We start from the raw sequence: 55,600 nt of genomic DNA, 5'->3' as shown, positions 1-55,600 counted from the left end.
ATCGTGCTGCAGCTGTGGCACGTCGGCCGGATCTCCGATCCGATGTTCCTGAATGGCGACCTGCCGGTCGCGCCGAGCGCGATCGCCGCGGGCGGCCACGTGAGCCTCGTGCGTCCGCCGCGTCCGTTCGTGACGCCGCGCGCCCTCGAACTCGACGAAATCCCGGGCATCGTCGCCGCGTACCGCAAGGGCGCCGAGAACGCGAAGGCGGCCGGCTTCGACGGCGTCGAGATCCACGGCGCAAACGGCTACCTGCTCGACCAGTTCCTGCAGGACAGCACCAACCACCGCACCGATGCGTACGGCGGCCCGATCGAGAACCGCGCACGCCTGCTGCTCGAAGTGGTCGACGCAGCGATCGACGTGTGGGGCGCCGGCCGTGTCGGCGTGCACCTCGCGCCGCGCGGCGACGCGCACACGATGGGCGATTCCGATCCGGCGGCAACCTTCGGCTACGTCGCGCGCGAACTCGGCCGCCGCAAGATCGCGTTCATCTTCACGCGCGAATCGTATTCGGGCGACCAGTTGAGCCCGCGCCTGAAGGAAGCGTTCGGCGGCCCGCTGATTGCAAACGAGCAGTTCACGCTCGACACCGCGCAGGCCGCGCTCGAGAACGGCAGCGCCGACGCGATCGCGTGGGGCAAGCTGTTCATCGCGAACCCGGACCTGCCGCGCCGCCTCGAAATCGGCGCACCGCTCAACAAGCCGGTGCCGGAGACGTTCTACGCGGAAGGCGAAACGGGTTACACCGACTACCCGGCGCTGAGCGACGCGGCCTGACGGCCGAGCCGCAAGTGTTCACGCGCGCACGTCCGCGCGCATGAACACGCGCTGCGTTTCGTCGAGACCCAGCGAGATGTGGTGCGCGCGAATCGCGCGCAGCATATCGTCGAGCAATGCGTCGTCGATGATGTGAAAACCGAGGCGCGCGTAGTAAGGCGCGTTCCACGGCGCGCCGCGAAACGTCGACAGCACGACCTCGGCGATGCCGTCTTGTGCGGCGCGCGTCATGATCCGCTCGATCAGGCGCGCGCCGATCCGCTGCCCCGCATGCGACGGCGCGACATCAAGTTCCTCCAGATACAACCGTTGCGCATCGAGCAGCCGGTAGAACGCGAACCCCACGCACGCGCCCTGCGGATCGACCGCGACGTACGCGCGGCCGTCGTCGATCCGCACGAGCACGGCAGCCGCGTCGGTCGGCTCGCCGTCGGCGATGTCGATCATGCCGATTTCGCGAAACCGCTGCGCGGCGGCGACTTCCACGGCGGCCATCGCGGCCGCGTCTTCCCGCGTGGCGGGGCGAATCAGGATCGATGCAGGCATGACGGCAATTCAGGCAGGCAGTCTGGACGGACGTCACTATAATCGAAACTTCATACGTATCGATTCGACCACCCGATCCACGAGGTCCATCATGACGTTGTCCGCACTCGCCGTCTTCGCCTTCGCCCTGCTCGTCACCGCCGGCACGCCCGGCCCGAGCGTCGCCGCGCTCGTCGCGCGCGTGCTGACGAACGGCGTGCGCGACGTGTTGCCGTTCCTCGCGGCCATGTGGCTCGGCGAGGCGCTGTGGCTCACGCTCGCGGTCGCGGGGCTGTCGGCATTCGCGCGCACGTTCGCGACGGGCCTGATCGTGCTGAAGCTGCTCGGCGTCGCGTACCTGCTGTTCCTTGCGTGGAAGATGTGGACCGCACCGACCGACACGGGTGCGGACGACCTGCCGCGCGGCCAGTCGCCGTGGCGCATGTTCGTCGCCGGCACGCTCGTGACGCTCGGCAACCCGAAGATCATGGTGTTCTATCTCGCGCTGCTGCCGACCATCGTCGACCTCACGCACGTCGGCGTCGTCGCGTGGGCCGAGCTGGTCGGCACGATGCTCGCGGTGTTGGTCCTCGCCGACTGCTTCTGGTCGCTGCTCGCGTCGCGTGCCCGTGCGTTCCTGACGTCGGCACGTGCGAAGCGGATCGCGAACCGCACGAGCGCGACCGCGATGGCCGGTGCGGCGGTGGCGATCGCGACGCGGTAGTCCGACGGGCCACACGACGCCTGCGCCTGCCGCCTGTCGTGCCATCGCTCGATCGCGTCGCCTTTCACCAGACGTTCGACGCCAAGGCACTCGCAGTCTTCAACGCGAATCTGCGCTGATCAACAGCGAAACGCCCTGCGCCACGTGCGCGGCTCCGGCATAGGGTCGTTGCACTCGATCAGCGCACGCACCAGCGCCCAGTCGTCGTCGTCGCAGAAATCGAGCAGCACCGCGCCATACGAACCGCGCTGCTCGCGCAATCGTTCGGCCAGCCGCGCATGAATGCCCCGGACCCTGCCGTCGCCGTGCGCCACCACGGACGGATTCGCGCCCATCCCCGTCCCGCTGCAGAAACTGATCGCCCAGCGGCCGCTGTCCGGCAGCGGCAGGTGCGTCAGCAACGCGTCGATCGCGCGCCACTTCCACGCGATCGACGCGGCCACCGGCACGCGGTATTCGTCCTGGATCACGAACGCGCCGTCGGGATGATCGATCGTGAACGTCGCGTTGTCGGGCCAAGCGGTCAGGTCGATACCGAGCGGCCGGCCGCTGCGAAAGCGCCGCAGCAGCACGACCGCGCCGCGCACGTCGCCGAGCGCGGGCAGCGTGCCGCCGGCATGCCAGCGCAGCCGCGGATGCCGCGCGCGATGCGCGTCGAACGTCGCGTCGAAACCGCGCGTGCATGCGTGCGCCGGCCACTCGTCCTTCACCGACATCACGATGCATTCGCGCGGATGCGCATCGAGAAAGTGCGTACAGGTTGCCAGCACGTCGTCGAACGTCATCCCGAGCGCGATGCCGCCGTGATGGATGTCGAACGCATCGCGCACGTGCCGGCAGCGGATGTCGAGCAGCCGCACGCCGTGCGCGAGCTGCGCGTCGAGCGGTGCGCGCTGCGTGCGCACGAGCCCGTCGTCGACCGTATACGCACAGGTGTCATGGCTGCCCGGTAGGGTCAGCGTATGCAGCAACCGCGCATCGTCGAGCGCCGACATCCAGTCGGCGAGCGGCATGCACGTTTCGTGGCTCGAAGGGATCATGAATCGATGAATGACAAGGAAAGAAAGCCGTGGGTAACGGCGTCGGACGTCGCGGCGCGGGCCGGGGTCTCGCGCTCCGCGGTATCTCGCGCATTCTCGCCGACGGCGAGCATCGCACCGCAAACCCGTGAACGCGTGATGGTCGCCGCACGCGCGCTCGGCTACCAGGTCAACCTGATCGCGCGCGACATGATCACGCAGCGCAGCAGCATGATCGGCGTCGTGACGGCCGGGTTCGAGAACCCGTTCCGCGCACGGTTGCTGTCGGACCTGATGGCCACGCTCGGGCAGCGTGCGCTCACGCCGCTCGTGACCAATGCGGAAGATCCGCGTCAGGTCCGGCAATCGCTCGAACAGCTGCTCAGCTACCGGATCGCGGGGCTCGTCATGACGTCCGCGTCGCCGCCGCTGTCGGTCGCGCAACAGTATCTCGAACACCGGATCCCGGTCGTGATGATCAACCGCGAGGCGAACCTGCCGGGTGCCGACGTCGTCGTCAGCGACAACGCGGCGGGGGCCGTTCATGCGGCGCAGCGGCTCGTGCGGGCCGGCGCGCGCCGGCTTGCGTTCGTCGGGCCGCGCGGTGCCAGCTACAGCGCGCGGTCGCGCGCCGCGGCATTCGAACACGCGATCGGGCAACGCGACGCCTTCGACGCGACGCTCGCGCACGTGATCGACACACCGTCCGACACCCATGCCGGCGGAGTCGATGCAGCACGGCAACTGTTCGCGGCGAGCGAACGGCCCGATGGCGTGTTCTGCTCGTCCGACCTGCTCGCGCTCGGCGTGATCGATGTCGCGCGCAGCGAATTCGGGTTGCGCGTGCCGGACGACCTGTGCGTGATCGGCTTCGACGACATTCCGGCCGCCGAGTACGACGCGTACCGGCTGACGACGCTGCGGCAGGACACGCGCGGCCTCGCGCACGCGGCGATCGAGCTGCTCGCGGACCGCATGCAGACGTTCGACGGCCCGTCGCGCACGCGCGTCGTGCCGGTCACGCAGGTGGTACGGGACAGCTGCGCGTGACGGCATGACATCGGGCGTGACATCGGGCGCGGCACGGCCGCGCGTCACTTCAGCCCGCCCGCGAACCCGCGCAACAGGTAGCGCTGCACATAGCCGGCCACGGCCAGCGTGGGCAGCGATGCCATCAGCCCCGCGCTCATCAGGTCGCCCCAGTCGATGCCGTTCTCCGTCACGTAGCCGGCAATCGCGAGCGGCAGCGTGAAACGGCTCGGGGTCGACACGAACAGCAGCGCGATCAGGAATTCGTTCCATGCAGCGATGAACACGAAGATCGCCGTCGCGATCAGCCCCGGTGCGCACAACGGCAGCACGATCTGCACGAGCCGGCGCGCAAGCCCCGCACCGTCGATGCAGGCCGCCTCTTCATACTCGATCGGTACTTCCCGTACGAACGCGAGCAGCATCCAGATCGCCATCGGCAACGCATAAATCTGGTACGCGAGCATCAGGCCGAGCGTCGAATCGAGCAGGTGCAGCCGCTTGGCGAGTGCGAACAACGGCACCGCGATCGTGATCGGCGGCATCAGCTTCAACGCGAGCACGAGCATCAGGAACAGCAGGTCGAGCCGCGCCGGAAAACGCAGACGCACGAGCGCGTACGCGGCCGGAAACGCGAGCGCCAGCGCGAGCAGCGTCGTGCCGAAACCGACCAGCAGCGAATTCAACAGCGGCGCGCCGATGCCGTTCGACCATACCGATGCGAAATGCTCGAGCGTAGGCGCGGCCGGCCAGATCCGCAGCGGATGATCGAGGCGTTCGAGCGTCGGCATGAAAGCCGCGCCCGCCATCCACATGCATGGCAGCAGCAACAGCGCGAGCGCGGCGATGCGCAAGACCCACGGCATCGCGCGACCGAATGCGGCGCCCGTTCGCGCGCCCGTGATGCCTGCGGGATGCGCCGTCATGCGCGCCGCTTGCGAACCGTCTGCCATACGTACCCCGAAACCAGCACCGCGGACGCCGCGAGCATCAGCACCGACGCGGCGCTCGCCGGCCCGACGTTGAAGAAGCGGAAGCCCGTGTCGTAGATATAGGTCGACAACGTCTGCGTCGCGTTGCCGGGGCCGCCGCCCGTCAACGCATAGACCTTGTCGAACAGCTTGAACGTGTCGATCGAGCGCAGCAGCAGCGCGAGGCCGATCTGCGGCGCCGCGAGCGGCAGCGTGATGTCGCGCAGGCACTGCCACTCGCTCGCGCCGTCGGTGCGCGCGGCTTCGTAGAGTTCCTGCGGAATCGACTGCAGCCCGGCCAGCACGATCAGGAACGCCATCGGCGTCCACTGCCAGACGTCGACGAGCGCGAGCGACCACAGCGCGAGATGCGGGTCGGACAGCCAGCGCACGCCTTCGATGCCGAACGCCGCGAGCAGCGCATTCAGGAAGCCGTCGAAGTTCAGCCAGTTGCGCCAGATCGCCGAACACACGAGCGTCGACAGCATCATCGGCAGGATCGCGAGCGGCAGTGCGATGCGCCGCCCCGGAAACGCACGCACGAACAGCAGCGCGAGGCCGAAGCCCAGCGCGACCTCGGCGAGCGACGCAACGATCGTGAAGCGCAGCGTGTTGCCGAAGCCGGCCGTGAACGCATCGTCGCCTAGCACCGCGCGGTAGTTCGCGAGCCCCGCGAACGCGCGGCGCCCGGCCGCGTAGTCGACCTGGCAGAACGAATCGATCAGGACCTGCGCGACCGGATACAGCGCGAGCGCGGCGAGCACCAGCAGCGCGGGACCGAGCAGCGCGACGAACGGCAGGCTGCGGCCGACGCCTTTCATGCGCGATCTCCGGCCGACGGGTTGGCGTGCGCCGTCACTTGCCGGCCGCGGCCGTCGCCTGCGCGATCTTCTGCTGCGCCTGGCGCAGCGCGGCGTCGGGTGCGGCCTGCCCCGTCAGCGCGAGCTGCAGCTGGTCGCCGAGAATGCTCTCGACCTGCTGCCAGTCCTTCACGCGCGGCCGTGCACGGCCGGCTTCGAGCGCCTTGAGCTGATCGGGATACCAGCGGTACTGACGCACCAGCGCCGGATCGTTGAACACGCTGCGACGAGTCGGCGGAATGCCGATGCCGGCGAGGCGCGTCTGCGTATCGCGCGCGGTCAGGTAAGCGAGGAAATCCTGCGCGAGCTTCTCGTGCGGCGCATCCTTCGGAATGCCCATCTGCCAGATCCCGAGCATCGGCGCCGGGCCGGCGGTCTGCCCGGGCGGCGGCTGCAGCGCGATCTGCCCGACCACGCGCGACTGCTTCGGATCGTCGAGCGCCGGCACCCACGCCGGCCACACCTCGATCGACTGCGCGGCCGTGCCGCGCTGCAGCGCGTCGCGCACTTCCGCCGCGCCGTACACGTCGACGTCCTTCGGCGCCGACGCCTTCAGCGCGAGGAACGTCTTCAGCGCGGCCTGCGCTTCGCGCGAATCGATCGTCACGTTGCCGGCATGGTCGAACACGTCGCCGCCGTACGCCCACAGGATCGGCAGGAAACCCGTCACGACGGGGTTGCCCTTGGTGCCGCGAAACACGACGCCCGACACGCTCTTGTCCGCGCCGCCGACGGTCTGCGCGATCTTCAGCACGTCGTCCCAGTTGCGCGGCGGCTGCAGCTTGTACTTCGCGAGCAGGTCCTTGCGGTACGCGAACATCTCGACGTTGCCGACGATCGGCAGCGCGTACAGCGCACCGGCCGCGTTGCGGCCGAGCGCGACGGCGGACGGCACGAGATCGGCGTCCGCGAGCGAGGCCGGCAGCGGCTTCAGCCAGCCGTTGCCGATGAATTCGGGCGCCCACGTGTCGTCCATCATCACGAGGTCGTATGCGCCCGTGCCTTCGCGCATCGACAGCTTGAGCTTCTGGTACAGGTTCGCGTTCGGCAGCTTGAGCAGCTCGATCTCGGTGCCCGGGTGCAGCTTGGTGAAACCGGCGACGGCGTCGGCCAGCCCCTTGCCGTAGATGTCGTCGCGGCCTGCGATGACGAGATCCGCCGCGAAGGCGTGCGTGGCGGCAACGGATAGCGCAACGGCGGCGGACAGCGCGCGCAGGCGGCTCAGCAAGGTCATGAGGTCTCTCTCGTTCGGCGTGATGGCGGGACGGCCAGGCGTTGCACACGTGTGCAACGCGGGTGACGCGGCTGGCCGCCGGGTGCGAACGCCATTGTTCACGCCGATCGTTAAGAATTTATGGCACACGGCGGGAACGGCAGCCGCCGTGCTCGCCTGCCCCGCCCCGCCTGGTGCCCCGGCCTCCGGCTGGACCTCCCGGTCCGGACCTTCCCGGCCGGATCAGAAGTTCACGCGAATCCCGGCCATCACCGCGAGCTGCCGGCTCGAGTTGCTGTTCGCGAGCACCGGAATCTGCGCGTAGTTCACCGCATTGCCGTTCGCGTCGGTGCCGAGGCCCGTGCCGCTCGCGATCTGACCGATCGCGACCGCGTACAGCGCCGTGCGCTTCGACAGGCTGTAGTTCGTGCCGACGTTCACCTGGTGGAACCGCGTCGTGCCGCGCCCGTCCGTATGCGCGGCGTTGAAGAGATACGCGACGCCGCCCTGCAGCGCGGGCGTGAACATGTACGTGACGTTCAACTCGCCGATGTCGAACGTGAACGCCTGCGTGCGCGGCTGCGCGGCGGTCGAGAAATAGCGGCTGTCGCCGAGGCGCGTATGCGTGTAGGTCAGCGCGACCGTCGCCGCGCCGAGCGTGACCGAGCCGCCTGCACCGAACGCGCGCATCGAGCCGGCATCCTGCAGCAGGCAGTACATCGCACCCGGATTGCTGCACGCGAAGTCGCCGATATAGCCGCTCGCGCCGCCGAGCGCCGCGTCGAGCGGCTGGTGCAGGTCGAGGTAGCCGACCGAGAATGCCACCGGCGCGCGCGTGTACGTCGCGGCCACCGCATAACCGCGCTTCGCGGAAAAGTCGCCGGCCTGCCCGCCGAAGCTGAACGTGCCGCCGACCGTGAGGCCGTTGAAATCGGCGCTGGTGAACTTCACCGCGTTGTTGAAGTTGAACGCGGCATTCAGGTTGTCGACGTCGCCGAGATGCGAACCGTACGGCGTTGCCCAGTTGTTGCTCGACACGTATGCGCCGAGCATGTCCGTGTACGAGTCGTACTGGCGGCCGAGGCCCAGCGTGCCGATGCCGTCCCGCCGCAGCCCGACCCACGCCTGCCGGCTGAACGCCGTGCCGCCCTGCAGCGCCTGCCCGTTCGCGGACAGGAATTGCTGCTCGAGCGTGAACACCGCGTCGAGCCCGCCGCCGAGCGGCTCGGCGCCCTGGAAGCCGAAGCGCGACGGCACGAGGTTGCCGCCGCCCATCTGCCACGCATGGCCGCCGCCCGTGCTGCCGTCGGCGCGCGTGAACTGCTGGTTCGTCGAATAGATGATGCCGGTGTCCACGGTGCCGTACAGCGTCACGCTCCCCGAGGTCTGCGCATGGGCGTGCATGCACCCCAGCGTCGCCGCGGCTGCGGCCAGTCGTCGTCCGATCTTCATGTCCCGCCCTCTGTGTTCATCGATTCGCAGTGCGAATCGATGGCGTTGTCGATATGGGTGACAGGACTCTATCCAGCGAAAATTCAGGACCTCTATCGCAAATCGGCAAACGGTGGGTTGCACTGCCCGCGACGCTGCCCGGCGGCGCCGTCGCGGCGTGCGTGCGTCATTCGGGACGCGTCGTCTGGGAAGGCAGTTCGCCGAACAGGTCGCGATACTCGCGCGCGAAATAGCCGAGATGCGTGAAGCCCCAGCTCGCGGCAGCCTCGCCGACGCCGAGCTGCCGCACCGACGTCGTGCGCAGCATGCGGCGCACCGCGTTCAGCCGGATCGTGCGCAGGTAGCCGACCGGCGTGACGTCGGCCACGCGTTGAAAACTCGTTTGCAGTGTGCGGCGGCTGCAGCGCAGCGCGCGGCACAGTTCGAGCACGGTGACGGGTTCTTCGGGCCGGTCGCGCAGATGCTTCTCGCAGCGGCTCACGATGTCGCTGTAGGTGGCGTGCGTGATGTCGCGGCGCTCGACGCCGATGCCCTGTTCGAGCGCGTCGAGGAACATGCCGAGCATCGCGTCGCGGAACACCTTGCGGGTGGCCGCGTATTCGAGGTGGCCCGGATTGCGCTGCGCGTCGTCGATCAGCGACGACAGCCGCACGCCGAGCGCGACGCCTTGCTCGTCGGACAGCCGCGTCACATGCCGCAGCTTGCGCGCGCCGGCCGCGCCGAATTCGGCCTCGCACAGCTCGTCGACCATGTCGGACGCCGCGCTGATCCCGACGAGCCCCATCCCTTCCGGTGTGTGGAATTCGAAATCCTCGCCGGCGCGCAGCGCGAGCAGCGCATAGCCGTCGACCGGCTGGCCCTGGAAGGTGCCCGCGAGCGGCACCGACAGCGGCACCGCGAGCGACGTGCGCCCGGCCGGCGCGAGCCCGGTTTGCGCGACACGCCGGTTGGTCGTCTCGCGGAAGAAATGGAAATCGTCGTACAGCACCTGCGTGACGGTGCCCTTGAAGCGGCCGGGCGTCATCTGGCGGTAGACCTGATGCCAGCCCGCGATCGCGAGCCCGTGATCGTGCACGTCTTCGTGTGAGCGTGACTGGAACAGCATCGGCATCTCCGGTAAAACCCTTGGGTCCTGGATGCGGCCGCCGGGTTCGCACGGCACGCAACGCCACAGCTTACCCTCGCAAAATCCCGTGTAGTGCGGTTTCGAACGCAAGCAGCGCCGCCGACAGCGCCGCGGCCTGCTCGCCGGTCAGGCGGACGTAGCGGCGAAACGACGGCATCCGGTTCACGACTTCGCTGCCGCCGAACGGCACGATCGCGAGCGTCCAGCGGCCGTCGCGCGCGTCGATCGTGCAGTCGGCCAGATGCAGCGGCCGCAGCGCGCCGGCCAGCGACGGCCCGGCAATCAGCGCGGCCAGCGTTTCAATGAATACGGGGTCGCATCCGGATGCGGGCACGCCATCGATTCCCGTGCTGCGCAGCCAGCCGGTCTGCCGCACGCGGGCGCTCCCCTGCGCGGCCGGGCCGCCGGCGGTCGCCGCCACCTTCACGCTGACCGTATGCATCAGGAACTGGCGCTCGACACGCTCGTCGACGCTTACGCGCACGCCGTTCGGCAGCCGGGCCGTGGCGCCGAACGCACCGTCGGCATCACGCACGGCCTGCAGATCGGCCAGCACGCGCGCGGCGATCGCGCCGGGCCGATGACCGGGCGGCGGTGCGTCGGGCGCCGTGCGCCAGCGGGCGAGTACGGCCCTCACGACGCGATGTGCTCGTTGCGCAGCACGTCCTCGACCGGCACCGGCTTGAACGGATTCCGGCGCTGCACGACGAGCGTCCAGAACAGCGCATACAGCGCGGTGAGCCCGAGCATCGCGCCGAACGGCACGTAGATGTCGCGCGGATTCATGCCGGGCGGCGTGATGTACCAGATCGCGAGCACGATGCCGACGCTCGACACGATCTGCGGCAGCGGGAACAGCGGCGACCGGTACGGGCGCGGCAGGTCCGGGCGGCGGATGCGCAGCATCACGACCGACGCGGTGACGAGCAGGTACGCGGTGCCCCATGCGCAGGTCGCGGCAAGCACGAGGTGCAGGATGCTGTCGAGATTGCCGTTGATCAGCCACGCATGGAAGATCGGCACGATCGCCGACGCCACGATGCCGACCACCGGCGTCTTGAAGCGCGGATGCAGGTACGCGAAGCAGCGCGGCAGCGCGCCGTCGATCGCCATCCCGTACAGGATGCGCGGCAGCCCGGCCATCAGCGTGTTGATCGTCGCGGCGCCCGCGCACAGGAACGCGATGCCGAACCAGATGCGGCCGAAGGGCCCGAGCACCTGCAGCGCGAACGCCGGAATCGCGCCCGGCGTGTCGAGCAGGTGCGTGAGACCGTCGGCGCTCACCGGCACGTTCGCGACCTGGCGGCGGATCGCCGCGCCGTACAGGAACATGCAGATCGCGACGCCGACGAGGCCGAGCGCCATCGCGCGCGGGATCGTCCTGCCCGGCGCCTTCATTTCCGGCGCGAGCGGCGTGACGAATTCGCAGCCGACGAACATGAACATCGCCATCCCGACGAGCGACAGCACGGCCGGCACCGACGTGCCGACTTCCGAGCCGCCGAACCAGCCGTCGAGATGCACGGCCGGCGCGGCCGCGAGCCCGAGGACCCCGAAGATCATCAGCGACAGCCACATGCCGGCCGTCAGCACGATCTCGAGCTTGCTGAACACCTTGATGCCGATGATGTTGGTGATCGCGAACGTGACCACGAGGCCGACGCCGACGAGCCACGAGCTGTTGTGTTTCTCGAACGCGGCGTTCAGCGATTCGAAGTTGACGAGCGCCATGATGCCGCTCAGGATCGTTTCCGCGGTGCCGGCAAACACGTGCACGAGGAAATACGCGGAGATCGTGCCGGTGATCGCCCAGAAGCGGCCCAGCCCGCACGACAGGTAATCGTAGACCGAGCCGGCCGTCGGCAGCATCGCGGCGGCTTCCGAGAACGTAGTGGCCTGCGCCTGCATCATCACGAACGCGATGATCATCGCGACCGCGAACGCCCAGCCGCCCATCCCGAAGCCCGACGTCGCGGTGAGGATCACCGGGCTCGCCATGATGAGGCCGACGGCGCTCGCCAGCGCGGTCGGAAAACCGACTGCCCCGGCCTTCAGCGCGGTGCCACCGCCCGCTTCCGCCGGCGAGCCTGCGGACGTATCGCCCGCGGCGCCGGTCACTCCCGACCATCCCGACATCGTTGTCTCCTTCCTTGACTGGCCTGCACCGGCGCTTCGTCGGCGGCGGGGCCACTTGCCTTGCGGTCGGCCCGGGGCGGCGCTTCAGCGCTGCGGCACCCCGGTCCCCTGTCGATCACGTCGTGATCCGATGTCGAAAAAATACGCAGGCAAAATAATCCGGTCATAGCGCAAATCGGCAAACCCGCGGCGACATCCACGTCCGCCGCCGCAGGTTGGCCGTCACGCGACTACGCCGTCATGCGAACGGCACGGCCTCGAAGCCGGCGGCGAGCGCGTCGACGATCCGGTCGAGCTGCTCGCGCTGGATCACGAGCGGCGGCGACAGGATGATCTTCGTGCCGACCGGACGCACCAGCACGCCGTTCTCGCGTGCGACCTCCGCCACCGCGTTCGCGTAGCCGGACAGCGGGTCGATCGGCTCGCGCGTGTCCTTGTTCGCGACGAGGTCGAGCGCGAGCATCAGCCCCTTGCCGCGCACCTCGCCGACCGCCGCGAAGCGTTCCGCGAACGGCTTCAGCGCTTCGAGCAGATACGCGCCCTGCTTCGCCGCATTCGCCGGCAGGTCCTCCTTCACGACGATGTCGAGGCTCGCGATCGCGGCCGCGCATGCCACCGGGTGGCCGGCGTACGTGTAGCCGTGCATGATCGCACCGCCAAAATCGGCGTTCGCGGCGAACGCGTCCTCGATCCGCGCGTTCACGACCGTCGCGCCGAGCGGCACGTAGCCCGACGAGATCCCCTTCGCGAGACACATGATGTCCGGGCGCACGCCCCAGCCGCGGCTGCCGAACATGCTGCCGCTGCGGCCGAAGCCCGTCACGACTTCGTCGGCGATCAGCAGCACGCCGTAGCGGTCGCACACCTCGCGCACCAGCGGCCAGTAGTTGGCCGGCGGCACGATCACCCCGCCCGCGCCCTGGATCGGCTCCGCGATGAACGCGGCGACGGTGTCGGGGCTCTGGAACTGAATCTCGCGCTCCAGCATTTCCGCGCAGATCCGGCCGAGTTCTTCGGGGTCCTGCGTGAACGGGTTGCGGTACAGCCACGGCGTCTCGACGTGGAAGCAGCCGGGCAGGTTCGGTTCGTAGTTGCGGCGGAACACCGTGTTGCCGTTGACCGACGCGCCGCCGAAGTGCGTGCCGTGATAGCCCTGTTTCAGCGAGATGAACTTCGTGCGGTCGGCCTGGCCGCGCACCTTCCAGTACTGGCGCGCGATCTTCAGCGCGGTCTCGATCGAATCGGAGCCGCCCGAGCTGTACAGCACGCGGCGCATCCCTTCCGGTTCGAGCATGTCGATCACCTTCTTCGACAGTTCTTCCGCGCGCGGATGCGAAATGCCGTCGAACAGCTGGAAGTATTCGAGCTCGTCGAGCTGGCGCACGATCGCGTCCTTCACTTCGTGGCGGTTGTGGCCGACGTTCACGTTCCACAGGCCCGCGACGCCGTCGACGAGCTTGCGCCCGTCTTCGTCGAACACGTAGCAGCCGTCGCCGCGCACGATGCGGATCGGCTTGCGCTGCTTCATCTCGTTAGGGTGCACCATCGGGTGCCAGAATTTCGCTTCGTTGTAGCTCATTGCAGTCTCCACTGTCGGATCGTTTGAACCGGGGTCGTTCGGGTTCGGAGGTCGCGCCGCGCGTCAGTGCGCGATGCAGACGGATTTGGTTTCGGTGAAGCCTTCGATCGCGTACTGGCCGAATTCGCGGCCGATGCCCGATTGCTTGTAGCCGCCGAACGGCATCGACGGATCGAGCGGGATATGGCAGTTCACCCACACGGTGCCGGCCTCGATCTGCGGCACGAGGTTCATCACGCGTTTCAGGTCGTTGCTCCAGATGCTCGCGGCGAGGCCGTACGGCGACGCGTTCGCGAGACGCACGGCATCGGCCGCGTCGTCGAACGGCACGACGACGATCACGGGGCCGAACACCTCGTCGCGTACGATCGCGCTGTCCGGATGCGGATCGGCGATCACGGCCGGCTTCACGTAGTAGCCGGGCAGGTCGTCGGCCGGCGTGCCGCCCGCGAGGAACGTGAGGCCCGCGCGGCGCGCGCCTTCGATGTGCTGGACGACCTTGTCGCGATGGTGCGCGGACACGAGCGGGTTGATCTGCGCGGTCGTGTCGAGGCCCGCGCCGAGCTTCATCGACTGCGCAACGCTCGCGAGGCCGTCGGCGAGCTGCGCGAACTTGCTGCGGTGCACATAGATGCGCGACGCCGCCGCGCACACCTGCCCCTGGTTGAAGAACGCGCCGGCGGCGACACCGTCGAGCGCCTGCGCGACGTCGACGTCGTCGAGCATCACGATCGGGTTCTTGCCGCCCAGCTCCAGCGAGAAGCGCGTCATGTTCTGCACGGCCGCCGCGCCGACCAGCTTGCCGGTCGCGGTCGAGCCCGTGAACGAGATCTTCGCGATCGACGGGTGGCTCGCGAGCGCCGAGCCGCAGATGCGGCCGCCCGTGACGACGTTGAACACGCCCGGCGGCACGCCGGCTTCGCGTGCGAGCTCGGCGAGGCGCAGCGCGGTGAGCGGCGTTTCCGGCGACGGCTTCAGCACGATCGTGCAGCCGGCCGCGAGCGCGGGAATCAGCTTCCACACCGCGATCATCAGCGGGAAATTCCACGGCACGATCGCCGCGACCACGCCGACGGGCTCCTTGCGCGTATAGGCCGTATAGCGCGCGCCGGGCGGGAACGGGATCGACACGTCGAGCGTCTGGCCGGTGATCTTGGTCGCCCAGCCGGCCATGTAGCGCACGTATTCGACGCTCGCGCCGACTTCGATCGCGCGCGACACGTGGATCGACTTGCCCTGGTTCAGCGTTTCGAGCTGCGCGAGCGTTTCGGCGTCGGCTTCGATCAGGTCGGCGAGCTTCAGCAGGATGCGTTCGCGGTCGGCCGGGCGCAGCCCGCTCCATACTCGCGTGTCGAACGCGTGCTTCGCGCTGGCGACCGCGCGGTCGACGTCGTGTGCGTCGGCATCCGCGACCGTGGCGAGCCGCTCGCCCGTGGCGGGGTCGTACACGTCGAGCCGCGCAGCTGCGTGCGCGGGCTGCATGTCACCGTCGATGAAGAGGCCGAAATCGCGCGCAACGAAGGTGCGCACGGTGTCGCTGACGGCGACGAAGTTCGTGTTGCTCATGGGCGTCTCGAGGATTGTCGTGGCTGGACCGCGTGCGGGTGAGGCACGCGGGCGTCGGACCACTGTATCGACGGGGGATCACGCCCGGTGAGCGCAAATTGGCAGCGCGTGGGGGGGAGGTGGCGGGGTCGAACCGCGGGGATGCTGGCGAGCGATGCGGGTGATCGGCCGGGCTGCAGTCGTTTTGGTGCCGGACGGAGGTCCGGTCATTGAATCGTCAGTTTCTGAAACCGTGCGCCATCGACGCCAGGAAGTTGTATGCCTGGTAGTCCAGCCAGTAAACGCCGAGCGCAAGCGGAATCAGGAAGTACAGCGAGTCGTAGATCCCGCTTCGCACGGTTCTGATGATGAAAATCGGTAACGCAACGCTCAACGCGATGACCACAAGCGAAGCGGCAATGATCGTGACGTCCATGTTCCCGGCCCTCTGATTGTTATCGAAACGACGATCGCGCATGGTACTGCACGACGTCGCGGGCCCGTTCGCAGAACGACTACAGGAACAGCGCCCCGACCAGTTCGGTGCGGTTCGACACGCCGAGCTTGCGGTACATGCGCATCAGATGAGTCTTGACCGTCGGTTGCCCGAGCGCGAGGTCGCGCGCGATCTCCTTGTTCGAGCGGCCGTCGCGCACGAGACGCGCGATCTGCTCCTCGCGGTAGGTGAGCCGTTCCTCGCAGCCGATCCGGTGGATCCCGCGCCGCGCGCGCAGCAGCGGGCTCAGCGCGGCTTCGGCTACCGGCTGCAACCGCGCGAGCGCGTCGATTTCGCCGGGCGCGAACCGCCCTGCCGTGCTGTTGCCGGTCGCGTCCCCCTTCCCGAAACGCAGCAGCGAAAACGCGCCGACCGTCCGGCCCGCATCGCGCAGCCAGATCTCGATGACGTCGGCCACTTCGTGCCGCCTCAGAAAGCGGGTCCAGTACGCCGACGCATCGCGCCTTTCGTCAGGCAATTGCGATGCGAGCGTGACGACCGCGCATTCGCCCGCCGCGCAGCGCGACGGGTGCAGCGGATCGAGCATCCGATAGCGCGCGACATAGGTGCGGTGCATCGATTCCGGCATCCCGAACAGCTCGAAATCGGCCGGCTCGCCGCTCTGGTCGAGCCGGTAGAAAACGATCGCGGACGGGCTCGCGAACGCGTCGAACGCGTCCACGCACGCGCGCAGCGCGCGCTGCCAGTCGGCGGCGTCCGGGTCGGCGGAAACGGAGGGGGTCGGCATGGTGGAGTCGGCTCGCGGGCGCACGGATCGAATTGCGAAGTCCGGGCCAGCCTACCGGCGCCGAAAAGCACGGGTGAGCACGAATCGGCAAATCGTCCCGTTCCGGCTGCGGTGGCCGGTTCGGGCGGGACGATACGGGCGCGCGACGGTGCGCGCCCCGTTTTCAGCGCGCGTTCGCGGCGAACGTGTCGCAGGCGCTCACCTCGCCGGACTCCATCCCGCGCCGCAGCCAGTACACGCGCTGGTCGCTGGTGCCGTGCGTGAAGCTTTCCGGGACGACATAGCCCTGCCCTTGCTGCTGCAGCCGGTCGTCGCCGATCGCGGCGGCCGCCTTCAGCCCCTGCTCGAAATCGCCCGGCTCCATCAGCCGCTGGTTCGCGCGCTGCGCGTTGTTCGCCCACACGCCGGCAAAGCAGTCGGCCTGCAACTCCATCCGCACCGACAGCGCGTTCGAGCGCGCCTGGCTCGACCGCCGGCGCGCGGCGTCGACCTTGTCGGAAATGCCGAGCAGGTTCTGCACGTGATGGCCGACTTCGTGCGCGATCACGTAGGCCTGCGCGAAATCGCCGCCCGCGCCGAAACGCTTGCGCAGTTCGTCGTAGAAGCCGAGATCGATATACACGTTGCGGTCGCCCGGGCAGTAGAACGGCCCCATCGCGGTCTGGCCGGTGCCGCACGCGGTCGGCGTCGAATTCGTGAACATCACGAGCTTCGGCGGCTGGTACTGCGCATGCAGCTGGGTATTGAACACGCCCGTCCACGTGCGCTCGATATTGCCGAGCACCTTGCGCGTGAAGACCGCGCCCGGATCGTTCGCCGATGCGCCCTGGTGCTGCGTCGGCGCGGGCTGCGCCTGCTGCTGGCGCCCCTGCAGCGCCGATGCGCCTTCGAGCACCACGCGCGGGTCGATCCCGAAGAAATACGACGCGGCCAGCGCGACCACGATCGTGCCGATGCCGATCGTCGCGCCGCGCCCGCCGCCGAAACCGCCGGCGCCGCGGCGATCCTCGACGTTCATGCTTTCACTTTCGTCGTCCAGCCTCATTGCCGGCCCCTCCCTGTTCGTGTCGATGGTCCGGCCGCGCCAGCGCGCAACCGGGCGATACGCCGCGGCGACCCGATCCATCGGCGGGCACGACGCCCGCATATCGGGCGCAGGCTCGCGCCGATCTCGTCCGCCTGCCGCTCCGCTCGCACGACGGAATCGGCCGGCCGACGCGCCGCGCGTCGAGGCGCGCGCACGCCTGCGCTATTTTGCCGGGCTTTCGTGACTTATCCCAAAAATGTGGAGGATAGAGCGATTCGGCGCCGGACATCGTCAGCCTTTGCAAAATGGGCCACGGCCGCGCCGGCCGTCCGAACGACCCGCGTTCATCCTTTCGGCGGATACCGTCGCGCGCCGGCGCCGCCTAAAGTGGCCGGTAACGACACCTTTCCGGAGAACGACATGACGCACCCGCAATCTCGCACGATCGCGATCACCGGCGCGGGCACCGGCATCGGCGCCGCATGCGCGCGCCGCTTCGCCAGCCGCGGCGATCGCGTCGTGCTGATCGGGCGCCGTCAGGCGCCGCTCGACGCGCTGGCCGCCGAGACGGGCGGCCTCGTCCTCGCCGGCGACGCCGCGAGCACCGCCGACTGGGCCGCGTTCATGCCGCGCATCGCCGAACGCTTCGGCCGCGTCGACGCGCTCGTCGCGTGCGCGGGCGGCCACGGCGTCGGCCGAGCGGACGAAACGGACGACACGCAGTGGCGCAACGCGATGCACGCAAACCTCGACACCGCGTTCGTCAGCGCGCGTGCGTGCCTGCCCGACCTGATCACGCAGCGTGGCAGCATCGTGCTGGTCGCGTCGATCGCCGCGCTCGCGGCCGGACCAGGCGTATGCGGCTACACGGTCGGCAAGCATGCGCTGCTCGGGCTCGCGCGGTCGCTGGCACGCGACTACGGGCCGCACGGTGTGCGCGCGAACGCCGTATGCCCCGGCTGGGTCCGCACGCCGATGGCCGACGCGGAAATGGAACCGCTGATGGCCGCGCACGGCGACTCGCTCGACGGCGCGTATGCGCGCGTGAGCGCCGACGTGCCGCTGCGCCGCGCGGCCGAGCCGGACGAAATCGCGGCCGTCTGCGCGTTCCTCGCGTCGCCGGACGCGTCCTTCATCACCGGAGCGACGCTCGTTGCCGACGGCGGCGCGATGGTCGTCGACGTGCCGACGCTCGCGTTCGACGCGCTTTGACACGGAGCGGCGCACCGCCCGCGCGGCACGTCGTAGCGGGCAAGTGCGCCGGCACCGGCGCCGCGAGCATCCGTACCCGCCGCGGCAAACGCGCCGCGCCGCCTGCCCGTTTGTCTGCCCGGCGGCAAACGCGCCGTTTGTCTGCCCGTTTGTCTGCCCGTTGCCCGCCCCGAAAATCCGCTACCATCGACCGATCCTGCCGCCCCGTCCGGCGCCGCCTCACAGTTCGGTCATCGATGAACATCCGGTTTCTTGAAACCTTCGTCTGGCTCGCGAAGCTGGAAAACTTCCGGCTCACGGCCGAAAAGCTGCACACGACGCAAGCCGCCGTATCGAGCCGCATCGCCTCGCTCGAGGAAGCGTTCGACGTGCGCCTGTTCGACCGCAACACGCGCTCGGCCACGCTGACGCCCGCGGGCCGCCGCATGCTCGCGTACGCAGAGCGGATCGTGCGGCTCGACGGCGAAATGCGTCGCGACATCGATGCGGCGAGCGACGCGGGCCTGATCCGGATCGGCGTGATCGAATCGATCGTGCACAGCTGGTTCCCGGCGCTGATGGCGCAACTGCGCGAGCGCTATCCGCGCCTCGACGTCGAGATCACGAGCGACACGACGCTGCACCTGATCCGTCTGCTCAGCACCGACGGCGTCGACCTGATCCTGCAGACCGACCCCGTGCCGGGCCCCGACTTCACGAACCTGCCGCTGTGCGAATTCCCGGTGCGCTGGGCCGCGAGCCCGCGCCTCGGGCTCGGCGGCCAGCCGCTCGACGTCGCGCGCCTGGCCGGGTTTCCGATCATCAGCTTCTCGCGCCATTCGGGGCCGCACGCGACGATCGAGCGGCTGTTCGCTGCCGTCGAACGGCCGGCCAGCATCAACTGCATCACGTCGGTCGCCGCGATGATCCGCCTCGTCGCCGACGGCTTCGGCGTGGCCGCGCTGCCGCCCGCGATCATCGGGCGCGAGCTGCACGAAGGCACGCTCGAACTGCTCGACGTCGAACCCGAATTCCCCGCGTTGCCGCTCGTCGCGACGTACCGCAGCCAGGGTTTGCCGGTGGCCGCGCGCATCGCGGAACTCGCGAGCGAAGTCGCACGCGCGATGGCGGCCGCTGCCGGTCACGCGAAACCGGCCGCGCCCGAACGCATCGATGCAACGCCCGCACGCAAGGCGCCGCGGACCAAGACGAAAACGCAGGCAAAAGCGACGCGCACGACCAAGGCCGAGCCGCCTGCCGCCCCGGCTGCGAAACGCCGCTCGCGCCGCTCATAAGAAAACCTGTTCACCGCGAATTTGTTTTCTTGTTGGACGGGCGCAGCCCGGCTTCGGGAAACTGAGGTTCCTGACACCCCCGTCACGAGGAACCCCGCGATGACCCGCCTTTCCCTTCCGCACGGCCAGCTTTGCGTCTGGACGGATATCGACCCCGCGCACGAAGCCGATTTCAACGCGTGGTACGACCGCGAGCACATGCAGGAGCGTGTCGCGATTCCCGGCTTCACGCATGCGCGGCGCTTTCGCGCGACCGACGGCGGCCCGCGCAAGTACCTCGCGCTGTACGTGACGGACGCGCTCGACGTGTTCCGCGGCGATGCGTACCGGCGCGCGTTCACGCAGCAGACCGCGTGGTCGCTCGCGAACTTCGAACGCATGACGGGCACGCAGCGGCGCGTCGGCGAACTGACGATCGAGGCCGGCGACGGCGAAGGCGCGCATCTCGCGCTGTTCGTGCTGCCGCCGGACCGCATCGACGCGCCGCACCTGCGCGAACGCTTCGACGACGCGCTGCACGAACCGCATATCCACGCCGCACGACTCTTCCGCACCACACCCGACCTGTCCGCGCCGATCGGCGCCGATGCGGCCGCCCGCCCGGCTGCCGATGCGCTCGTGCTAATCGAAGGCAGCGACGCCGCCGTGACGCGTCGCGTGGCCGCCGCGCTCGCCGGGCACGACGACGTGCGCACGTTCGACCTGCTGTGGCGCGCCGCTGCACCGCTGCAGGTTGCACACCGCGCCGCCGAAGACGAACCGGCCGCCGCTGCCGCATTGCCAGCCTGAACACTGAACGCCGCCCGCCTGCGCTCGCCGTACCGCACCCGTACGCGGCCGGCACGCCGGCTGTGCGCCTACTCCCGTCATCCGTCACGACCTGCCCGATACCATGAGCACTCTCGCCCAGCCCGCCGCCCGCGCGCCCCGCCGCGTCCGCACCAGCCGACTCGCGACCGCGAGCATGATCGGCACGTCGCTCGAGTGGTACGACTTCACGATCTACAACACGCTCGCCGCGCTCGTTTTCAACCACCTGTTCTTCCCGTCGGTCGATCCGCTGGCCGGCACGATCCTCGCGTTCTCGACCTATGCGGTCGGCTATGTATCGCGCCCGCTCGGCGGTTTCGTGTTCGGCAACCTCGGCGACCGCATCGGCCGCCGCGCGGTGCTGATGCTCACGCTCGTGCTGATGGGTGTGACGACCGCGTTGATGGGCGCGCTGCCGACCTATGCGCAAGCCGGCATCCTGAGCCCGATCCTGCTCGTCGCGCTGCGCTTCGTGCAGGGCGTCGCGCTCGGCGGCGAATGGGCCGGCGCGGTGCTGCTGTCGGTCGAGCATGGCGACCAGAACCGGCGCGGCCTGTCCGCGTCGTGGACGCAGATCGGCCCGTCGTTCGGCACGCTGCTCGGCACCGGCTGCATCGCGCTCGTGACGCTGTCGACCACGTCCGACACCTTCCTGTCGTGGGGCTGGCGCGTGCCGTTCGCGGCCAGCGCGCTGCTCGTCGTGTTCGGTTTCTGGCTGCGACGCGGCGTCGACGAAACGCCGCAGTTCGAGCAACTCGCCGAGTCGCACGCAACCGCCGAAGTGCCCGTCGCCGACGTGCTGAAGCATCACTGGAAGCGCCTGCTGATCGCGGGCGGCTCGCGGATCGGCTCGGATGTGCTGTATGCGCTGATCGTCGTGTTCACGCTCACCTACGTGACGACCGTGCTGCACCTGTCGCGCCCCGTCGCGCTGACGGCCGTGATGATCGGCACGGCCTGCAACGCGCTCGCGGTGCCGTTCTTCGGTGCGCTGTCGGACCGCTTCGGCCGCCGGCCCGTGTATCTCGCCGGCGCAATGGCCGGCATCGTGTGGGCGTTCGTGTTCTTCGTGATGCTCGATTCGGCGCGCCCCGGTGCGATCGTCGCGGCGGTTGCGATCGGCCTCGTGATCCATGCGGTGATGTACGGCCCGCAGGGCGCGTTCGTGACCGAGCAGTTCCCGACCCGCGTGCGCTATGCCGGCTCGTCGCTCGCGTACACGCTCGCGGGCATCGTCGGCGGCGGCTTCGCGCCGCTCGTGATCGCCGCGCTGTTCCGGCAGACGGGCACGACGACGGCCGTGTCGCTGTACGTCACCGCCGCGCTCGTCGTCACGTCGATTGCGCTGCTCGTCGCGCGCGAAACCGCGCACCGGCCGCTCGAGGATTGAGCGTCGCCGCCAGCCGATTCTTTTCTTCGCACTTCAAACGGATCTCCGCATGCCAACCCTGTCGTTCAACATGATTTCCCTGCAAGGCGCGCCAACCGCCGTCGACGTCGACATCCAGCGCGTCGTGATTGCCGGCTGGGCCGGCCGCGACCCGGCAGCGATCCAGGCGCATATCGACGAACTCGCGGCACTCGGCGTCGTGCCGCCGTCGACCACGCCGTGCTTCTATCGCGTGTCGTCGGCACTGCTCACGCAGGCACCGTCGATCGGCGTGCTCGGTGCGCGCTCGGGCGGCGAGATCGAATGCGTGCTGGTCGACAGCCCGGCCGGCACGCTCGTGACCGTCGGCTCCGATCATACGGATCGTGAAGTCGAGGCGTATGGCGTCGCAGTGTCGAAGCAGGTATGCGCGAAGCCGCTCGGCCGCGACGCGTGGCTTTACGCGGAAGTAGCGGATCACTGGGATGCGATCGAGATGCGTTCTTGGCTGATTTCGCGCGATGGCGAACGGACGGCATATCAGCACGGCGCGGTCAGCGGCCTGCTTGTGCCCGAGGTGCTGTGGCAGCGTTTCGACGACCGCCGCACGATGCCCGCGCGCTGCGCGATGTATGGCGGCACGGTCGCCGTGCATGGCGCAATCGCGGCGATGGGCGACGGTGACGCGTTCGAAATGGAACTGCACGATCCGGTGCTCGGGCGCAGCCTGCGGCACCGGTATGCGGTCGAGGTGCTGCCGGTCGTGGCGTAACGGGCAGCGGGAAACCGCATGGGACGCGGGCGCGGCGGCGTTCGGTCGGCGCGCTGTTCTACCGGTACGATTCGAAGCAGTGGTAATCCGGAAAATTGAATTGCGAGTTGCCGCAGTACAGCACGCCAGCCAGGTTGGTGCACCCGCTCAACGTGAACATGATTGCCCCCGCAACCGACACTTTCCATCCAAAATACCCCATCGCGCCCCCGTTTTCGCCGTCTCGGCATTGACCGACATGATGCGCACCGGACGCGTGCGGGTATGTGGAGAATTGTTGTTCCGCGAGTGCAGTGGTTCGCCGTGACGCGTTTCGGTGCCCGGGTGCAACTCGTGCTACCGGCCGCAGCTCATTTGAGACACCCCAGCCCCGCCAATGTCACTTCCACCGCCGTGTCGAGCGGCGTCACCGGCTCGCGGCCGAGCACCGTGGTCACGCGCGTGTTGTCGAGCCGGATCGGCTCGCGCCACAGGTAGCGCATCTCGAGCAATTCGCGCAGCGTCGTGACGAACGGCGCCGCGGCCCACACGAACCACCAGGGGAACTTGCGCACCGTCGGCCGCAGCCCGTGCCGCTGCGCGACGCGGCGCACGGCCTCCGCCATCTGCGAGCCATCCTCGTCCCAATGCCCGCCGAGGTGAAAGCGCGCGAACGGTTCCAGCGTGTCGCGCCGCTCGATCAGCTCGACCATCGCGCGCGCGGCGTCCGGCACGTACGACCATTGATGCCCGATGCCGTCCCGCCCCGGCACGCTGATGGCAGCAACCGGCCGCCCGGCCTTGACCAACCCCGCCGCAAACCAGCTGTTGCCGGTGAGCTTCGGCCCGAAGAAATCGCCGGCCCGCACGATGATCGTGCGAACGCCCTGCCCGGCCGCGTCCTGCAGCCGGCGCTCCAGCTCGACGCGGATCGCGCCCTTGCGCGTCGACGGATGCTGCGGCGCATCTTCGACCAGCACCGGAAACGCGTCGGCGCCGTAGTTGTAGACGGTGCCCGGCAGCACGACGGTGGCCCGCTCCGCCTTCGCCGCCGCGATCGTGTTGTCGATCATCGGCAGCACCTGCTGCGCCCAGTTCCGGTATCCGGGCGGATTCACCGCATGCACGATCACGCTGCAGCCGCGTGCGGCGCGGATCACCGCCTCGCGATCCAGCGCGTCGCCGCGCATCCACGCGATGCCGTCGCGCTCCACGACCTCGGCATCGAGCCCGCGCTTGAGCGCGCGCACCTGCCAGCCCGCATCGCGCAACTGCCGTGCGACTTCCCCGCCAATCCCGCCGCTCGCGCCGAGCACGAGTGCCTGCCGTTGCGTCCCGCCTGCATTCGTCGTCATCGCTGCTCTCCTTGAATGATTCATCGTGAGACGCATTCTCGCGCGCCGGCGGCCAACAATAAATTGCCTAACCTATAGGATCAGCTATACATTTATGTATGACCATCGATCTGAACTGGGAACGCTACCGGACCTTCCTCGCCGTGCTGACGGAAGGCTCGCTGTCCGGCGCGGCGCGCGCGCTCGGCATTACGCAGCCCACCGCCGGCCGCCACGTCGCGGCGCTCGAAGCCGCGTTCGGCCAGACGCTGTTCACGCGCTCGCCGTCGGGCCTGCTGCCGACCGAGGCGGCGCTTGCGCTGCGCGGCCACGCGGAAGCGCTGCGCAGCGCGGCCGCCGCGTTCGAGCGTGCGGCCGCGAGCCACGGCGCGGGCGTGCGCGGCATCGTGCGGATCTCCGCAAGCGACGTGATCGCCGTCGAGGTGCTGCCGCCGATGCTCGCGCAGTTGCGGCGCGACCATCCGGGGCTCGTCATCGAGCTGGTGCCGACTGACCGCATCCAGGATGTGCTGAAGCGCGAGGCCGACATCGCGGTCCGGATGGCGCCGCCCGCGCAGGACGCGCTCGTCGCGCGGCGAGTCGGCGAAATCGAGGTCGGGCTGTATGCCCGCGACGACTATCTCGCGCACCACGGGGCGCCCGCGACGACCGACGCACTCGCGCATCACGCGCTGATCGGCTTCGATACGGTCACGCCGTTCATCCGCTCGGCGGGGCGCGGGATGCCGTTATGGAAGCGCGAAGCGTTTGCGCTGCGCACCGACAGCAACCTCGCGCAACTCGCGATGATCCGCGCCGGCTACGGCATCGGCTTCTGCCAGTCGGCGCTCGCGAAACGCGATGCGCGAATCGTGCGCGTGCTGCCGGACGAACTCGCGATGAAGCTGGAAACCTGGGTCGTGATGCATGAGGATTTGCGGACGAACCCGCGCTGCCGCGCCGTGTTCGATGCGCTGGCCAACGGGTTGCGTGCATATGCGGAAGGGGAAGTTGCCGAGTAGGCCGCCGCGCTCATAAAGCGCCCGCGCGTCGCTACTCGTAGCTTTTCCCGGCGAACAGGATGTCCGCGATGCGCCGCCACGGATTGTCGGGCACCTCGTAGAAACGCAGCCCCTCCTCCGACGCCTCGGCCCAGTCGACCATCGCCTCCAGATACTCGCCGATCGAGCGGTTTTCCCAGCCGAACGCGGCGCGCGCGTACGGCGACGGCGGCACGTCGGCCTCGAGCTGCCGCTCCTTGTGCCAGTCATGGCCGAGCACGCGCAGGAAGTAGATCAGCGAACGCTCGTCGACCACGCGTTCCAGCGCGTCCTGCAGCTTCGCCGCCATCTGGTTCTTCAGTTCGTCGTTCATGCACGCCTCTCGAACGCGCCGCCGCGTGTCGCACGGCCTGGTTTTACATCAGCAACTGGCGCGACAGCACCTCGCGCGCCTGGGTGACGGTCTCGCGCTCGCCCGGCATCGGCGGCGTCAGCGAAAACACCGCGTCGGGCAACGGCGGCAACCGGTATTTCGTGCCGAGCCGCATCAGGCCGTCGCCAATCGCCGACGCGCACAGGCAGCCGACCCCGAGCCCCGCCGCGAGCATCGACTGCAGCCCCGCGACGCCCGACGCGCTGTGCACGAGCACGTACTGTGTGCGCTGCTCGTCGAGCGAGCGCACGGCGACCTGATGCATCATGCAGTCATCCGGCAGCAGCACGAGCGGCAGCGGCTCGGGCAACTGCTCGGCGAGCGCGGGCGATGCGACCCACGACAGCGGCTCGCGACGCAACACCCAGCGCGTATCGGCCGACACAGGCCGGAACGGCCCGCTCGACATGTTCATCACGACGCCGAGATCGATCTGCCCCCGCGCGTGCGCCGCCTCGATGTCCACGCTCTTCATCGCGCTCACGTGCAGGCTCAACTGCGGGTAGCACTCCCGCAGCCGCGCCAGCATCCCCGCCACTTCATTCGTGCGGTAGTAATCGGTGATCGCGACGCGCAGCTCGCCCTTGATCGCCTGCCCGCGCAGCTCGTCGAACGCGGCCTCGTTCAGTGCCACGATACGCCGCGCGTGATGCAGCAGCCGCGTGCCGGCCGGCGTCGGCTCGACACCGCGCTTGCTGCGCACGAACAGCGGCACGCCGGCACGTGACTCGAGCTTGCGCACCTGCTCGCTGACCGTCGACTGCGACAGGTGCAGCAGCGGCGCGGCGGCCGACAGGCTGCCGGCGTCGGCGACCGCCGCGAACGTGCGCAACTGGTCCAGGTCGAAACCGCGCATCGCCATCTCCTATCCATCGAATAATCCGATGGATGCTACCACTCTTTCCCGCTTTTCCGAACCATAGGCCACCGCCAGAATACGGGGTCAACGGCCTGCGTGCGTCGCCTGCACATACGGCCCTCATTTTTCTGGACCCGCTTTCATGACGAACCCCACCCTTGCTCCTTGCGCGCCGGCCGGCGCGGCTGCCGCGGCGACGCCGCGCAGCCATCACGGCTGGGCGCTCGTGGTCCTGCTGGTCGGCGCCATTCTGCCGCCGCTCGACTACTTCATCGTGAATCTTGCGTTACCGGCCATCCGCGACGGCATCGACGCGCGACCGGCCGAATTGCAGCTCGTCGTGTCGGCGTATGCGTGCGCAAGCGCGGTCGTCCAGATCACCGGCGGCCGCCTCGGCGACCTGTACGGCCGCAAGCGCATGTTCATGCTCGGCATGGCCGGCTTCGTGCTCGCGTCGACGCTGTGCGGGCTCGCCGGCAGCGGCACGGTGCTGGTCGGCGGCCGCGTGCTGCAGGGCCTGTTCGCCGCGATCCTCGCGCCGCAGGTGCTCGCGACGATCCGCAGCGTGTTCAGCCCGCAGGAACAGGTGCGCGTCATGGGCTTCTACGGGTTCGCGTTCGGCCTCGCGGCCGTGATCGGCCAGCTCGGCGGCGGCGCGCTGATCAGCCTGCATCCATTCGGGCTCGGCTGGCGCGCGATCTTCCTCGTCAATCTGCCGATCGGCGTCCTCGCGCTGATCGGCAGCTGGCGCTTCATTCCGGAGAACCGGCCGCCGCGCGGCCAGCGTATCGACGTGCCCGGCACGGTGCTGATGTCGCTGTTCCTGCTGATGCTCGTGTATCCGCTCACACACGGCCGCGAAGCCGGCTGGCCGCTGTGGATGATCGCGTGCCTCGTCGGCGCGCTGCCGATGCTCGGCGCGCTGCTGGCAGTCGAATCGCGCCGGCTTGCCGGCGGTCGTGATCCGCTCCTGGACGTGCGCCTGTTCCGCAACCCGGTCGTCGCGCTCGGGCTCCTGCTCGCGTTCCTGTTCTACATGCTGAGCGCGTTCTTCCTGAGCTACGGGATCTATCTGCAGGGCTGCCTGAACTGGTCGCCGCTCGCGTCGGGGTTCGCAATCCTGCCGCTCGGGCTCGGCTTCCTCGCAAGCCCGCTGCTGATGCCGCGCCTCGTCGGCCGGTTCGGCGGCCATCGCGTGCTCACGCTCGGCTTCGTGATGCTCGCGGCCGGCGTCACGACCGCCGCCGCACTCGCCCGTGCGGATGCGCCGGGGCCCGGCTTCTATGCGGGCATCGCGGCGATCGGGATCGGGCAAGGCCTCGTGCTGCCGTCGGTCGTGAGGATCGTGCTCGCGGAAGTCGACGCGGCCCGCGCGGGCGTCGCGTCCGGGATGGTCAGCGCGATGCTGCAGATCGGTGCGGCCGTCGGCGCCGCGACGATCGGCGGCGTGTTCTTCGCGCGGCTCGGCGTGCATCCGGCCGCGATCGACTACGTGCAGGGATTCCGGACGTCGATGTTCACGCTGACGGTCGTGTTGCTGGTGTGCATCGCATTGTCGACGGCGCTCGGGCCGCTGCATCGGCGGCTGCATGCCGGCGCGTAGCCGGACAGGGATGGCAGCGGCTTAATGGACCGGATCGCGCGATGGCGCAGGCACGCGCCGGCGCCCGGTTCAATGATGATGCTTGCGTTGCGCTTGCCGCGCCTCCCATTCGGCCAGTTCGATACGATAGCGCGCGAGCGCTTCGTCGTATAAATCGAAAACGCACGGCGAGCAGCCGCTGTTGCAGCAGTCCTCCAGCTCGGGCTGGACAGGCGGGGTCGGACGGGGATCGTCGACGGACGGATCTTCTGAAGCTTGGTTCGGCACGGCGTGGCCCGGTAATGTGGAACGATCAGTATAGGTCGATCGGAGCCACCGCCGCTGTCAGCCGGACGGACGGGGCGACGAGGAACTCCGCCATAATGCCGCGATGGCACGGGTATCCCGTGCCCGCCCTACCGGAGCTGCGCGATGGCCGAAGCCTTGAATCCACCGGAAGTCTGGGCGCCGTTCGGCGCGTTCTCGATGGCCGTGATCCAGGGCGACGGCCGGATCGTGCATCTGAAGGGACAGGTCGCGCTCGACCGCGACGGGCAGGTTGTCGGCCACGGCGACATGCGCGCCCAGGTACGCCAGACGCTCGACAACATCCGCGACGTACTGGCCGCGATGGGCGGGCAGATGCAGGACGTGATCTCGCTCGTCCACTACGCAACCGACATCGACGCGTTCATGCAGGCGGGCGACATCCGCAAGCGGTATTTCGCCGAGCCCTATCCCGTGACGACGACCGTTCAGGTCGAGCGTCTCTACCAGCCCGACCTGCTGATCGAGATCACGGCCGTCGCCGAGATTCCGCTGGCGCGGTTTCGCCGGCCTGCCTCACACGCATAAGGCTCGAGCGCCCCGTACAAAAGCGCGCCGGCCGCGGCATTCCGGGCCGGCGCGCGTGCTCGCCACCCGCGCAATTACTTCGCCGGCGCGCCCGGTTTCGCGGCACCCTGCTTGTCCGCCAGCGGCTGCCATGCGGCGCCGAGCGAATACCAGTCGACGCGGCGCGTGAGCGTCATGATGCCGGCGAGGATCGCGAACAGCAGCAACGAACCGAGCATCAGCGCATTGTCTTCCGACAGCAGCAGCCCGTAGAGCGCCGCGTAGAGCATCCCGAGCAGCGCCGTGAACGTCGCGCCGCGCTTCACGCTGTGCAGCACGAACGACAGGTAGAAGCCGAGCAGTCCGATGCATGCGGCGCTCGCCGCGAGATACGCATAGCCGAACGCGATGTGCTCGGACAGGCTCAGCAGCAGCAGGAAGAACAGCGCGAGCGACAGGCCGACCAGCGTGTACTGGATCGGGTGAATGCGCAGCCGCTTCACGAGCTCGTACATGAAGAAGCTCGCGAACGTGAGCATCACGAACAATGCACCGTACTTCGTCGCACGCTCCGCCTGCAGATAGACGTTCACGGGTTCGACCAACGACACCGACGCCATCTCGATCTCGTCCCCGCCGTTGCCGGACGCCACCTGCTCGCGCGCCTTCGTGTTGAACGACGTCACGTGCCAGTTGCTCGTGAAGCCGCGCGCATCGATCGTGCGCTCGGCCGGCAGGAACTCGCCGCCGAAGCTCGGGTGCGGCCACGTCGACTTCAACGAAAAGTCGTTCTGGTCACCCACCGGTGCAAACGCGACGGATTCCGCACCCGCCAGCGGCAGGCCAATGCTGAACGGCACGACCGCCGCCCCTGCGTTTGCGTCCAGCAACGCCGCGAGATCGACGTTCGCGTGCACGCCCTGGCGCAGGCTGTCGAGCCGCGTACCCTGCTCCACATCGAGCGGCTTGCCGCCGATGCGCAGGTCGGGTTGCGCCTTCAGCCCGCGAAGATCGCCGATGCCGAGCGCGACATACGCGCCGTCGATCTTCAAGCTCACGTGGCCGTCGGCCTGCGGCAGCTTCTTCAGGTCAGGCAGCGGCAGCGTGCCCGTCATCCGGCTGTCGAGCCCGTACACCAGCGCCTTGTGGATGCCGCGATAGCGCACGCTGACCGACAGCGTGCCGTCGACGCTCAGCGTCTTCGGAAACACGAGCAGGCGTTTCGTCTCGCTCCTCAGGCTCGTCTTCGCCTTGCCGCCGGCCGGCGAATCGTCGCGCACGCGCGTGACTTCCGTGTAACGCACGACGAGCACCGGCCCCGTCACCGACTGCGGGCCCGCGTAGCTCGCCCAGATGCTCTGCAGCGCACTCTGCCGATAATCGGCGCGTTCCCGCACGATGCTCTGGACCATCTGCAGCGGGATCAGGATCGCCAGCGCGAGAAACGCGGTGATCACGGACTTGAACAACAGGACTCGATTCATTGCTGACGGATACCGAAGTGGAAGGTGCGGTCAGCATGAGCGGCCCCGGTGAAGGGCGATTGAAGCCGGCGTGAAGCGAATGTGTGGCGAACGTGAAGCGCGCTCAGCCGGCCGCCGGCAGCGTGAGCGTCGCGCACGCGCCGCCTTCGTCGCGGTTCGCGAGCGCGACCTGGCCGCGGTGCAGCATCGCGACTTCGCGGACGAAACACAGCCCAAGGCCCGTGCTGCGATCCTGCCCGTCGGGGCGCGGCAGCGAATAGAAGCGCTCGAACACGCGCGACAGCGCGTAGTCGGGCACGCCGGGGCCGTCGTCGTCGACGCGCACGATCGCGACGTGCGCCCTGCCCGCCGGCTGCCGTTCGAGCGCGATCCGGATCGTGCTGCCCCGCGGCGCGAAATCCAGCGCGTTGTCGAGCAGGTTGCCGAGCGCCTGGCGCAGCAGGAACGGATCGCCTTCGACGACGGCAGGATCGACCGCATCGTTCGCGTCGATCCGCAGGCTCACGCCGCGCTGCCGCGCGCGCGGTTCGAGATCGTCGACGAGCTGTTCGAGCACCGGCCGCAACGCGACCTGTTCGTGCACCGACAGGCGCTGCTTCTGCTCGACCTCGGCCAGCGCGAGCAGCTTGCGGATCATCTGTTCGAGGCGGCCGGCCTGGCGGCGGATGTTCTCGGTGAAACGCCGGCGGTTCGCGACCGGCATGTCTTCCTGAAGCAGTTCGGCCGCGCCGCTGATCGCGGCCAGCGGGCTCTTCATCTCGTGCGTGAGCGTGTGGATGTAGGTTTCGACGTACTGCCGGTCCTCCAGCCGCTGATGCATGCTCTCCACCGCGCGCCCGAGCTCGGCCAGCTCGTTCGCGCCCTGCAGCGGCATCGCCGCGCGCTCGCCGGCCGCGATCGCACGCGCATAGCGCTGCAGGCGCCGCAGCCCGAGCACCAGCCACCATGTGCACGCCACGCCGATCAGGATCGCGCCGCCCATCAGCAACGCGCCGTACAGCATGATCTTGCGCTGGCTGCGCGCGATGAACGGCGCGACCGTCTGGTTCGGCTTCGCGATCGTCAGCACGCCGATGATCTCGTTGCCGCGCCGGATCGGCGCCGCGACGTGCATCACGGTGCTGCTGTCGTCGTTCGGATCGCTGCGCGTGCTGCGCGCGCCGTATTCGCCGCGCAGCGTCCGGTACACGTCGTTCCAGCGCGAATAGTCCTGGCCGACCGCGCTGCCGGACGAGTCGTAGCGCACGATGCCGTGCGCGTCGGTGATGTAGAGGCGGTAGCCGATCGCGTTCTTCTGGATGCCCCACACGTTCGCGCTGACCGGACGCTCGCGCAGTTTCCCGAGCTGACGTGCGAACGCGCCGTCGGCGATATGCCCGTGCGCCATGTCGTCGGCGGCCAGCGTCGCGAGCACCTGCGCGGTATCGACGAGCGTGTCCTCCATCGCCTCGCGCACGCCGGGCTTCACCTCCTGCACGAATACGCGCAGCGTGATCAGCGCAGCGAGACCGACGATCAGGAAGAAACCGAAGAAGATGCGCAGGCCGATATGCATGGGCGGTGCCGGTCGTTACGGTTGCAGCGAATAACCCATTCCGCGATGCGTGCGGATCGGGTCGCGCTCGGGATCGATCGCGCGCAGCTTGGCGCGCAGTGTCTTGACGTGCGTGTCGACCGTGCGGTCGGCCGAATCGAATGCCTCGTGCCACACGAGGTCCATCAGCTGTTCGCGCGAATAGATGCGCCCCGGATGCCGGACCAGCAGCGCCAGCAGGCCGAATTCGTAGCGCGTGAGGTCCAGCGCGTGGCCGTGCCACGATACGCGCGCGCCGTCGGTGTCGAGCGTGAAACCCGGTGCGATCGTTTCGGCCGGCAGCGTTGCCGATGCAGGCACTGGCGCCGGTCCCGGCGCGGCCGTGCGGTAGAAGCGGCGCAGGATCACACGCACCCGCGCCGCCAGCTCGCGCGGCGAGAACGGCTTGACCACGTAGTCGTCGGCGCCGATTTCGAGCCCGACGATCCGGTCGATCTCGTCGTGCCGCGCGGTCAGGAAGATCACCGGAACGTCGGTGAACGTGCGCAGCCGCCGGCACACCTCGAAGCCGCTGAGGTCCGGCAGGCCGACGTCGAGCACCACGAGATCGAAACGCGTGTCGCGCAGGTGGTCGAGCGCCGCCTGCCCGAGCGTGCAGTGGACGGTCTGCATGCCGTCGGTGCCGAGGGCGTAGACGATCGTGTCCGCGATCGCCATTTCATCTTCGACGATCAGGATATTGGGCTGATTCATGGTCTCGGGTTCGGGTCGCACAATCCGGTGCGACATTGTACGCACGGCCGGACCCGGCCAGCCCCTTCCCGGCGCGTTACACGACGCGGCCGTTCACCGGAATCGACGCGCCGGTGATCGCCTGCGCGTCGGCCGACAGCAGGAACCCGATCGTCGCCGCGATCTGTTCCGGCCGCACCCAGCGCGTGAAATCGGCATCGGGCATGTCCGCGCGGTTCGGCGGCGTGTCGATGATGCTCGGCAGGATCGCGTTCACCGTCACGCCGCGGTCGAGCAGTTCGGCCGCCAGCGCCTCGGTGAGCCGCGCGACGCCGGCCTTCGCGGCCGCATACGCGCCCATGCCCGCGCCGGCCTTGAACGCCGCGCCCGCGCCGATATTGACGACGCGGCCGGCCGGGCTCGCCAGCAGGTAGGGCAGCGCGGCTTTCGACGCGTTCAGCGCGGTCTTCACGTTCAGGTCGTACATGCGGTCCCACGTGGCCGCATCGCCGTCGGCGATCGTCTGCCACACGAATGCGCCGGCGATGTTCAGCAGTGCGTCGACCCGGCCGAATGCGCGGTTGACCGTGTCGAGCGCCTGCACCGCGGCCTGCGGGTCGACGAGATCGATGCCGCCGACGCGCAACACGTCGGCCGGCACACCGGGCAGCGCCTGTGCATCGGGCGCCGCGCCGCGGCCGATCAGCGCGACGCGTGCGCCGCGCGCGCCGAGCCATGCGGCCGTCGCGACGCCCAGATGGCCGAATCCGCCGGTGATCGCGACTGCCTTGCCTTTCAGATCGTGTTCCATCGATGAGTTCTCCTGGATCGAGGATGGTTTGACGAAGTTGCGACAGCGTAGCGCCGTTCACGCATCCGTGCGCACGGCGGCGAGGCTGCGTCGGCGCAAATCGTCCGTCGTTTCGCCCCGGTTGCGCGGCCGCCGGCCCGGCAGCGGCATCACGAAACGGATCGCGGCCCACCCGTCACGGGCTGCCGCGACGTCGCGAGCCAAGCTCGCCCGGCGCTGGAGCGCGACGACGGGTTGCGCGAACGCATCGGCGTGACGACCGCGCCATGCAGCGCCCGGCAAGCGCGGACGCGGGCGGCCGGGCATAATGCGCGAGGCCCGTCCGGCGCGGCGCGCGCCGCGACCGCCGTACCGGGCTACCCGACGGCCCGCGCCAACTCCGACTCGAATCCTGAATCCCGACCCGTCAATTTCATGCAAGTAATCGTCGTAGGAACCGGCAAGCTCGCCAACGAACTGCTCAATGCGCACAAGCTCGACCCGGCGACCTGTCGCGTGACGCCCTGGTCGGACAGCATGCAAGACGACGCAACGCGTAGCGACGCCCGATCGATCGTCGTGCACGCCGGTTCCGGCCGCGAACTCCCCGCCGCGATCGCGTTCTGCCGGGCCACCGCGTCGCCGCTCGTCGAGTTGTCCACCGGCTCCGACCTCGAAACCGCATCGCATGACTTCCCGGTCGTGCTCTGCCCGAACACCAACATCCTGATGCTCAAGTTCATGAGCATGCTGGAAACGAGCGGCCACCTGTTCCGCGATTGCGAGATCAGCCTCGCGGAATCGCATCAGGCCGGCAAGACGTCCGTCCCCGGCACGGCCGTCGGCATCGGCCTATCGCTCGGCGTACCGCCGGAGGACATCCGCTCCGTGCGCGACCCGGACGTGCAGCGCAGCGAATTCGGCATCCCCGACGATCAGCTCGGCCGCCATGCGGTGCACCGGATCCGCATCGACGACGGCGCATGCAGCCTGCAGTTCGAATCGCGCGTGGTCGGCGCGGCGCCCTATGCGGATGGCGTATCGCGCATCGTCGAAGCCGTCCGGCAGCACGATCTCGAGAACCGCCGCTATTCGATCGTCGAATTCATCCGCAACGGCTGGCTGTAATCGAGGCGGCGTGCGGGCCGGCGACGGCACAGCTCGCCACGACATGCCGGCCGCACCGTTGCCGCAGCGGCTGCTCGTGCCGGTTCGCGTCCACCGTTACGCGTCTCCCAGCACCGCCCCGCTCTCCGGCAAGGTCGCGCCGCCGTCGACGACGATCGTCTGCCCCGTGATGTACGCCGCGTCGGCCGATGCGAGAAACAGCATCGCGTTTGCGATGTCCTCCGGCTCGCCCATCCGCGCGAGCGGAATGTCGCGCGCGATCTGCGCCGCGACCGACGCGCCGCCGAGATTGCCGGCCGCCGGCGTACGGATCATCCCCGGCTCGACGCCGTTCACCGTCACGTTGCGGCGCGCGAGTTCCAGCGCCGCCGCGCGAATGAAGCCGTTCACGCCGGCCTTCGACGCCGCGTAATGCGCGAGCCCCGGATAGGCGACGCGCGGCCCCGTCACCGACGACGTGACGAGCAGCCGCCCGGCCCCCGCGCGCTCGAATGCCGGCAACGCGGCCTGCGCGAGCCAGAACAGCGCCGACAGGTTGACCGACAGCGTTCGCTCGAGCGTCGGCTCGTCGATCTGCGCAAACGGCGTCAGCGGAAAATACGCGGCGTTATGAACGACGACGTCGAGCCGGCCGCCGTCACGCTCGACGGCCGCGACGAGCGCGCCCAGTTCGTCGCGGCTGGCTGCGTCGACCCGGTACGCGCGCGCAGTGCCGCCCGCACTGGCCAGCGCATCGGCCTGCGCGGCGGCCGCGTCGCCGTTCAGGTCGGCCACGGCGACGAACGCATCGGACTCCGCGAAACGGCGCGCGATCGCCGCGCCGATCCCCTGCGCGGCACCCGTGACGAGCACGACGCGCCCGCTGAAATCCGCACGCAGGCGGCCGCTGCCCGGCACGGCATTCATCGCTGCGCCTCGCCGCCGAGCGGATGCACGGTTTCGTTCAACACCTGCGCGTAGGCGCCGATCTGGAAGTTCGACAGCGCCCCGAAATCGCCGCCCTGGTAGCCGAAGATCTTGCCGTCGGTCTTGCGCTGCGCAAGGTCGATCAGGACGACGCCCAGCGTCGGCACCACCTTTTCGCGCCACACGAACAGATACAGTTCATCGGCGATCCTGAAGTAATGACAGCGGTCGACATCGGCCAGCCCGCCCTCGACACCCTGCAGGCACTGCCACGCGTAGAAATTCTCGTTCAGGTAGATGTGCTCGTAGCATTCGGTCGGGCTGTAGCGGTACAGCGTCCGCTTGCCGATCAGCTCGCGCGTGGGCGCATGCAGCGGCCCCGGCTGCAAGTGGCCGCCGAGCGTGCCGTGCCGGAATTCCGCATCGACGGCCGTCAGCGGCAAGCCGCGCGCGACGCGTGTGAATGCGTCGATGCGCGTGTCGGCTTCGGTCGGCAGCACGCCGACGACCGACGTCCACACGCCATGGTCGAGATCGATCACGAGACTGACCGACGTCGCGCGGGCAGCCGTGTCGACATAGTCGACGAAGTACAGCCCGTCGCGCAGCCGCGTTACGCGGCACGGCTCGCGGCCGCTCGTGTCGGTCGCCGCATCGCGCCACTGCAGCGCGCCCGCCTCGAACGAATAGACGCGCCATGCGCCCGATGCGTCGCCGAGCGCCAGCGTGCGCCCGGCCAGTGCGTCGACCGACGCGAGGATGTTCGCTTCCGGCGCGAAGCCGTCTGCCAGCGCGCCAACCTGAATGAATACCGGATCCTGTCGTTCCACCTGCCGTCTCCCGCGCAGCTTCAGGCCCGGCGGGCCGTGTACGCTGCAGATGTGCACATGGTGCGGGCTGCGCGCGCCGCGCGGTATCCGCCAAAAGGATGAAGGGCGCGCGGCGACGGAACGCGCTAAAGTGCACGTGATCCGCGCCGCAACCGGCGCGAGGAGCGCACATGCACCGTGTCACCCACTACCGACGCACCGGCGAAGGCATCGAGGCGATCAGCCTCGAATCCGACCGCGCGTTTCCGCGCCACGCGCACGACGAATTCGGGGTCGGCGTGATCGTCAGCGGTGCGCACCGGTCCTGGAGCGGCCGCGGGCAGGTCGACGCGCTGGCCGGCGACGCGATCATGGTCAACCCGGGCGAAATGCACGACGGTTCGCCGCTCGATGCCGGCACGGGCCGGCGCTGGCGGATGCTGTACCTCGCGCCCGCGCTGGTCGCGGGCGTCGCGGCGGAAGAAGGCCTTGCCGGTGTCGAGCTGGCGCACCCGGCCGTGCGCGACGCACGGCTTGCCGCCGCCGTCGGCCGGCTGCATGCCCGCATCGTCGCGGGAGAATCCCAGCCGCTCGCCCGCGACGAGGCGCTCGTGATGCTCGTCGCCGGGTTGCTCGCCCGGCATGCGAACCGCACGCTGCCGGCGTCCGGTGTCGCACCGGCGATCCGTGTCGCCCGGCAGCGGCTCGACGCGGCGCCGGCCGCACCCGTTTCGCTCGCCGAGCTGGCCGGCCTGAGCGGCGTGAGCCGCTTCCAGCTGCTGCGCGGTTTTGCGCGCGAGCTCGGCATCACGCCGCATGCGTACCTGATCCAGTCGCGCACCCGGCTGGCGCGTGCGCTGCTCGCCAGCGGAATGCCGATCGCGGACGCCGCGGCCGAAGCCGGTTTTGCCGACCAGAGCCACCTGACGCGCGCGTTCGCGCGCCAGTTCGGGATCACGCCGGGGCGATTTACGCAGGCGGTTTGACGCGCCTGCTGCCGGCGCACAAGCATCCGGGGCGCCGCATCGCCGTCGACGGAGGGTGCCGCTACGACCGCAACCGTTCCCCATACCGCCAGCGCACGCACCGCCTTCAACGCCCCCCCGCCCCGCTGCAATTTCGTTCAAGACGCACGTTGCCGCGGTACGCGACGATGCGGCGCATGAAGACACGACTGATTGGCTATCTCTATCTCGCCGCCGCGATGGCGGGCGTCGGCAGCACCGTCATCGCGAGCCGTCTCGCGGCCGGCGGCCTGCCGCCGTTCGCGGCCACCGCGTTGCGCTTCCTGATCGCGACGCCGCTGCTGTTCGCGCTGATGCGCGCGCAGCGCATGCGCTGGCCGCGCGTTTCCACGCGCGACGCCGTCTTGCTCGTCATCCAGGCCGCTGCGGGCGGCGTCGGCTATACGGTGCTGCTGATCAGCGGCACGAAGCTGTCGTCGCCGCTCGACGCCGGCGTGATGCTCGGCACGCTGCCGGCCATGTCGACGCTGATCGCGGCCGTCGTGCTGCGCGAGCGGCAGACGCCGCGCGATTGGGTGGCCGCCGCGCTCGCCACGGCCGGCGTGCTGTTCGTCACGTTCGCACCCGGCCACGCGATGCCGTCGCTCCAGACGCTTGCCGGCGATGCACTGGTGCTGGCCGCCGTCGCGTGCGAAGCCGTATTCATCCTGCTCAACCGGCGGCTGGCCGCGCCGCTGCCGCCGCTCGCGCTGTCCACCGCGATGTCGGGCCTCGGCTTCGTGCTCGCGCTCGTGCCGGCCGCATTCGAATGGCGCGCGGTCGCAAACGGCTGGACCGTCGGCGCAGTATCGGCGATCGCCTACTACGCGCTGGTGCCGACCGTGCTCGGCTATCTGTGCTGGTACGCCGGTTCGGCGCGCACGAGCGGCACCGAGGCCGCGCTGTTCACGGCGGTCGCGCCGGTCTCGGCCGTGCTGTTCGCGGTCGCGCTGCTCGGTGAAACGCTGAACGGCACGCGAGTCGCCGGTATCGCGCTCGTCGTCGCGGGCATGCTCGTCGGCGCGACGCGGCGGCGCGAGCGGCTCGCCGACGCAAACGATGCCCGGCCGGCCAGCCCAGCGCCTGCCACCGCGCAAACCGCCGCGGACTGACCGGCGGTCAGCGCGGGATCGCGGCAACGGCGGCCACGCTCTCCCGCGACATGGCCCGTCACCCGCGCGCCGCGGCGGCTGTAGGAATGTGTCCGGGTGCTGCAAACCGATTGCGCACGACTCCGCAAGATGCAATATTCGCGTGGCCGGAACCTTTGACAACCATCGAACAACAATCCGCCACGCAATGAACAGGAAGGAAGCCAAGACAAGAATCGCGGTGCTGCTCTCCGCAGGCACGCGGAAGGCCGACGCGCTCGCCGAACTGTCGGGACAAGGGCTCAAGGATCGCGTGCTCGCGCAGCTGATCGCGTCGCGCCCCGATCCCGAGCGCTGCCGCAGGAACAAGGTGCACGTCCGGATCCTGGTCGCGCTCGGAATCGCCCAACTGGCGATCAGCCTCATCCTCGCGTATTACTTCTTCGCGAGCGGCGCCGGAACCGGCCTCGTGGCCGTGTTCCTCGTGTTGACCGTGCCGCTGTCGCTGCTGTTCATCTGGGGCTTCGCGACCCATCGCGTCGGCGCCTATCACGCGTTCATCGCGTTGTCGCTGCTGCAGTTGCCGAAGACCATCGCCGAGCTCGGACGCGATCCGTCGACCGCACTGCCGAGCCTCGCGATCACGGCCCTGCTGGTGGGCTACGTCTGGTACGTGCGCAACCGGATGTTCCCCGACTACGGCTGGTTCACGCCGCGCAAGGTCGAAGGCCGCTACGCGTTCGTCGAACACGCCTGACGCCACCGGCGTCGGCACCGGCCGAAAAAAAGCGCCGGGCCGCCCCGCAATCGCGGGACGGCCCGGCGCCTTCTGCATTCCGGAACCGGTCGGCTTACTTGGCCTTTTCAGCCGAATCGCTGATCGCCTGGCCACCCTTCGAAATGTCCTGGCCCATGCCGGCGACCGTGTTGCAACCGGCGAGCGCGGCGGTCACCACCAGCAGCATTGCAGCAATCGTACGCGTCATTCTCATTCTCCTTCGAATCAACAAGCCCGACCGGGCGAATTGTTAGCGGCATGGCGCCCGGCACCATGCCGGGCACGGGGCCTGACCTGATTATACGGAGACGGACGCGGCACGCCAGTACGAACCCGCCGCGTGTTACACGCGCCACACAGCCGTCCGCACAGATTTTCCTTGACTTCATTGCGCCAGGAACTAATATACGCACCGCGTATATTTTCCGTCAGGAGCCGCCGATGACCGTTCCCCAGCAAGCCTTCCTCCGCGACGCGATGCGCCGCCTCAACATGACCCGCGAAGCGTTCGCCAATCGCATCGGCGTCAGCCGGCGCGCACTGGATACGTGGCTGCTGCCCGACGATTCGCAGGAATCGCGCGGGATGCCCGAGATCGTCGAGCGCTTTGTTTCGGAAATCGTCGAGCGCTCGGCGCCGGATGGTGGAGACTATACGCAAAGCGTAGACAAACAGGAGCTCTCGAAGCAGTTCCTGTTCGAAGGCAAGCCGCAATTGATCTCGGTCGACCAGTTCTCGCGCGAATCGGTCGAGGCGCTGTTCCGCGTGGCCGACGTGATGCAGCCGATCGCGCGACGCCACAAGATCTCGCGCGTGCTGGAAGGCGCGGTGCTCGGCAACCTGTTCTTCGAAGCCAGCACGCGCACCCGCGTGTCGTTCGGCGCGGCCTTCTGCCGGCTCGGCGGCTCGGTGTGCGACACGACGGGCTTCACGTTCTCGTCGATGGCCAAGGGCGAATCGATCTACGACACGAGCCGCGTGATGGCCGGTTACGTCGACGCGCTCGTGATCCGGCATCCGGAGAAAGGCTCGGTGGCCGAGTTCGCGCGTGCAACCAACCTGCCCGTGATCAACGGCGGCGACGGCCCCGGCGAACATCCGAGCCAGGCGTTGCTCGATCTCTATACGATCCAGCGCGAGTTTTCGCGGCTCGGCAAGATCGTCGACGGCGCGCACATCGCGCTGGTCGGCGACCTCAAATACGGCCGCACCGTGCACTCGCTCGTCAAGCTGCTCGCGCTGTACCGCGGGCTGAAGTTCACGCTCGTGTCGCCGCCGACGCTCGAGATGCCGGCATACATCGTCGACCAGATCGCGACGAACGGCCATGTAGTCGAGCAGACGAACGACCTCGCGGCCGGGCTGCGCGGCGCGGACGTCGTCTATGCGACGCGGATCCAGAAGGAGCGCTTCACCGACGAGTCGTTCGAAGGCTACACACCGGATTTCCAGATCAACCAGGCACTCGTCGACTCGGTGTGCAAGCCCGACACGCTGATCATGCACCCGCTGCCGCGCGACAGCCGGCCGGGCGCGAACGACCTGTCGGTCGACCTGAACCGCGACCCGCGCCTGGCCATCTTCCGCCAGACCGACAACGGCATTCCGGTGCGGATGGCGATCTTCGCGATCCTGCTCGGGGTCGAGAATCTCGTCCAGCACTCGATGCGCGATGCGACGTGGCGCCCGCCTGCGTACCTCGGGCCCGAGGATGCGGTGTTTCACGGGATCGACTGACCTGCGGCCGGTGTCGCGCGCCTGAACGCGAGATTGCTTCGGTTCAAGGGCCGCACGCAGACGTAACGCACCCAGCGCGCCGGCTTGCACGGCGCGTTGTCATTTTCGGTGCCGGTAGCGTGGCGGCGGCCGACCCGGCGTCAGCTGGCCCAAGGGTCGATCACACGCAGGCCCGCTGCCTCGAAGGGCGCGACGTCGCGCGTGGCCACGATCAAACCGTTCGCGGCGGCGGTTGCAGCGATGAAGCCATCGGCCGACGCCATCGCATTGCCAACCGCACGCGCCTTCGCACGAAGGCTCGCATACGCCTGACTGGCCGCATCGTCGAACGGCAGGATCCGGCCGCGAAACAACGGCACGACCCGCTGCTCGATGCTTTGCTCGAGCCAGTCCCGCCTGCGCCCCACCGGCAACGCGGCCACGCCGAATCGAATCTCGGCCAGACTGATTGCGGCTAGAAACAACGTGTCGACGTTCTGCGCGTCGAGCCACTCGATCACGGCTGCGCTCGGCTCGCGCCGCAGCGGCTCGGAAATGACGTTGGTATCGACCAGGATCATTCGAAGCTCATCGGATCGGTTGGCGATTTGTCACGCTGAACTTCGAAATCGATGCCGCCAGCCTCCCGCCCGATTTCAGCCAGCAGCGTCCCGAGCCTGGGCCGGCCGCCGGGCCGAACGGCTTGCTCGAGAATGTCTCTCACCTCGGCCTCGGTACTGCGGCCATGTTGCGCGGCCCGGATTCGAAGCGCGCGATGCACTTCGTCGGGCAAATTTCGAACCGTGATCACGGGCATGATGCGCCTCACTACATTTGCTTGCAATGCAGTCATACTAACACCTTGCTGTCATTTGAGCCGAATGGAGATTCGACCACTGTAAGCCGTCCGCCACGCCCGTCCCATTCGGCCATTCGGCCATCCCGCCCGCCCCGCCAACCCTCAAAACCCCTCCGCAACATTCGTCAACAATCACCTTACAAACATAAACAAGAACGCTTCTCATTCAACAAGAAATTACATAGAATGCCGCCTGAAAACAAATCGTAATAATTCCCGGCGGCATGCACATTTCTGCAGCGCACCGTCTCCGGGGCCACATCGCGAGGTCGAACGCATCATGAAGTCCCGTTCCGACGAGCTGAAGCTCGGTAAATTCACCACCCTGTGCAGCGTGCTCGCCGCGAGCCCCGCGTTCGCCGACGGCACGCCGCCCGCGGCCCCCGCCAGCACCGAAGGCCATCTCGCGCCGATCGAGATCAAGGGCAAGACCGAGCACAGCTACAAGGCCGACTTTTCCGCTTCCGCGAAATTCACCGCGCCGCTCGTCGACACGCCGAAGTCCGTCACCGTGATCCCGCAGGAGCTGATCCAGAGCAGCGGCGCGTCGACGCTGACCGAAGCGCTGCGCACCGTGCCCGGCATCACGTTCGGCGCCGGCGAAGGCGGCAACCCGCTCGGCGACCGTCCGTTCATCCGCGGCTACGACACGCAGGGCAGCATGTTCGTCGACGGCATGCGCGACACGGGCGCGACCACGCGCGAGATCTTCAACACCGAGCGCGTCGAGATCACCAAGGGCTCCGACGGCGCGTACGGCGGCCGCGGCGGCGCCGGCGGCAGCATCAACCTGATCACGAAGGCGCCGCACCTCGGCACGACGGCCGCCGCGAGCGCGGGCCTCGGCACCGACCGCTATCGCCGCTTCACGGCCGACGGCAACTGGCAGTTCGCCGATCACGCCGCGTTCCGCCTGAACCTGATGAGCCACAACAACGACGTCGCCGGCCGCGACGCCGTCAACAACGAGCGCTGGGGCGTCGCACCGTCCATCGCGTTCGGCCTCGGCACGCCGACGCGCGTGACCGCGAGCTACTACCACCTGCAGACGGACGACATGCCGGACGGCGGCATCCCGTACTTCTACACGACGTCGAACAAGCCCGCGAACGTCAACACGATCTATCCGGCGCCCGTCGATCGCCACAACTTCTACGGCCTGATCGATCGCGACTTCCGCAAGACCACGTCGGACATCAGCACGATCAAGATCGAGCACGACATCACGTCTTCGCTGACGATCCGCAATACCACCCGCTACACGGAATCGACGCAGGACTACATCTGGACGCAGCCGGACGACAGCCAGGGCAACGTGGTGAACGGCAAGGTCTGGCGCCGCAACAACAACCGCGACAGCTCGATCAACAGCCTCGCGAACCTGACCGAGCTGTTCGGGGAATTCCGCACGGGCCCGTTCAAGCACAGCTTCACGACCGGCATCGAGCTGTCCCGCGAATGGGGCAAGCGCGATTCGTACACGGTCGCGACCGACACCGGCAAGATCTGCCAGAAAGGCATCGGCGCCGCGTCGGGCTACAACTGCACGAGCCTGTGGTCGCCGAACCCGAACGACCCGTGGGCCGGTTCGATCACGCGCAACAACGACTACGCGCATGCGCGCACCACGACGAAGTCGATCTACGGCTTCGACACGATCGAGATCACGCCGCGCTGGCAGGTCAACGCCGGCGTGCGCGTCGACGACTACTCGACCCGCTTCACCGATACCAAGGCCAACGGCGGCAAGACCACCACGCGCGACGACACGCTGTTCAACTGGCAGGCCGGCCTCGTGTTCAAGCCCGCGCAGAACGGCAGCATCTACGCGTCGTATGCGACGTCGTCGACGCCGGCCGGCATGCTGCTCGGCGAAGGCAGCGAGACGCAGTCGCTCACGCCGGGCCGCGGCGGCGTCGGCCCGAACGCCGATCAGATGGCGCCCGAGAAGAACCGCAGCATCGAGCTCGGCACGAAGTGGAACGTGCTGAACGACAAGCTGTCACTGACGGCCGCGCTGTTCCAGATCGACACCACGAACGCGCGTGTGACGCTGCCGAACAACCAGTACGCGATGGTCGGCAACAAGCGCGTGCAGGGTCTCGAACTCGGCCTCGCAGGCCAGATCACGAAACAGTGGCAGGTGTTCGGCGGCTACACGTACATGAAGAGCGAACTGCGCGACAACGGCAAGGACGCCGCGAACAACGGCAACCGCTTCCCGAACACGCCGAAGCACAGCCTCACGATGTGGTCGAACTACGACGTCACGCCGAAGTTCACGGTCGGCGGCGGTGCGTTCTACATGTCGGAAGTCTTCGGCGATCCGGCGAACCAGCGCGCCGTGCCGTCGTACTGGCGCTTCGACGCGATGGCGCAGTACCGGATCAACAAGAAGCTCGACCTGCAGCTGAACGTGAACAACCTGTTCAACCGCACGTACTTCGATCAGGCGTACCCGGCGCACTATGCGTCGATCGCGCCGGGCCGCTCGGCGTTCGTCACGCTGAACGCGCGCTACTGATCGATGGAGGCCGTGTCGCTGAAGGCGCTCGCGTCGGTATCGCCGCGCGAGTTCGCCGACATCCTGGCCGGGCCGCCCGAGCGTGCCGCCGCGTGGGTCGCGGCGGCCGCCGACCACGGCATCGTCGATGCGCAGGCCGTCTACGGCCAGTACCTGCTCGACGGGCACGGCGTCGCGCGCGATCCGGCGGCCGCGTTCAACTGGTTCCGGCACGCGGCGCGGGCCGGTCATCCGATGGCGATGAACATGCTCGGCCGCTGCTACGAGTTCGGCTGGGGTACGGCCGCGTGCGCGCCGGTGGCCGTGTACTGGTACCGGCTCGCCGCGCAGGCGGGGCTCGACTGGGGCATGTACAACTACGCGACGGCGCTCGCGCTCGGCAACGGCGTCGACGAGAACCGCACCGACGCGCTCGACTGGTTCCGCCGCGCGGCCGCACTCGGCCATGCGAAATCGATCAACCTGATCGGCGGTTTCTACGAAGATGGCTGGGTCGTGGCGGTCGACACCGACGCCGCGTTCGACCACTATCGCCGCGCGGCCGAGGCGGGCGACTTCCGCGGCCAGTTCAACTATGCGCGGCTGCTCGCCGAGCGCGGGCACATCGACGAAGCGCTCGACTGGCTCGCGTGCGTGCCGGCCACCGCGACGCCCGCCTTCATCGCGAAGATGCGCGCGTATCTCGCGTCGTCGCCGGTCGCCGCTTTTCGCTCGGCGGCGCTGCAACTGGCGCCACACGCAATGGAATCCGCCTCATGATGCTTCACATCCCCTGCGTATTGACCAAAGCGCAGGTCGTGCAATGTCGCGACCTGCTCGATGGGGCCGAATGGGTTGACGGTAACGCGACGTCCGGTGCTCAGTCGGCGCTCGCGAAACGCAACCGGCAGTTGCCGGAAGGCTCGCCAGTCTCGCGCACCGTTGGCGACGCGATCCAGGATGCGCTCGCACGCAATCCGCTGTTCTTTTCGGCAGCGCTGCCGCTGAAGGTCTTTCCGCCGCTGTTCAATCGCTATGCAGGCGGCGAGACGTTCGACACGCACGTCGACAACGCGATCCGGTTGCTGCGCGGTACGGATTTCCGCGTGCGCAGCGACCTGTCGGCGACGCTGTTTCTCGAAGAACCCGATGCGTACGACGGCGGTGAGCTGTGCGTCGAGGATACGTACGGCGTGCATCGCGCGAAGCTACCGGCTGGCGATCTCGTGCTGTATCCGGCATCGAGCCTGCATCACGTGACGCCGGTCACACGCGGCGAGCGTGTCGCTTCGTTCTTCTGGATCCAGAGCATGGTGCGGGATGACGGCGACCGCACGCTGCTGTTTCAGCTCGATACGCAGATTCAGGCGCTTTCCGCGGAGAAAGGGGCGAAGGATGCGATGGTCATTTCATTGACGGGCGTTTATCACAACCTGTTGAGGAAGTGGGCGGATGCGTAGCGTGAATCGGTAACGCCGCCCTTTCCGGTGTCACGCGTTGCGCACGCGTGACACCCGGCGCTTGCATCGCGTCGAAATACGAGCCTAAAATGACCATCGTCAAATGACCATGCTCATATCATGATGCCGCACGCTCCCGTATCGAAATCCGAATTCAAGGCCCGCGCCCTCGAATACTTCCGGCTCGTCGAGGCATCGGGCGAAAGTCTGATCGTCACCGACCACGGCAAGCCGACGCTCGAGATCCGGCCGTATCACGCACGCGAAGCTCAGCCGTTGGACATATTGCGCGGCTCGGTCATGCGCTACGACAATCCTCTCGATCCGATTGCGGAAGATGATTGGGAGGCGTCGCGGTGATCGTGCTGGATACGCATGCATTGGTGTGGTGGGTGGCGGGCGACCCTTCGCTCAGCAAGAAGGCGCGAAGCGCGATCGATCGCGCACGCAGCGAGGGTGCGCTCGCCGCATCCGCGATCTCCGCGTGGGAGATCGCGATGCTGGTGCGCAACGATCGCCTCGCACTGACGATGGATGTCGACGCATGGCTCGCCACCGTCGCGCAGATCGACGGCATGCGCTTCGTGCCGGTCGATGCCGACATCGCCGCGAAGTCCACCGACCTGCCCGGCACGTTCCACAAGGATCCGGCAGACCGCATGATCGTTGCCACCGCGCGGCGGCTCGGCGCGCAGTTGATTACCCGCGACGAAAAAATCCACGCGTACGCGCACGTCAAGACGCTCTGGTGAGCGCCACCCGCCCGCGTATCCAACCGCCATACGCGCTCAGCCCAACTCTGGCATATTGCCGATTCGTCTGACCAAAACGACCACGGCCGCCTCACCTGTTCGGCTTGTGGCCCGCCACCGTCATCGCGTCACTTGCTCGCTACCGTGATACCGCTTTCCGATCCCGCCGTCCGCTCGATCGCCCTGCAGGAGTCGCACGAAGGGTTCGTCGATCTCTCAGGCTTCCATGACCGCATCGCCGTCGATCTCGACCGCCGCGATATCGAGAGCAGGAGCCCGCATTTCCTGAAAGTGCGTCGCAGCGTGGCGGAACGGCTGATCGCCGCCGCGCACGCGCTGCCCGGCGACCTGCGCCTGTACATCAAGGAAGGCTACCGCCCGCTGGCGCTGCAGCGCCAGTACTTCACCGAGCATCTCGCGCACCTGCGCCGTACGCTGAATCCGCTGCCGGACGAAGGCACGTTGATCGCACTGACGAGCCACTACGTCGCACCGCCGGAAGTCGCCGCCCATCCGACGGGCGCCGCCATCGACCTGACGCTGATCTCGGCGGAAGGCATCGAGATCGACATGGGCTGCATCATGAACGCCACCGACCGGGAATCCTCCGGCGCGTGCTACACGCGCAACGCGTTCATCAGCCGCGCCGCCGCACGCAACCGCCAGGTGCTGATCGCCGCAATGACCCACGCCGGCTTCACGAATTACCCGTCCGAATGGTGGCACTGGTCGTTCGGCGACCGCTATTGGGCCGTCATCCAGAACGAATTGCACGCAATTTACGGTCCCGTCGAGGAAAGCATGCTCGACGAAGTGTCGTGATGGCAGACGTTCCAGCCTGACGGGCGCGAATCGGTAACATCCTCACTTGCCGATCCCCGCCCGCTCCCGCACAATCGCAGCACCTGCCTCACTCCCCCCGCGCCGATGTCCTATGCGTCACTCGCCACCGGCGTCCTGCTCGCCGGCGGCCTTGGTCAACGCTTCGACCCGAGCGGCCTGCACAGCAAGCTGCTCGCGCTGCTTCCCGACGGCACGCCGGTTGCGGTCGCCGCCGCCCGTCATCTCGCGGCGGCCACGTCCGACGTGATTGCCGTCGTGCGCCCCGGCGCCGAAAAACTCGCGATTCTGCTGAACGAAGCCGGCTGTCAGGTCGTGTACGCGCCCGACGCGTTGCGCGGCATGGGCGCGAGCCTCGCGGCCGGCGTCCGCACGACACCCGACGCGAACGGCTGGCTCGTCGCGCTCGGCGACATGCCGTGGATCGCGGCGTCCACCTACGAGACGGTCACACGCGCGCTCGAAGCCGACGACGCGTCGATCGTCGCGCCCGTGCATCGCGGCGTGCGCGGCCATCCGGTCGGCTTCGCCGCGCACCACTTCGATGCACTCGCCGCGCTCGACGGCGACACGGGCGCCCGCGCGCTGTTCGCCAGCGCGCCGGTCAAGCTGCTCGACGTCGACGATCCCGGCATCCTGCGCGACGTCGATACGCCGGCGGATTTGCGCTGACCGCGATCGCGAGCGGCCGGCTCCCGGCACGATCCGACACGAAAACCACCCATGCGCGGATTTCGCCGACGATCGCCAACCGGCCGCGATAATCCCGCTGCAAACGTGCGCCCGATTGGCTATAACGGAGACGAGGCGCTCCCGCCGCGCCACCGCCGTCACGCACTGCGCGAGTTCTCCATGACCGATCACACGACCCCGACGCCCGAGCCACCGGCCGACCCGAACCGCGATCCGGAAGACGATCCGTTCTCGTCGCCGCCCGGTCATCACGACAATCCGCAGCAACCGGACGGACCGCCGAGCAAGGACCCGGTCTAGCCGCGCGTCGGCCGCCCCGCGCCTTGACCGCAACGCCCCGTCGCCCGCGACCGCCGCGTGACGCGGCCTAGCGCGCCGTATACCCGCCGTCGATCGGCAGCGACACGCCGCTGATCATCGACGCCGCATCGCTCAGCAAAAACAGGATCGGCTCGACGACCTCGTCGGGCTCCGCAAAGCGCCCGAGCGGAATCGCGGCCAGCATCGGCGCACGCTTCTCCGGTTCGCTCCACGCGAACTGCGCCATCGGCGTGAGCGTGACGGTCGGGTTCACGCTGTTCACACGAATGCCGTGCGGCCCGAGTTCGATGCACAGCACGCGCGTGATCGCGTCCATCGCCGCCTTCGACGCGCAATAGCTCAGATGCGCGGGCAGGCCGACGAGTGCTGCTTGGCTCGACACGTTGACGATACTGCCCCGTGCGTTCGCCGCGCCGCGTCCGTCGCGCTCGATCATCTTGCGCGCCACGGCCCGCGCGACGAGCGCCGCACCGCGTGCATTGACGGCCATCACGCGATCGAAATGCGCGGCTTCGACATCGAGCGCCGGTTCGAGCGACGCGATCCCCGCGCAGTTGACGAGGCCGTCGAACGCATCGTGCGCGGCGAGCGCCGCGTCGATCGCATGCTCGTCGCCGCCGACATCGACACGCAACGTCTCGCACGCGGTCTCGCCGGCGAGTGTGTCGAGCGCGGCCATGTCGCGCCCTGCCGCGACGACCCGCGCCCCCGCCGTCGCGAGCGCGACCGCACACGCGCGCCCGATCCCGCTCGATGCTCCCGTGACGAGCACTCGCGCACCGCTGAAATCGAATCGTGTGTTCATGATGACGTGCCCAGCCTGTGCATGATCGGCTTGAGTGCCGGATAAAGCGCCGTGTAGAGCGCGAAACGCGCGTCGTACGCTTTCGCGCGATCGGCATCGGGACGCGCACGCTCGACGAGCCTGACCCAGCCGCCCTGTGCCTCGTCGTGCGACACGAGCCCTGCCCCGACACCCGCGAGCAGCGCGGCGCCCATCGCGGCTTCGACGTCCTGCTCGATCGTCCACACCGGAAAACCCGTCACGTCCGCGATGATCTGCATCCACAGCGCCGAATGCGCGGCACCGCCGACGACGATCAACCGGTCGTCCAGCGCGACCGCCCCGCGACGTCCGGCCTCGATGTTGTGCCGCAGCGCGAACGCGACACCCTCGAGCACCGCGCGATACAGGTGCGCACGCGTATGCGCGAGACTCAGCCCGACGAACGCGCCGCTTGCCTTCGCGTCCCACACCGGGCTGCGCTCGCCCATCAGGTACGGCAGGAACAGCACGCCGTCGGCGCCGGCCGGCACGCTCTCGGCTGCCTCCTCGAGCAGCACGTGCGGATCGCCGTGCGGCAGCAGGCGCGCCGCATCGATCTCCGCGTGACAGAACTGGTCGCGAAACCACGCGACCGATGCGCCGGCCGTGATCGCACCGCCGAACACGTACAGGTCGCGCTGCCCGTTGAACACGTGCGGCATGCTGACGAGCCCGTGCCGAGCATCGACGTGCCGGTTCACGTAGCCCCAGCACATGCTGGTGCCGATCATCGCGACGTGCTGCCCGGTACGCGTCGCGCCGGCCGCGAAGGTCGCCACCGCCGCATCGACGCCGCCCGCGACGACGGGCGTGCCGGCCGGCAGGCCGAGCTGCCCGGTCCATTGCGACAGCAATCCGCCGACGATCTCCGACGAATCGACGAGCCGCTCGGGCATCATCGTCGCCGGAATGCCGAGCATGTCGAGCGCATCGTCGGACCACTCGCGGCGCGCGACGTCGTACACGCCACCGATGTTGCCGGCCGAACTGTGATCGACCGCGACTTCGCCGGTCAGCAGGTAGGTCACGTACGCGTTCGGCGGCAGGAAATAGCGCACGTTCGCCCACACGTCCGGCCGCTGGTCGCGCAGCCACAGCATCTTCGTGAAGCCGTAGTAGCTGTCGACGCCGTTGCCCGTGATCACGCGCAGCCGCTCGACGTTCACATGCTCGTTGACCCAGTCGACTTCCGCGGTCGCGCGCCGGTCCATCCAGATCAGGCACGGATGCAGCGGCCGCATGTCGATGTCGACCGGAATGCCCGAGCCGCCGTACAGGCTGCTCACGCACACCGCGCGAATCGCGTCGGCCGGCACGCCCTGGGCGCGCGCGTCGCGCACGCAGCCCGCGATGCATGCGAGCACCGCGTCGAACCACACTTGCGGCCATTGCTCGGCCCACAGCGGGCGCGGCGTATCGGGCTGGTAGCCGGCCGCATGCCGCGCGACGATCGTGCCATGCCGGTCGACCAGCAGCGCCTTGGTGCTCTGCGTGCCGATGTCGACGCCAATCACGTATTCCATGATGTCTCCGGTGAGGCGCATGCCCGCCGCATCAGCGGGCCGGCTTCAGCAGCACCTTGATCGATTCGGGCGATTTCGCGACGCGGATCGCGTCGTCCCAGTCCTCGAGCGCGAAATCGTGCGTGACGATGCCTTTCGACGTAACGAGCCCGCGCGCGAGCAGGTCGATCGCGACCGGATAGCAGTATGGCCCGAGGTGCGCGCCGCGCACGTCGAGCTCCTTGCGGTCGCCGATGATCGACCAGTCGGCGGTCGTATCCTCGCCGAATACGCTGAATTCGACGAAGCGGCCGAGCTTGCGGATCAGGTCAAGCCCCTGGTTCACGCCGACGGGCGCGCCGGTCGTCTCGATGTACACGTCGCAGCCGTAGCCGTCGGTCAGCGCGCGGACGATCTCGCGCGCGTCGTCGCGCTGCGGATTGATCGTCACGTCGGCGCCGTACTGCCGCGCGAGTTCGAGCCGCTCGTCGATCAGGTCGATCACGACGAGCTTCCTCGGCGTCTTCAGGTGCGCGACCTGCGTCATCATCAGGCCGAGCGGGCCCGCGCCCGCAATCACGACGACGTCGTCGAGCTGCACGTCGCCGCGATTCACCGTATGGATCGCGCACGACAGCGGCTCGATGATCGCCGCATCCTCGAGCGATACGCCGAGCGGGATCCGGTGGACGATCGCGGTCGGCGGAATCCGCATGTACTCGGCCATCCCGCCGTCAGCGACTTCGCGCTGGAAACCGAAGATGTTGTGCACTTCGCACATCCAGTACTGGCCCGACTTGCAATAGCGGCACTTGCCGCACGGCACGATCTGCTCGGCGATCACGCGATCGCCGATCGCCACGCCGAAATGCTCGGCCGCGCCGTCGCCGAGCGCTTCGACGTAACCGAAGAATTCATGGCCGGGAATCACGGGCGCCTTCACCCACGGGCTCGGGCCGCCCCAGAACATCTTCGCGCCCGTATAGCACTTGCAGTCGCTCGCGCAGATCCCGCATGCGGCGATGCGGATCAGGAGCTCGTTCGCGCCGGGGCGCGGCTTCGCGACCTGCTCGACGCGGTAATCCTCGGGGCCGTGGCAGACGACCGCGGTCATGCGCGGCTGGGCTTCGGGTGTCGTCATGAGTTGTCTCTTTCGTTGATGATAAGGATAGCTGATCGACTGGATCGTTACCGCGACCGTTCGCGGCTGATGTAGATCGCGAGCAGGATGATTCCGCCCTTGATCACGTTCTGCACATACGGGTTCACGCCGATCATGTTCAGCCCGTTGTTGAGCACGCCGAGCAGCAGCGCACCGACCAGCGTGCCGAGGATCGCGCCGCGCCCGCCGGAAATCGACGTGCCGCCCATCACGACGGCCGCGATCGCGTCGAGCTCGAAGCCGACACCCGCGTTCGGCTGCCCGCTCATCAGCCGGCCCGTCAGCACGATCGCGGCCAGCGCCGACGTGACGCCGGCCAGCGTGTAGACGATCAGCTTCACGCGTGCGACGCGCACGCCGGTGAGCCGCGTCGCCTGCTCGTTGCCGCCGATCGCATACACGTAGCGGCCGAACGGCATGCGGTCGAGCAGCAGCCAGGCGATCGCATAGACCACCAGCATGATCAGCACGGGCGCCTGGATGCCGAGCACCTTGCCGCTGCCGAAGAACGCGACCCAGTCGGGCAGGCCGTCGATCGGGTAGCCGCCCGTGTAGATCAGCGCGAGGCCGCGCGCGATGCCCATCGTTGCCAGCGTGACGATGATCGGCGGCATCCCCGCGAATGCGACGAACACGCCGTTCAGGAAGCCGAAGCCGAGCCCCACCGCGATGCCGATCGCGAGCGCGGCGACCGCATTGACGCCCGCGACCATCAGCCCGGCCGCGAGCGTGCCCGACAGCGCCATCACCGAACCGACCGACAGGTCGATCCCGCCGGTCAGGATCACGCAGGTCATGCCGACCGCGATGATCGCGTTGATGGACACCTGGCGCAGCACGTTCTCGAGGTTCGCGGCAGACAGGAAGCTCGGGCTCGCGATCATCATCGCGATGCACACGACGATCAGGCCGACGAGCGGATAGAACAGCGTCGAGCGGCGCAGTTGCGCCCACATCGCGCGAGGCGGCGGCGCATCGCCGTTTCCGGCCGTGGCCGCGAGCGTCGTCGAAGGCGTGGAAGAAGATTCAGGCAGGTTCATGGGTCGCTCCTCGCGTGCCGGCCGTGGCATAGGTCATGACCGTGTCGGGATCGATCTCGTCGCCGGCGAGCGTCGCCTCGATGCGTCCTTGCCGGAATACGGCGACGCGATCGCACATGCCGACGATTTCCGGCAGCTCGGACGAGATCATGATGATGGCGTAGCCGCGCGCGGTGAGTTCGCGCATCAGCCCGTAGATTTCGGCTTTCGCACCGACATCGATGCCGCGCGTCGGCTCGTCGAAGATCAGCACCGACGTGTGATGGTTCAGCCAGCGCGCGATCACGACCTTCTGCTGGTTGCCGCCGGACAGCGTCGCGACCTCGGTGTGGATCGACGGCGCCTTCACGCCGACGCGCCGCATCACGTCGTGCGTCGTGCGCGCCTCGCTGCCGCGGTCGATCAGCCAGCGCATCGACCGGTACTTGCCGAGATTGTTCAGCGAGATGTTGTCGCGGATCGAGAACGACGTGACGAGCCCTTCCGTCTTGCGGCTTTCCGGCAGGATGCCGATGCCCGCGCGCAGCGCATCGGCCGGATCGGCGAGCTTTGCCGCCGCACCGCGCACGCGCAGTTCCTTGCGGTGCGCACGCGTCGCGCCGATCACCGCGAGCGCGGTTTCCGTGCGGCCCGAGCCGACGAGACCCGCGAAACCCAGGATCTCGCCTTCATGCAACGCAAAGCGGTTCACCGGGCCGTCGCGCTCGATCTGCAGCGCATCGACTTCGAGCACGGCCGGTGCGTCGGCCCGCAGCACGGGCTTCGGCGGAAAGCTGCTTTCGATCCGGCGGCCGACCATCATCCGCACCAGTTGCTCGACGTCGGTGTGCGCGACGTCGGTCGTCGCGACGTACTGGCCGTCGCGCAGCACCGTGATGCGGTCGCATACCGCGAAGATCTCGTCGAGGTGATGCGAGATGAAGATCATCGCGACGCCCTGCCGCTTCAGCTCGCGCATGATCGCGAACAGGTGCTCGGCCTCGGCCGGCGTGAGCGTCGCGGTCGGCTCGTCGAGAATCAGGATGCGCGCGTCGAGCGACAACGCCTTGCCGATCTCGACGAACTGCTGCTGCGCGACCGACAGCGTGCGGATCGGCGCATCGAGATCGATCGCCACGCCGAGCCGCGCGAAGATGCTCGCCGCCGCCGCACGCATCCGCTTGCGGTCCCGCGCGCCCCAGCGATTGCGCAACTCGCGGCCGAGGAACAGGTTGTCGACGGCATCGAGGTGCGGAATGAGGCTGAATTCCTGGAACACGATGCCGACGCCGGCCGCGACCGCGTCGTGATAGTCCGCGAAATGGCGCGCCGTGCCGTCGATCTCGATCGCGCCGGCATCCGGCTGATAGATGCCGCACAGGATCTTCATCAGCGTCGACTTGCCCGCGCCGTTCTCGCCGAGCAGCGCATGGATCTCGCCGCGGGCAATCTCCAGATGAATGTCGGACAGCGCCTTCACGCCGGGAAAGCTTTTCGTGATGTGGCTGAGCCTGAGTATCGTGTCCATCGGCTTCTCCGTACGAAGGGCGCCGGCCGCACCGCCGCCCTTCACGTCGCGTCGCACGTCGTTCACCAGCTGAAGCCCTTCGCGTTGCCGCGATCGACGACCTTCACGTCGACGGGGATCGCCTTCGGCACCGTCGCGCCCCACTTGCGCGCGATCGCGATACCGAGCGCGATGCGCACCTGGTCGGCCGGGAACTGCGCGGTCGTCTCGATGAACTTCGAGTTCGGTTTCTGGATGGCCGCGATCGCCTCGGGCGCGCCGTCGACGCTCGTCAGCTTGATGTCCTTGCCGGAGCCTTCGATCGCGGCGAGCGCGCCCATCGAGCCGCCGTCGTTCACGCTGAAGAGGCCCTTCAGGTTCGGATGCGCGGAGATCATGTTTTCGGTGACCGACAGCGCGGTCGCGCGCTCCTGCTTGCCGTTCTGCGTGTCGACGAGCTTCACGTTCGGGAATTTCGCGAGCCCGGCCTTGCAGCCGCGTACGCGTTCGAGGATCGGCACGACCGGAATCCCGTCGAGGATCGCGACTTCGCCGCTGCCGCCGATCGCCTTCGCGAGGTATTCGCACGACATCACGCCCGCGTCGTAATTCTTCGAGCCGACGAACGAATCGACCGGGCCGTTCGCGTTCGCATCGACGGCCACGACCACCGCGCCGGCCTTCTTCGCCTGCGTGATCGCCGACTGGATGCCGGTCGAATCGGTCGGGTTCACGAGCAGGATGTCGATCTTCTTCTGCAGCATGTCCTCGACGTCGCTCACCTGCTTGCTGACGTCGTGATGCGCATCGGTGACGACGACCTGCGCGCCGATCGATGCGGCCGCATCGTTCAGCGCCTTCTGCATCGTCACGAAATACGGGTTGTTCAGCTCCTGGAACGTCATGCCGATGCGCAACGGCGCGGCCTGCGCGGCGGCGGGCAGCAAGGCCGCGACGGCGAGCGCGGCAACGGCCGCCAGGCGGGCGGCGCGACGGGGGGATGAAACGGGCGATGCGTGCGTCATGACGGTGTCTCCGGAATTGTGTGCAGCTTTTTCGTGGGTGAATGCGCCCCTCGCGACGCAAGCGGCGCGATCGGCTGGGTAAGACGGCGGGAAAAGCTCGGGCGGGCAGCGGCCCGGCGATCATCCGGGCTGCGGCGCGAGCTCGGGTGCGCCGGGCGTGAGCACGCGCGGCGGCATCGGGTTGCCGGTAGGCGCCGCATGCAGCGCCAGGTCGCGGCTGCGCGCGTTCAGGCGCTGCAGTGCACGGAATTCGGACGGCGCCATCCCCTTCACCGCGCGGAACTGGCGGTTGAAGTTCGACACGTTGTTGAAGCCGGCCTGGAAGCAGATGTCGGTGATGCTCGCGTCGTCGGCGAGCAGCATCTGGCACGCGGATTCGATCCGCAGGCGATTCACGTACTGGACGAACGGCATGCCCGTCTGGCGATGGAATGCACGCGAGAACGCGCTGACGCTCTGCCCGGTCAGCT

General features: G+C 68.4%; 58 protein-coding genes (2 of these 58 only partly in view). 24 read left to right on the top strand and 34 right to left on the bottom strand.

The window, feature by feature from the left end; translation table 11 throughout:
• Nucleotides 1-780: the 3' portion of an alkene reductase gene (locus tag DIE03_RS09940; RefSeq protein ID WP_124449811.1), read on the top strand. 282 nt of this gene lie to the left of the window's left edge; 780 of the gene's 1,062 nt are visible here — the last part of the coding sequence; its start codon lies off the left edge, out of view; the stop codon is at nt 778-780.
• Between the two features lie 18 nt (nt 781-798).
• On the opposite strand, the gene DIE03_RS09935 is transcribed toward DIE03_RS09940, so the two are convergent.
• A complete protein-coding gene (locus DIE03_RS09935) occupies nt 799-1,326 on the bottom strand; it encodes a GNAT family N-acetyltransferase (RefSeq protein WP_124449809.1) in 528 nt (175 codons plus the stop codon).
• Nucleotides 1,327-1,417: 91 nt separating this feature from the next.
• On the opposite strand from DIE03_RS09935, the gene DIE03_RS09930 reads away from it, so the two are divergent.
• Entirely contained in the window at nt 1,418-2,029 is a 612-nt protein-coding gene (locus DIE03_RS09930) for a LysE family translocator (protein WP_124449807.1), read from the top strand.
• 119 nt (nt 2,030-2,148) lie between these two features.
• Here the strand turns inward: DIE03_RS09930 and DIE03_RS09925 are convergent, their stop codons facing one another.
• Nucleotides 2,149-3,069 (bottom strand): phosphatidylinositol-specific phospholipase C, encoded by a 921-nt coding sequence (locus tag DIE03_RS09925; protein WP_185658134.1) that lies wholly within the window; start codon nt 3,067-3,069, stop codon nt 2,149-2,151.
• A 6-nt stretch (nt 3,070-3,075) separates the two neighbouring features.
• On the opposite strand from DIE03_RS09925, the gene DIE03_RS09920 reads away from it, so the two are divergent.
• On the top strand, nt 3,076-4,098 hold the full coding sequence (locus DIE03_RS09920) for a LacI family DNA-binding transcriptional regulator (RefSeq protein WP_124449803.1): 1,023 nt from the start codon (nt 3,076-3,078) through the stop codon (nt 4,096-4,098).
• 44 nt (nt 4,099-4,142) lie between these two features.
• On the opposite strand, the gene DIE03_RS09915 is transcribed toward DIE03_RS09920, so the two are convergent.
• The 12 genes from DIE03_RS09915 to DIE03_RS09860 all read right to left on the bottom strand — a co-directional run bounded on the left by DIE03_RS09915 (nt 4,143) and on the right by DIE03_RS09860 (nt 17,248).
• Entirely contained in the window at nt 4,143-5,003 is an 861-nt protein-coding gene (locus DIE03_RS09915; RefSeq protein WP_124449801.1) for a carbohydrate ABC transporter permease, read from the bottom strand.
• Nucleotides 5,000-5,869, bottom strand: a complete 870-nt coding sequence (locus DIE03_RS09910) for a carbohydrate ABC transporter permease (protein WP_124449799.1) — start codon at nt 5,867-5,869, stop codon at nt 5,000-5,002. Before DIE03_RS09910 ends, DIE03_RS09915 begins: the two co-directional genes overlap by 4 nt.
• A 34-nt stretch (nt 5,870-5,903) precedes the next feature.
• Nucleotides 5,904-7,142: an ABC transporter substrate-binding protein gene (locus DIE03_RS09905; protein ID WP_124449797.1), complete on the bottom strand. Its 1,239-nt coding sequence runs from the start codon at nt 7,140-7,142 to the stop codon at nt 5,904-5,906.
• 222 nt (nt 7,143-7,364) lie between these two features.
• The gene (locus tag DIE03_RS09900) at nt 7,365-8,573 is read right to left on the bottom strand and encodes a porin (protein ID WP_124449795.1); all 1,209 of its coding nucleotides are present in this window, start codon (nt 8,571-8,573) and stop codon (nt 7,365-7,367) included.
• A gap of 166 nt (nt 8,574-8,739) precedes the next feature.
• Entirely contained in the window at nt 8,740-9,678 is a 939-nt protein-coding gene (locus DIE03_RS09895) for a helix-turn-helix domain-containing protein (RefSeq protein ID WP_124449793.1), read from the bottom strand.
• A gap of 70 nt (nt 9,679-9,748) precedes the next feature.
• The gene (locus DIE03_RS09890; RefSeq protein ID WP_124449791.1) at nt 9,749-10,336 is read right to left on the bottom strand and encodes a DUF3156 family protein; all 588 of its coding nucleotides are present in this window, start codon (nt 10,334-10,336) and stop codon (nt 9,749-9,751) included.
• Nucleotides 10,333-11,835, bottom strand: a complete 1,503-nt coding sequence (locus tag DIE03_RS09885) for an APC family permease (RefSeq protein WP_124449789.1) — start codon at nt 11,833-11,835, stop codon at nt 10,333-10,335. Before DIE03_RS09885 ends, DIE03_RS09890 begins: the two co-directional genes overlap by 4 nt.
• 238 nt (nt 11,836-12,073) lie before the next feature.
• Complete coding sequence (locus DIE03_RS09880) at nt 12,074-13,414, bottom strand: aspartate aminotransferase family protein (protein WP_124449787.1); 1,341 nt, start codon at nt 13,412-13,414, stop codon at nt 12,074-12,076.
• A gap of 63 nt (nt 13,415-13,477) precedes the next feature.
• Nucleotides 13,478-14,980: an aldehyde dehydrogenase family protein gene (locus DIE03_RS09875; protein WP_124449785.1), complete on the bottom strand. Its 1,503-nt coding sequence runs from the start codon at nt 14,978-14,980 to the stop codon at nt 13,478-13,480.
• Between the two features lie 217 nt (nt 14,981-15,197).
• Entirely contained in the window at nt 15,198-15,395 is a 198-nt protein-coding gene (locus tag DIE03_RS09870; RefSeq protein ID WP_124449783.1) for a hypothetical protein, read from the bottom strand.
• A 79-nt stretch (nt 15,396-15,474) separates the two neighbouring features.
• Nucleotides 15,475-16,203, bottom strand: coding sequence for a LuxR C-terminal-related transcriptional regulator (locus DIE03_RS09865; RefSeq protein WP_124449781.1), 729 nt, complete (start codon nt 16,201-16,203; stop codon nt 15,475-15,477).
• A gap of 163 nt (nt 16,204-16,366) precedes the next feature.
• On the bottom strand, nt 16,367-17,248 hold the full coding sequence (locus DIE03_RS09860) for a neutral zinc metallopeptidase (protein WP_124449779.1): 882 nt from the start codon (nt 17,246-17,248) through the stop codon (nt 16,367-16,369).
• A 402-nt stretch (nt 17,249-17,650) separates the two neighbouring features.
• On the opposite strand from DIE03_RS09860, the gene DIE03_RS09855 reads away from it, so the two are divergent.
• The 5 genes from DIE03_RS09855 (at nt 17,651) to DIE03_RS09835 (ending at nt 22,667) form a co-directional block, all read left to right on the top strand.
• Complete coding sequence (locus tag DIE03_RS09855; RefSeq protein ID WP_124449777.1) at nt 17,651-18,442, top strand: SDR family NAD(P)-dependent oxidoreductase; 792 nt, start codon at nt 17,651-17,653, stop codon at nt 18,440-18,442.
• 236 nt (nt 18,443-18,678) lie between these two features.
• Complete coding sequence (locus DIE03_RS09850) at nt 18,679-19,716, top strand: LysR family transcriptional regulator (protein WP_124449775.1); 1,038 nt, start codon at nt 18,679-18,681, stop codon at nt 19,714-19,716.
• Between the two features lie 99 nt (nt 19,717-19,815).
• Nucleotides 19,816-20,505, top strand: coding sequence for a DUF4286 family protein (locus DIE03_RS09845; RefSeq protein WP_124449773.1), 690 nt, complete (start codon nt 19,816-19,818; stop codon nt 20,503-20,505).
• Nucleotides 20,506-20,596: 91 nt separating this feature from the next.
• Nucleotides 20,597-21,916, top strand: coding sequence for an MFS transporter (locus DIE03_RS09840; protein ID WP_124449771.1), 1,320 nt, complete (start codon nt 20,597-20,599; stop codon nt 21,914-21,916).
• 49 nt (nt 21,917-21,965) lie between these two features.
• A complete protein-coding gene (locus DIE03_RS09835) occupies nt 21,966-22,667 on the top strand; it encodes a DUF2848 domain-containing protein (RefSeq protein ID WP_124449769.1) in 702 nt (233 codons plus the stop codon).
• 350 nt (nt 22,668-23,017) lie between these two features.
• On the opposite strand, the gene DIE03_RS09830 is transcribed toward DIE03_RS09835, so the two are convergent.
• Nucleotides 23,018-24,001, bottom strand: coding sequence for an NAD-dependent epimerase/dehydratase family protein (locus tag DIE03_RS09830; RefSeq protein ID WP_124449767.1), 984 nt, complete (start codon nt 23,999-24,001; stop codon nt 23,018-23,020).
• 98 nt (nt 24,002-24,099) lie between these two features.
• Between DIE03_RS09830 and DIE03_RS09825 the strand changes: the two genes are divergently transcribed.
• Nucleotides 24,100-25,002, top strand: coding sequence for a LysR family transcriptional regulator (locus DIE03_RS09825; RefSeq protein ID WP_124449765.1), 903 nt, complete (start codon nt 24,100-24,102; stop codon nt 25,000-25,002).
• Nucleotides 25,003-25,033: 31 nt separating this feature from the next.
• Here the strand turns inward: DIE03_RS09825 and DIE03_RS09820 are convergent, their stop codons facing one another.
• Together DIE03_RS09820 and DIE03_RS09815 are read right to left on the bottom strand one after the other, a co-directional pair.
• Complete coding sequence (locus DIE03_RS09820) at nt 25,034-25,354, bottom strand: hypothetical protein (protein ID WP_124449764.1); 321 nt, start codon at nt 25,352-25,354, stop codon at nt 25,034-25,036.
• 43 nt (nt 25,355-25,397) lie between these two features.
• Entirely contained in the window at nt 25,398-26,270 is an 873-nt protein-coding gene (locus DIE03_RS09815; protein WP_124449762.1) for a LysR family transcriptional regulator, read from the bottom strand.
• 145 nt (nt 26,271-26,415) lie between these two features.
• Between DIE03_RS09815 and DIE03_RS09810 the strand changes: the two genes are divergently transcribed.
• The gene (locus DIE03_RS09810) at nt 26,416-27,876 is read left to right on the top strand and encodes an MFS transporter (RefSeq protein WP_124449760.1); all 1,461 of its coding nucleotides are present in this window, start codon (nt 26,416-26,418) and stop codon (nt 27,874-27,876) included.
• Between the two features lie 69 nt (nt 27,877-27,945).
• Here DIE03_RS09810 and DIE03_RS09805 read toward each other — a convergent pair whose 3' ends face one another.
• Nucleotides 27,946-28,143, bottom strand: coding sequence for an oxidoreductase-like domain-containing protein (locus tag DIE03_RS09805; protein WP_124449758.1), 198 nt, complete (start codon nt 28,141-28,143; stop codon nt 27,946-27,948).
• Nucleotides 28,144-28,287: 144 nt separating this feature from the next.
• On the opposite strand from DIE03_RS09805, the gene DIE03_RS09800 reads away from it, so the two are divergent.
• The gene (locus tag DIE03_RS09800) at nt 28,288-28,710 is read left to right on the top strand and encodes a RidA family protein (RefSeq protein ID WP_124449756.1); all 423 of its coding nucleotides are present in this window, start codon (nt 28,288-28,290) and stop codon (nt 28,708-28,710) included.
• Nucleotides 28,711-28,784: 74 nt separating this feature from the next.
• Here DIE03_RS09800 and creD read toward each other — a convergent pair whose 3' ends face one another.
• The 4 genes from creD to DIE03_RS09780 form a co-directional block, all read right to left on the bottom strand.
• Nucleotides 28,785-30,173, bottom strand: coding sequence for a cell envelope integrity protein CreD (gene creD / locus DIE03_RS09795; RefSeq protein WP_124449754.1), 1,389 nt, complete (start codon nt 30,171-30,173; stop codon nt 28,785-28,787).
• A gap of 103 nt (nt 30,174-30,276) precedes the next feature.
• A complete protein-coding gene (creC, locus tag DIE03_RS09790; protein WP_124449752.1) occupies nt 30,277-31,728 on the bottom strand; it encodes a two-component system sensor histidine kinase CreC in 1,452 nt (483 codons plus the stop codon).
• Between the two features lie 15 nt (nt 31,729-31,743).
• Nucleotides 31,744-32,460: a two-component system response regulator CreB gene (creB, locus tag DIE03_RS09785; RefSeq protein ID WP_124449750.1), complete on the bottom strand. Its 717-nt coding sequence runs from the start codon at nt 32,458-32,460 to the stop codon at nt 31,744-31,746.
• Between the two features lie 76 nt (nt 32,461-32,536).
• Nucleotides 32,537-33,250, bottom strand: a complete 714-nt coding sequence (locus DIE03_RS09780) for an SDR family NAD(P)-dependent oxidoreductase (RefSeq protein WP_124449748.1) — start codon at nt 33,248-33,250, stop codon at nt 32,537-32,539.
• A 414-nt stretch (nt 33,251-33,664) separates the two neighbouring features.
• On the opposite strand from DIE03_RS09780, the gene DIE03_RS09770 reads away from it, so the two are divergent.
• Nucleotides 33,665-34,357, top strand: coding sequence for a dihydrodipicolinate reductase (locus DIE03_RS09770; RefSeq protein ID WP_124449745.1), 693 nt, complete (start codon nt 33,665-33,667; stop codon nt 34,355-34,357).
• A gap of 96 nt (nt 34,358-34,453) precedes the next feature.
• Here the strand turns inward: DIE03_RS09770 and DIE03_RS09765 are convergent, their stop codons facing one another.
• Nucleotides 34,454-35,263, bottom strand: a complete 810-nt coding sequence (locus DIE03_RS09765; RefSeq protein WP_124449743.1) for an SDR family oxidoreductase — start codon at nt 35,261-35,263, stop codon at nt 34,454-34,456.
• On the bottom strand, nt 35,260-36,093 hold the full coding sequence (locus DIE03_RS09760; protein ID WP_124449741.1) for a molybdenum cofactor biosynthesis F family protein: 834 nt from the start codon (nt 36,091-36,093) through the stop codon (nt 35,260-35,262). Before DIE03_RS09760 ends, DIE03_RS09765 begins: the two co-directional genes overlap by 4 nt.
• A 170-nt stretch (nt 36,094-36,263) precedes the next feature.
• On the opposite strand from DIE03_RS09760, the gene DIE03_RS09755 reads away from it, so the two are divergent.
• The 3 genes from DIE03_RS09755 to DIE03_RS09745 all read left to right on the top strand — a co-directional run bounded on the left by DIE03_RS09755 (nt 36,264) and on the right by DIE03_RS09745 (nt 38,924).
• Nucleotides 36,264-37,058: an AraC family transcriptional regulator gene (locus tag DIE03_RS09755; RefSeq protein ID WP_124449739.1), complete on the top strand. Its 795-nt coding sequence runs from the start codon at nt 36,264-36,266 to the stop codon at nt 37,056-37,058.
• A gap of 176 nt (nt 37,059-37,234) precedes the next feature.
• The gene (locus DIE03_RS09750) at nt 37,235-38,188 is read left to right on the top strand and encodes a DMT family transporter (RefSeq protein ID WP_124449737.1); all 954 of its coding nucleotides are present in this window, start codon (nt 37,235-37,237) and stop codon (nt 38,186-38,188) included.
• A 187-nt stretch (nt 38,189-38,375) separates the two neighbouring features.
• Nucleotides 38,376-38,924 carry a permease gene (locus tag DIE03_RS09745; protein ID WP_124449735.1) on the top strand — a complete coding sequence of 183 codons (549 nt, stop codon included), beginning with the start codon at nt 38,376-38,378 and terminating at the stop codon, nt 38,922-38,924.
• Nucleotides 38,925-39,018: 94 nt separating this feature from the next.
• On the opposite strand, the gene DIE03_RS09740 is transcribed toward DIE03_RS09745, so the two are convergent.
• Complete coding sequence (locus DIE03_RS09740; RefSeq protein WP_034204471.1) at nt 39,019-39,153, bottom strand: entericidin A/B family lipoprotein; 135 nt, start codon at nt 39,151-39,153, stop codon at nt 39,019-39,021.
• A gap of 233 nt (nt 39,154-39,386) precedes the next feature.
• Here DIE03_RS09740 and DIE03_RS09735 point away from each other — a divergent pair, with 233 nt between their 5' ends.
• A complete protein-coding gene (locus DIE03_RS09735) occupies nt 39,387-40,682 on the top strand; it encodes an aspartate carbamoyltransferase (protein ID WP_124449733.1) in 1,296 nt (431 codons plus the stop codon).
• Nucleotides 40,683-40,822: 140 nt separating this feature from the next.
• Here DIE03_RS09735 and DIE03_RS09730 read toward each other — a convergent pair whose 3' ends face one another.
• The gene (locus DIE03_RS09730) at nt 40,823-41,242 is read right to left on the bottom strand and encodes a type II toxin-antitoxin system VapC family toxin (protein ID WP_124449731.1); all 420 of its coding nucleotides are present in this window, start codon (nt 41,240-41,242) and stop codon (nt 40,823-40,825) included.
• Complete coding sequence (locus DIE03_RS09725) at nt 41,239-41,478, bottom strand: FitA-like ribbon-helix-helix domain-containing protein (protein ID WP_124450175.1); 240 nt, start codon at nt 41,476-41,478, stop codon at nt 41,239-41,241. Before DIE03_RS09725 ends, DIE03_RS09730 begins: the two co-directional genes overlap by 4 nt.
• A gap of 322 nt (nt 41,479-41,800) precedes the next feature.
• Here DIE03_RS09725 and DIE03_RS09720 point away from each other — a divergent pair, with 322 nt between their 5' ends.
• The 8 genes from DIE03_RS09720 (at nt 41,801) to DIE03_RS38215 (ending at nt 48,068) form a co-directional block, all read left to right on the top strand.
• The gene (locus DIE03_RS09720; RefSeq protein ID WP_124449729.1) at nt 41,801-44,044 is read left to right on the top strand and encodes a TonB-dependent siderophore receptor; all 2,244 of its coding nucleotides are present in this window, start codon (nt 41,801-41,803) and stop codon (nt 44,042-44,044) included.
• A gap of 3 nt (nt 44,045-44,047) precedes the next feature.
• Complete coding sequence (locus tag DIE03_RS09715) at nt 44,048-44,803, top strand: tetratricopeptide repeat protein (protein ID WP_124449727.1); 756 nt, start codon at nt 44,048-44,050, stop codon at nt 44,801-44,803.
• On the top strand, nt 44,800-45,483 hold the full coding sequence (locus tag DIE03_RS09710; protein WP_124449725.1) for a Fe2+-dependent dioxygenase: 684 nt from the start codon (nt 44,800-44,802) through the stop codon (nt 45,481-45,483). The genes DIE03_RS09715 and DIE03_RS09710 overlap by 4 nt, the downstream gene beginning before the upstream one ends.
• Before the next feature lie 120 nt (nt 45,484-45,603).
• A complete protein-coding gene (locus DIE03_RS09705; RefSeq protein WP_011659184.1) occupies nt 45,604-45,843 on the top strand; it encodes a type II toxin-antitoxin system Phd/YefM family antitoxin in 240 nt (79 codons plus the stop codon).
• Nucleotides 45,840-46,235 (top strand): type II toxin-antitoxin system VapC family toxin, encoded by a 396-nt coding sequence (locus DIE03_RS09700; RefSeq protein WP_124449723.1) that lies wholly within the window; start codon nt 45,840-45,842, stop codon nt 46,233-46,235. Before DIE03_RS09705 ends, DIE03_RS09700 begins: the two co-directional genes overlap by 4 nt.
• Before the next feature lie 144 nt (nt 46,236-46,379).
• Nucleotides 46,380-47,057, top strand: coding sequence for a M15 family metallopeptidase (locus tag DIE03_RS09695; protein WP_260434840.1), 678 nt, complete (start codon nt 46,380-46,382; stop codon nt 47,055-47,057).
• Nucleotides 47,058-47,162: 105 nt separating this feature from the next.
• Nucleotides 47,163-47,747, top strand: a complete 585-nt coding sequence (locus tag DIE03_RS09690; protein WP_124449719.1) for an NTP transferase domain-containing protein — start codon at nt 47,163-47,165, stop codon at nt 47,745-47,747.
• A gap of 180 nt (nt 47,748-47,927) precedes the next feature.
• The gene (locus DIE03_RS38215) at nt 47,928-48,068 is read left to right on the top strand and encodes a hypothetical protein (protein WP_174972170.1); all 141 of its coding nucleotides are present in this window, start codon (nt 47,928-47,930) and stop codon (nt 48,066-48,068) included.
• Between the two features lie 67 nt (nt 48,069-48,135).
• Here DIE03_RS38215 and DIE03_RS09685 read toward each other — a convergent pair whose 3' ends face one another.
• From DIE03_RS09685 to DIE03_RS09655, 7 genes are all read right to left on the bottom strand, one after another.
• The gene (locus DIE03_RS09685; protein WP_124449717.1) at nt 48,136-48,894 is read right to left on the bottom strand and encodes an SDR family oxidoreductase; all 759 of its coding nucleotides are present in this window, start codon (nt 48,892-48,894) and stop codon (nt 48,136-48,138) included.
• Nucleotides 48,891-50,438: an FGGY-family carbohydrate kinase gene (locus tag DIE03_RS09680; RefSeq protein WP_124449715.1), complete on the bottom strand. Its 1,548-nt coding sequence runs from the start codon at nt 50,436-50,438 to the stop codon at nt 48,891-48,893. Before DIE03_RS09680 ends, DIE03_RS09685 begins: the two co-directional genes overlap by 4 nt.
• A 31-nt stretch (nt 50,439-50,469) precedes the next feature.
• Nucleotides 50,470-51,558: an alcohol dehydrogenase catalytic domain-containing protein gene (locus DIE03_RS09675; protein WP_124449713.1), complete on the bottom strand. Its 1,089-nt coding sequence runs from the start codon at nt 51,556-51,558 to the stop codon at nt 50,470-50,472.
• 47 nt (nt 51,559-51,605) lie between these two features.
• A complete protein-coding gene (locus DIE03_RS09670) occupies nt 51,606-52,619 on the bottom strand; it encodes an ABC transporter permease (protein ID WP_124449711.1) in 1,014 nt (337 codons plus the stop codon).
• Nucleotides 52,606-54,126 carry a sugar ABC transporter ATP-binding protein gene (locus tag DIE03_RS09665; protein ID WP_124449709.1) on the bottom strand — a complete coding sequence of 507 codons (1,521 nt, stop codon included), beginning with the start codon at nt 54,124-54,126 and terminating at the stop codon, nt 52,606-52,608. The genes DIE03_RS09670 and DIE03_RS09665 overlap by 14 nt, the downstream gene beginning before the upstream one ends.
• A gap of 62 nt (nt 54,127-54,188) precedes the next feature.
• Nucleotides 54,189-55,130, bottom strand: a complete 942-nt coding sequence (locus DIE03_RS09660) for a substrate-binding domain-containing protein (protein WP_124449707.1) — start codon at nt 55,128-55,130, stop codon at nt 54,189-54,191.
• A 120-nt stretch (nt 55,131-55,250) separates the two neighbouring features.
• Nucleotides 55,251-55,600 carry the 3' portion of an AraC family transcriptional regulator gene (locus DIE03_RS09655; RefSeq protein ID WP_124449705.1) on the bottom strand. Its footprint extends 610 nt past the window's final position, so only the last 350 of its 960 coding nucleotides appear in the window; its start codon lies off the right edge, out of view; it ends in the stop codon at nt 55,251-55,253.

The organism is Burkholderia sp. Bp8992 (assembly GCF_003853705.1).
Taxonomy (GTDB): Bacteria; Pseudomonadota; Gammaproteobacteria; order Burkholderiales; family Burkholderiaceae; genus Burkholderia.
This window is presented reverse-complemented; position numbering and strand designations above follow the sequence as displayed.

Bases quoted from the DNA above. Each gene is read 5' to 3' on its own strand.
- DIE03_RS09780 (WP_124449748.1), bottom strand. From the start codon at position 33,250: ATGGAACACGATCTGAAAGGCAAGGCAGTCGCGATCACCGGCGGATTC.
- DIE03_RS09770 (WP_124449745.1), top strand. From the start codon at position 33,665: ATGCAAGTAATCGTCGTAGGAACCGGCAAGCTCGCCAACGAACTGCTC.
- DIE03_RS09915 (WP_124449801.1), bottom strand. From the start codon at position 5,003: ATGACGGCGCATCCCGCAGGCATCACGGGCGCGCGAACGGGCGCCGCA.
- DIE03_RS09755 (WP_124449739.1), top strand. From the start codon at position 36,264: ATGCACCGTGTCACCCACTACCGACGCACCGGCGAAGGCATCGAGGCG.
- DIE03_RS09815 (WP_124449762.1), bottom strand. From the start codon at position 26,270: ATGCGCGGTTTCGACCTGGACCAGTTGCGCACGTTCGCGGCGGTCGCC.
- DIE03_RS09925 (WP_185658134.1), bottom strand. From the start codon at position 3,069: ATGATCCCTTCGAGCCACGAAACGTGCATGCCGCTCGCCGACTGGATG.
- DIE03_RS09730 (WP_124449731.1), bottom strand. From the start codon at position 41,242: ATGATCCTGGTCGATACCAACGTCATTTCCGAGCCGCTGCGGCGCGAG.
- DIE03_RS09690 (WP_124449719.1), top strand. From the start codon at position 47,163: ATGTCCTATGCGTCACTCGCCACCGGCGTCCTGCTCGCCGGCGGCCTT.
- DIE03_RS09855 (WP_124449777.1), top strand. From the start codon at position 17,651: ATGACGCACCCGCAATCTCGCACGATCGCGATCACCGGCGCGGGCACC.
- DIE03_RS09685 (WP_124449717.1), bottom strand. From the start codon at position 48,894: ATGAACACACGATTCGATTTCAGCGGTGCGCGAGTGCTCGTCACGGGA.
- DIE03_RS09910 (WP_124449799.1), bottom strand. From the start codon at position 5,869: ATGAAAGGCGTCGGCCGCAGCCTGCCGTTCGTCGCGCTGCTCGGTCCC.
- DIE03_RS09810 (WP_124449760.1), top strand. From the start codon at position 26,416: ATGACGAACCCCACCCTTGCTCCTTGCGCGCCGGCCGGCGCGGCTGCC.
- DIE03_RS38215 (WP_174972170.1), top strand. From the start codon at position 47,928: ATGACCGATCACACGACCCCGACGCCCGAGCCACCGGCCGACCCGAAC.
- DIE03_RS09750 (WP_124449737.1), top strand. From the start codon at position 37,235: ATGAAGACACGACTGATTGGCTATCTCTATCTCGCCGCCGCGATGGCG.
- DIE03_RS09800 (WP_124449756.1), top strand. From the start codon at position 28,288: ATGGCCGAAGCCTTGAATCCACCGGAAGTCTGGGCGCCGTTCGGCGCG.
- DIE03_RS09865 (WP_124449781.1), bottom strand. From the start codon at position 16,203: ATGCCGACCCCCTCCGTTTCCGCCGACCCGGACGCCGCCGACTGGCAG.
- DIE03_RS09825 (WP_124449765.1), top strand. From the start codon at position 24,100: ATGACCATCGATCTGAACTGGGAACGCTACCGGACCTTCCTCGCCGTG.
- DIE03_RS09860 (WP_124449779.1), bottom strand. From the start codon at position 17,248: ATGAGGCTGGACGACGAAAGTGAAAGCATGAACGTCGAGGATCGCCGC.
- DIE03_RS09850 (WP_124449775.1), top strand. From the start codon at position 18,679: ATGAACATCCGGTTTCTTGAAACCTTCGTCTGGCTCGCGAAGCTGGAA.
- DIE03_RS09830 (WP_124449767.1), bottom strand. From the start codon at position 24,001: ATGACGACGAATGCAGGCGGGACGCAACGGCAGGCACTCGTGCTCGGC.
- DIE03_RS09660 (WP_124449707.1), bottom strand. From the start codon at position 55,130: ATGACGCACGCATCGCCCGTTTCATCCCCCCGTCGCGCCGCCCGCCTG.
- DIE03_RS09930 (WP_124449807.1), top strand. From the start codon at position 1,418: ATGACGTTGTCCGCACTCGCCGTCTTCGCCTTCGCCCTGCTCGTCACC.
- DIE03_RS09745 (WP_124449735.1), top strand. From the start codon at position 38,376: ATGAACAGGAAGGAAGCCAAGACAAGAATCGCGGTGCTGCTCTCCGCA.
- DIE03_RS09735 (WP_124449733.1), top strand. From the start codon at position 39,387: ATGACCGTTCCCCAGCAAGCCTTCCTCCGCGACGCGATGCGCCGCCTC.
- DIE03_RS09740 (WP_034204471.1), bottom strand. From the start codon at position 39,153: ATGACGCGTACGATTGCTGCAATGCTGCTGGTGGTGACCGCCGCGCTC.
- DIE03_RS09680 (WP_124449715.1), bottom strand. From the start codon at position 50,438: ATGGAATACGTGATTGGCGTCGACATCGGCACGCAGAGCACCAAGGCG.
- DIE03_RS09835 (WP_124449769.1), top strand. From the start codon at position 21,966: ATGCCAACCCTGTCGTTCAACATGATTTCCCTGCAAGGCGCGCCAACC.
- DIE03_RS09920 (WP_124449803.1), top strand. From the start codon at position 3,076: ATGAATGACAAGGAAAGAAAGCCGTGGGTAACGGCGTCGGACGTCGCG.
- DIE03_RS09675 (WP_124449713.1), bottom strand. From the start codon at position 51,558: ATGACGACACCCGAAGCCCAGCCGCGCATGACCGCGGTCGTCTGCCAC.
- DIE03_RS09665 (WP_124449709.1), bottom strand. From the start codon at position 54,126: ATGGACACGATACTCAGGCTCAGCCACATCACGAAAAGCTTTCCCGGC.
- DIE03_RS09845 (WP_124449773.1), top strand. From the start codon at position 19,816: ATGACCCGCCTTTCCCTTCCGCACGGCCAGCTTTGCGTCTGGACGGAT.
- DIE03_RS09725 (WP_124450175.1), bottom strand. From the start codon at position 41,478: ATGCCCGTGATCACGGTTCGAAATTTGCCCGACGAAGTGCATCGCGCG.
- DIE03_RS09900 (WP_124449795.1), bottom strand. From the start codon at position 8,573: ATGAAGATCGGACGACGACTGGCCGCAGCCGCGGCGACGCTGGGGTGC.
- DIE03_RS09905 (WP_124449797.1), bottom strand. From the start codon at position 7,142: ATGACCTTGCTGAGCCGCCTGCGCGCGCTGTCCGCCGCCGTTGCGCTA.
- creD (WP_124449754.1), bottom strand. From the start codon at position 30,173: ATGAATCGAGTCCTGTTGTTCAAGTCCGTGATCACCGCGTTTCTCGCG.
- DIE03_RS09895 (WP_124449793.1), bottom strand. From the start codon at position 9,678: ATGCTGTTCCAGTCACGCTCACACGAAGACGTGCACGATCACGGGCTC.
- DIE03_RS09705 (WP_011659184.1), top strand. From the start codon at position 45,604: ATGATGCCGCACGCTCCCGTATCGAAATCCGAATTCAAGGCCCGCGCC.
- DIE03_RS09880 (WP_124449787.1), bottom strand. From the start codon at position 13,414: ATGAGCTACAACGAAGCGAAATTCTGGCACCCGATGGTGCACCCTAAC.
- creC (WP_124449752.1), bottom strand. From the start codon at position 31,728: ATGCATATCGGCCTGCGCATCTTCTTCGGTTTCTTCCTGATCGTCGGT.
- DIE03_RS09720 (WP_124449729.1), top strand. From the start codon at position 41,801: ATGAAGTCCCGTTCCGACGAGCTGAAGCTCGGTAAATTCACCACCCTG.
- creB (WP_124449750.1), bottom strand. From the start codon at position 32,460: ATGAATCAGCCCAATATCCTGATCGTCGAAGATGAAATGGCGATCGCG.
- DIE03_RS09765 (WP_124449743.1), bottom strand. From the start codon at position 35,263: ATGAATGCCGTGCCGGGCAGCGGCCGCCTGCGTGCGGATTTCAGCGGG.
- DIE03_RS09875 (WP_124449785.1), bottom strand. From the start codon at position 14,980: ATGAGCAACACGAACTTCGTCGCCGTCAGCGACACCGTGCGCACCTTC.
- DIE03_RS09670 (WP_124449711.1), bottom strand. From the start codon at position 52,619: ATGAACCTGCCTGAATCTTCTTCCACGCCTTCGACGACGCTCGCGGCC.
- DIE03_RS09935 (WP_124449809.1), bottom strand. From the start codon at position 1,326: ATGCCTGCATCGATCCTGATTCGCCCCGCCACGCGGGAAGACGCGGCC.
- DIE03_RS09715 (WP_124449727.1), top strand. From the start codon at position 44,048: ATGGAGGCCGTGTCGCTGAAGGCGCTCGCGTCGGTATCGCCGCGCGAG.
- DIE03_RS09885 (WP_124449789.1), bottom strand. From the start codon at position 11,835: ATGTCGGGATGGTCGGGAGTGACCGGCGCCGCGGGCGATACGTCCGCA.
- DIE03_RS09820 (WP_124449764.1), bottom strand. From the start codon at position 25,354: ATGAACGACGAACTGAAGAACCAGATGGCGGCGAAGCTGCAGGACGCG.
- DIE03_RS09710 (WP_124449725.1), top strand. From the start codon at position 44,800: ATGATGCTTCACATCCCCTGCGTATTGACCAAAGCGCAGGTCGTGCAA.
- DIE03_RS09870 (WP_124449783.1), bottom strand. From the start codon at position 15,395: ATGGACGTCACGATCATTGCCGCTTCGCTTGTGGTCATCGCGTTGAGC.